57 protein-coding genes (1 of these 57 cut by a window edge) are annotated in these 56,436 nt (G+C 66.2%); 42 read left to right on the top strand and 15 right to left on the bottom strand.

What is annotated here, in order from left to right; genetic code table 11:
• The first annotated feature begins 21 nt into the window (after nt 1–21).
• The 18 genes from EV292_RS18530 (at nt 22) to EV292_RS18445 (ending at nt 18,890) form a co-directional block, all read left to right on the top strand.
• A complete protein-coding gene (locus EV292_RS18530) occupies nt 22–795 on the top strand; it encodes a type-F conjugative transfer system secretin TraK (RefSeq protein WP_132910774.1) in 774 nt (257 codons plus the stop codon).
• A 3-nt stretch (nt 796–798) separates the two neighbouring features.
• Nucleotides 799–2,142 carry a TraB/VirB10 family protein gene (locus EV292_RS18525; RefSeq protein WP_132910732.1) on the top strand — a complete coding sequence of 448 codons (1,344 nt, stop codon included), beginning with the start codon at nt 799–801 and terminating at the stop codon, nt 2,140–2,142.
• Entirely contained in the window at nt 2,129–3,001 is an 873-nt protein-coding gene (locus EV292_RS18520; protein ID WP_132910731.1) for a DsbC family protein, read from the top strand. The genes EV292_RS18525 and EV292_RS18520 overlap by 14 nt, the downstream gene beginning before the upstream one ends.
• Complete coding sequence (locus tag EV292_RS18515) at nt 2,998–4,038, top strand: conjugal transfer protein (RefSeq protein WP_132910730.1); 1,041 nt, start codon at nt 2,998–3,000, stop codon at nt 4,036–4,038. Before EV292_RS18520 ends, EV292_RS18515 begins: the two co-directional genes overlap by 4 nt.
• The gene (gene traC, locus EV292_RS18510) at nt 4,035–6,614 is read left to right on the top strand and encodes a type IV secretion system protein TraC (protein ID WP_132910729.1); all 2,580 of its coding nucleotides are present in this window, start codon (nt 4,035–4,037) and stop codon (nt 6,612–6,614) included. Before EV292_RS18515 ends, traC begins: the two co-directional genes overlap by 4 nt.
• Nucleotides 6,615–6,619: 5 nt before the next feature.
• Nucleotides 6,620–6,979, top strand: a complete 360-nt coding sequence (locus EV292_RS18505; RefSeq protein WP_132910728.1) for a hypothetical protein — start codon at nt 6,620–6,622, stop codon at nt 6,977–6,979.
• Nucleotides 6,976–7,677, top strand: a complete 702-nt coding sequence (locus EV292_RS18500; protein WP_243693853.1) for a TrbI F-type domain-containing protein — start codon at nt 6,976–6,978, stop codon at nt 7,675–7,677. The genes EV292_RS18505 and EV292_RS18500 overlap by 4 nt, the downstream gene beginning before the upstream one ends.
• Nucleotides 7,667–8,215, top strand: coding sequence for a S26 family signal peptidase (locus EV292_RS18495; RefSeq protein WP_243693852.1), 549 nt, complete (start codon nt 7,667–7,669; stop codon nt 8,213–8,215). Before EV292_RS18500 ends, EV292_RS18495 begins: the two co-directional genes overlap by 11 nt.
• On the top strand, nt 8,212–8,850 hold the full coding sequence (traW, locus tag EV292_RS18490; RefSeq protein ID WP_132910726.1) for a type-F conjugative transfer system protein TraW: 639 nt from the start codon (nt 8,212–8,214) through the stop codon (nt 8,848–8,850). The genes EV292_RS18495 and traW overlap by 4 nt, the downstream gene beginning before the upstream one ends.
• A complete protein-coding gene (locus EV292_RS18485; protein WP_132910725.1) occupies nt 8,850–9,128 on the top strand; it encodes a hypothetical protein in 279 nt (92 codons plus the stop codon). The genes traW and EV292_RS18485 overlap by 1 nt, the downstream gene beginning before the upstream one ends.
• A complete protein-coding gene (gene traU, locus EV292_RS18480; protein WP_132910724.1) occupies nt 9,125–10,141 on the top strand; it encodes a conjugal transfer pilus assembly protein TraU in 1,017 nt (338 codons plus the stop codon). Before EV292_RS18485 ends, traU begins: the two co-directional genes overlap by 4 nt.
• Nucleotides 10,142–10,151: 10 nt before the next feature.
• Nucleotides 10,152–10,895: a type-F conjugative transfer system pilin assembly protein TrbC gene (trbC, locus tag EV292_RS18475; protein WP_132910723.1), complete on the top strand. Its 744-nt coding sequence runs from the start codon at nt 10,152–10,154 to the stop codon at nt 10,893–10,895.
• Nucleotides 10,896–12,689: a conjugal transfer protein TraN gene (locus EV292_RS18470; RefSeq protein WP_132910722.1), complete on the top strand. Its 1,794-nt coding sequence runs from the start codon at nt 10,896–10,898 to the stop codon at nt 12,687–12,689. It abuts the gene before it with no gap.
• Between the two features lie 25 nt (nt 12,690–12,714).
• Nucleotides 12,715–13,074 carry a hypothetical protein gene (locus tag EV292_RS18465; protein ID WP_132910721.1) on the top strand — a complete coding sequence of 120 codons (360 nt, stop codon included), beginning with the start codon at nt 12,715–12,717 and terminating at the stop codon, nt 13,072–13,074.
• On the top strand, nt 13,055–13,963 hold the full coding sequence (locus EV292_RS18460) for a conjugal transfer protein TraF (RefSeq protein WP_243693851.1): 909 nt from the start codon (nt 13,055–13,057) through the stop codon (nt 13,961–13,963). The genes EV292_RS18465 and EV292_RS18460 overlap by 20 nt, the downstream gene beginning before the upstream one ends.
• The gene (locus EV292_RS18455; RefSeq protein ID WP_207913479.1) at nt 13,963–15,432 is read left to right on the top strand and encodes a conjugal transfer protein TraH; all 1,470 of its coding nucleotides are present in this window, start codon (nt 13,963–13,965) and stop codon (nt 15,430–15,432) included. Before EV292_RS18460 ends, EV292_RS18455 begins: the two co-directional genes overlap by 1 nt.
• Before the next feature lie 12 nt (nt 15,433–15,444).
• Nucleotides 15,445–18,327: a conjugal transfer protein TraG N-terminal domain-containing protein gene (locus EV292_RS18450; protein ID WP_132910720.1), complete on the top strand. Its 2,883-nt coding sequence runs from the start codon at nt 15,445–15,447 to the stop codon at nt 18,325–18,327.
• Nucleotides 18,328–18,575: 248 nt separating this feature from the next.
• Nucleotides 18,576–18,890: a hypothetical protein gene (locus EV292_RS18445; RefSeq protein ID WP_243693850.1), complete on the top strand. Its 315-nt coding sequence runs from the start codon at nt 18,576–18,578 to the stop codon at nt 18,888–18,890.
• 8 nt (nt 18,891–18,898) lie between these two features.
• Here EV292_RS18445 and EV292_RS18440 read toward each other — a convergent pair whose 3' ends face one another.
• From EV292_RS18440 to EV292_RS18430, 3 genes are all read right to left on the bottom strand, one after another.
• On the bottom strand, nt 18,899–19,132 hold the full coding sequence (locus EV292_RS18440) for a hypothetical protein (protein WP_132910719.1): 234 nt from the start codon (nt 19,130–19,132) through the stop codon (nt 18,899–18,901).
• A 19-nt stretch (nt 19,133–19,151) separates the two neighbouring features.
• Nucleotides 19,152–20,177, bottom strand: a complete 1,026-nt coding sequence (ligD, locus tag EV292_RS18435) for a non-homologous end-joining DNA ligase (protein ID WP_132910718.1) — start codon at nt 20,175–20,177, stop codon at nt 19,152–19,154.
• A 301-nt stretch (nt 20,178–20,478) separates the two neighbouring features.
• Nucleotides 20,479–20,661: a hypothetical protein gene (locus EV292_RS18430; RefSeq protein ID WP_132910717.1), complete on the bottom strand. Its 183-nt coding sequence runs from the start codon at nt 20,659–20,661 to the stop codon at nt 20,479–20,481.
• A gap of 155 nt (nt 20,662–20,816) precedes the next feature.
• Between EV292_RS18430 and EV292_RS18425 the strand changes: the two genes are divergently transcribed.
• From EV292_RS18425 to EV292_RS18415, 3 genes are all read left to right on the top strand, one after another.
• A complete protein-coding gene (locus tag EV292_RS18425; RefSeq protein ID WP_132910716.1) occupies nt 20,817–21,017 on the top strand; it encodes a DUF3606 domain-containing protein in 201 nt (66 codons plus the stop codon).
• Between the two features lie 25 nt (nt 21,018–21,042).
• Nucleotides 21,043–21,231: a hypothetical protein gene (locus EV292_RS18420; RefSeq protein ID WP_132910715.1), complete on the top strand. Its 189-nt coding sequence runs from the start codon at nt 21,043–21,045 to the stop codon at nt 21,229–21,231.
• Nucleotides 21,232–21,657: 426 nt separating this feature from the next.
• Nucleotides 21,658–22,677, top strand: coding sequence for an SDR family oxidoreductase (locus tag EV292_RS18415; protein WP_165927180.1), 1,020 nt, complete (start codon nt 21,658–21,660; stop codon nt 22,675–22,677).
• Nucleotides 22,678–22,844: 167 nt separating this feature from the next.
• On the opposite strand, the gene EV292_RS18410 is transcribed toward EV292_RS18415, so the two are convergent.
• The 5 genes from EV292_RS18410 to EV292_RS18390 form a co-directional block, all read right to left on the bottom strand.
• Nucleotides 22,845–23,036 carry a hypothetical protein gene (locus EV292_RS18410; RefSeq protein ID WP_132910713.1) on the bottom strand — a complete coding sequence of 64 codons (192 nt, stop codon included), beginning with the start codon at nt 23,034–23,036 and terminating at the stop codon, nt 22,845–22,847.
• 523 nt (nt 23,037–23,559) lie between these two features.
• Nucleotides 23,560–23,847: a hypothetical protein gene (locus EV292_RS18405; protein WP_132910712.1), complete on the bottom strand. Its 288-nt coding sequence runs from the start codon at nt 23,845–23,847 to the stop codon at nt 23,560–23,562.
• A gap of 3 nt (nt 23,848–23,850) precedes the next feature.
• On the bottom strand, nt 23,851–27,114 hold the full coding sequence (locus tag EV292_RS18400) for an error-prone DNA polymerase (RefSeq protein WP_132910711.1): 3,264 nt from the start codon (nt 27,112–27,114) through the stop codon (nt 23,851–23,853).
• A complete protein-coding gene (locus tag EV292_RS18395) occupies nt 27,111–28,895 on the bottom strand; it encodes a DNA polymerase Y family protein (RefSeq protein WP_279432439.1) in 1,785 nt (594 codons plus the stop codon). The genes EV292_RS18400 and EV292_RS18395 overlap by 4 nt, the downstream gene beginning before the upstream one ends.
• On the bottom strand, nt 28,810–29,571 hold the full coding sequence (locus tag EV292_RS18390; RefSeq protein WP_207913478.1) for a protein ImuA: 762 nt from the start codon (nt 29,569–29,571) through the stop codon (nt 28,810–28,812). The genes EV292_RS18395 and EV292_RS18390 overlap by 86 nt, the downstream gene beginning before the upstream one ends.
• A gap of 169 nt (nt 29,572–29,740) precedes the next feature.
• Here EV292_RS18390 and EV292_RS18385 point away from each other — a divergent pair, with 169 nt between their 5' ends.
• Nucleotides 29,741–30,187: a hypothetical protein gene (locus tag EV292_RS18385; RefSeq protein ID WP_132910768.1), complete on the top strand. Its 447-nt coding sequence runs from the start codon at nt 29,741–29,743 to the stop codon at nt 30,185–30,187.
• 528 nt (nt 30,188–30,715) lie between these two features.
• Here EV292_RS18385 and EV292_RS18380 read toward each other — a convergent pair.
• Together EV292_RS18380 and EV292_RS22765 are read right to left on the bottom strand one after the other, a co-directional pair.
• Nucleotides 30,716–31,675, bottom strand: coding sequence for a GGDEF domain-containing protein (locus EV292_RS18380; RefSeq protein WP_165927179.1), 960 nt, complete (start codon nt 31,673–31,675; stop codon nt 30,716–30,718).
• Between the two features lie 56 nt (nt 31,676–31,731).
• On the bottom strand, nt 31,732–31,884 hold the full coding sequence (locus tag EV292_RS22765) for a hypothetical protein (protein WP_165927178.1): 153 nt from the start codon (nt 31,882–31,884) through the stop codon (nt 31,732–31,734).
• A gap of 63 nt (nt 31,885–31,947) precedes the next feature.
• Between EV292_RS22765 and EV292_RS18375 the strand changes: the two genes are divergently transcribed.
• Both EV292_RS18375 and EV292_RS18370 read left to right on the top strand, forming a co-directional pair.
• Nucleotides 31,948–32,217 carry an HU family DNA-binding protein gene (locus EV292_RS18375; RefSeq protein WP_132910709.1) on the top strand — a complete coding sequence of 90 codons (270 nt, stop codon included), beginning with the start codon at nt 31,948–31,950 and terminating at the stop codon, nt 32,215–32,217.
• Between the two features lie 48 nt (nt 32,218–32,265).
• Complete coding sequence (locus EV292_RS18370; protein ID WP_132910708.1) at nt 32,266–32,904, top strand: SOS response-associated peptidase family protein; 639 nt, start codon at nt 32,266–32,268, stop codon at nt 32,902–32,904.
• Between the two features lie 146 nt (nt 32,905–33,050).
• On the opposite strand, the gene EV292_RS18365 is transcribed toward EV292_RS18370, so the two are convergent.
• From EV292_RS18365 to EV292_RS18355, 3 genes are read right to left on the bottom strand one after another with little or no spacing between them, the layout of a single operon-like run.
• Nucleotides 33,051–33,851 carry a helix-turn-helix domain-containing protein gene (locus tag EV292_RS18365; protein ID WP_165927177.1) on the bottom strand — a complete coding sequence of 267 codons (801 nt, stop codon included), beginning with the start codon at nt 33,849–33,851 and terminating at the stop codon, nt 33,051–33,053.
• Nucleotides 33,852–33,872: 21 nt separating this feature from the next.
• Complete coding sequence (locus EV292_RS18360; protein ID WP_132910706.1) at nt 33,873–35,189, bottom strand: NAD(P)/FAD-dependent oxidoreductase; 1,317 nt, start codon at nt 35,187–35,189, stop codon at nt 33,873–33,875.
• A 28-nt stretch (nt 35,190–35,217) separates the two neighbouring features.
• Entirely contained in the window at nt 35,218–36,366 is a 1,149-nt protein-coding gene (locus tag EV292_RS18355) for an NAD(P)-dependent alcohol dehydrogenase (protein ID WP_279432438.1), read from the bottom strand.
• A 154-nt stretch (nt 36,367–36,520) separates the two neighbouring features.
• Between EV292_RS18355 and EV292_RS18350 the strand changes: the two genes are divergently transcribed.
• From EV292_RS18350 to EV292_RS18310, 9 genes are all read left to right on the top strand, one after another.
• Entirely contained in the window at nt 36,521–37,972 is a 1,452-nt protein-coding gene (locus tag EV292_RS18350) for an aldehyde dehydrogenase (protein ID WP_132910705.1), read from the top strand.
• A gap of 19 nt (nt 37,973–37,991) precedes the next feature.
• The gene (locus EV292_RS18345; protein ID WP_132910704.1) at nt 37,992–39,422 is read left to right on the top strand and encodes an efflux transporter outer membrane subunit; all 1,431 of its coding nucleotides are present in this window, start codon (nt 37,992–37,994) and stop codon (nt 39,420–39,422) included.
• Between the two features lie 17 nt (nt 39,423–39,439).
• Nucleotides 39,440–40,513, top strand: coding sequence for an HlyD family secretion protein (locus EV292_RS18340; protein WP_132910703.1), 1,074 nt, complete (start codon nt 39,440–39,442; stop codon nt 40,511–40,513).
• Complete coding sequence (locus tag EV292_RS18335; RefSeq protein WP_132910702.1) at nt 40,513–42,048, top strand: MFS transporter; 1,536 nt, start codon at nt 40,513–40,515, stop codon at nt 42,046–42,048. Before EV292_RS18340 ends, EV292_RS18335 begins: the two co-directional genes overlap by 1 nt.
• Before the next feature lie 12 nt (nt 42,049–42,060).
• On the top strand, nt 42,061–42,519 hold the full coding sequence (locus tag EV292_RS18330; RefSeq protein ID WP_132910701.1) for a MarR family transcriptional regulator: 459 nt from the start codon (nt 42,061–42,063) through the stop codon (nt 42,517–42,519).
• A gap of 115 nt (nt 42,520–42,634) precedes the next feature.
• Nucleotides 42,635–43,423: a class III extradiol ring-cleavage dioxygenase gene (locus EV292_RS18325; RefSeq protein ID WP_132910700.1), complete on the top strand. Its 789-nt coding sequence runs from the start codon at nt 42,635–42,637 to the stop codon at nt 43,421–43,423.
• Entirely contained in the window at nt 43,420–44,037 is a 618-nt protein-coding gene (locus tag EV292_RS18320) for a hypothetical protein (protein WP_132910699.1), read from the top strand. Before EV292_RS18325 ends, EV292_RS18320 begins: the two co-directional genes overlap by 4 nt.
• 5 nt (nt 44,038–44,042) lie before the next feature.
• Nucleotides 44,043–44,462, top strand: coding sequence for a DoxX family protein (locus EV292_RS18315; RefSeq protein WP_132910698.1), 420 nt, complete (start codon nt 44,043–44,045; stop codon nt 44,460–44,462).
• A complete protein-coding gene (locus EV292_RS18310) occupies nt 44,462–45,367 on the top strand; it encodes a LysR family transcriptional regulator (RefSeq protein ID WP_132910697.1) in 906 nt (301 codons plus the stop codon). The genes EV292_RS18315 and EV292_RS18310 overlap by 1 nt, the downstream gene beginning before the upstream one ends.
• Before the next feature lie 30 nt (nt 45,368–45,397).
• Here EV292_RS18310 and EV292_RS18305 read toward each other — a convergent pair whose 3' ends face one another.
• The gene (locus tag EV292_RS18305; protein ID WP_132910696.1) at nt 45,398–46,306 is read right to left on the bottom strand and encodes a LysR substrate-binding domain-containing protein; all 909 of its coding nucleotides are present in this window, start codon (nt 46,304–46,306) and stop codon (nt 45,398–45,400) included.
• Between the two features lie 108 nt (nt 46,307–46,414).
• Between EV292_RS18305 and EV292_RS18300 the strand changes: the two genes are divergently transcribed.
• The 8 genes from EV292_RS18300 to EV292_RS18265 are packed head-to-tail and all read left to right on the top strand — an operon-like array spanning nt 46,415 to nt 54,280.
• Complete coding sequence (locus tag EV292_RS18300; protein ID WP_132910766.1) at nt 46,415–46,768, top strand: hypothetical protein; 354 nt, start codon at nt 46,415–46,417, stop codon at nt 46,766–46,768.
• An 8-nt stretch (nt 46,769–46,776) separates the two neighbouring features.
• Nucleotides 46,777–48,240: a family 1 glycosylhydrolase gene (locus EV292_RS18295; protein ID WP_132910695.1), complete on the top strand. Its 1,464-nt coding sequence runs from the start codon at nt 46,777–46,779 to the stop codon at nt 48,238–48,240.
• Between the two features lie 33 nt (nt 48,241–48,273).
• Nucleotides 48,274–48,960, top strand: coding sequence for an SDR family NAD(P)-dependent oxidoreductase (locus EV292_RS18290; protein ID WP_132910694.1), 687 nt, complete (start codon nt 48,274–48,276; stop codon nt 48,958–48,960).
• The gene (locus EV292_RS18285; RefSeq protein WP_207913477.1) at nt 48,954–50,618 is read left to right on the top strand and encodes a tannase/feruloyl esterase family alpha/beta hydrolase; all 1,665 of its coding nucleotides are present in this window, start codon (nt 48,954–48,956) and stop codon (nt 50,616–50,618) included. Before EV292_RS18290 ends, EV292_RS18285 begins: the two co-directional genes overlap by 7 nt.
• A 16-nt stretch (nt 50,619–50,634) precedes the next feature.
• Complete coding sequence (locus EV292_RS18280; protein WP_207913476.1) at nt 50,635–51,636, top strand: zinc-binding dehydrogenase; 1,002 nt, start codon at nt 50,635–50,637, stop codon at nt 51,634–51,636.
• Nucleotides 51,636–52,076 carry a cupin domain-containing protein gene (locus EV292_RS18275; protein WP_132910693.1) on the top strand — a complete coding sequence of 147 codons (441 nt, stop codon included), beginning with the start codon at nt 51,636–51,638 and terminating at the stop codon, nt 52,074–52,076. The genes EV292_RS18280 and EV292_RS18275 overlap by 1 nt, the downstream gene beginning before the upstream one ends.
• Nucleotides 52,077–52,121: 45 nt before the next feature.
• A complete protein-coding gene (locus EV292_RS18270; protein WP_132910692.1) occupies nt 52,122–52,703 on the top strand; it encodes an NAD(P)H-dependent oxidoreductase in 582 nt (193 codons plus the stop codon).
• Nucleotides 52,700–54,280 carry a carboxylesterase family protein gene (locus EV292_RS18265; RefSeq protein ID WP_165927176.1) on the top strand — a complete coding sequence of 527 codons (1,581 nt, stop codon included), beginning with the start codon at nt 52,700–52,702 and terminating at the stop codon, nt 54,278–54,280. Before EV292_RS18270 ends, EV292_RS18265 begins: the two co-directional genes overlap by 4 nt.
• A 176-nt stretch (nt 54,281–54,456) precedes the next feature.
• Here the strand turns inward: EV292_RS18265 and EV292_RS18260 are convergent, their stop codons facing one another.
• On the bottom strand, nt 54,457–55,569 hold the full coding sequence (locus tag EV292_RS18260) for an S-(hydroxymethyl)glutathione dehydrogenase/class III alcohol dehydrogenase (RefSeq protein WP_132910690.1): 1,113 nt from the start codon (nt 55,567–55,569) through the stop codon (nt 54,457–54,459).
• A 91-nt stretch (nt 55,570–55,660) separates the two neighbouring features.
• Here EV292_RS18260 and EV292_RS18255 point away from each other — a divergent pair, with 91 nt between their 5' ends.
• A protein-coding gene (locus EV292_RS18255) for a LysR family transcriptional regulator (RefSeq protein WP_132910689.1) crosses the window boundary here: on the top strand, nt 55,661–56,436 show its 5' portion. It continues 106 nt past the right edge of the window; only the first 776 of its 882 coding nucleotides appear in the window; its start codon is at nt 55,661–55,663; its stop codon lies off the right edge, out of view.

The following is a 56,436-nucleotide window of genomic DNA, read 5'->3' as shown; positions in this document are numbered from 1 at the left end:
GGCAGCGCCGCGCTCGGCACGATGCTCGCCTCGCGCACGATGTGCTGGCTCAGCCGCATCGCCGGCGCTGCGCTCATCGCCGTCGCTGTCTTCGTCTTTGCGGCTCCCGCCTTCGCGGCCGGCGACCAGACGCTGATGGTGGCGGACGGCGCGCAGGTCGCCTGCACCGCCTCGGCCAAGGACCTTACCCGCATCAGCCTCGTCGGCGACGAGTTCGCCGGCGTGTCCAAGATCAACACGGGCAACCCGTCGGACGACTTCTCGGTCGTCAACGAGCCGGTCCGCGGCGACATCTACCTGTCGGTTCCGGAGGGCTTCAACCGCCAAACGCTGTCATTCTTCGGCACCTCCAAGCGCGGCTACGTCTACAAGTTCGCCTGCCGTATCGCTGGCGACCAGGCGGTGCAGGTGTTCCTCTCCAACCCCGCGATCGCCAAGGCGGACGCGGTCGAGGCAGCGCCGACCAAGGTCGCGGCCGCCTCGTCGCCCGAGGATGCAGCGGTGTCGCTGGTGCAAGCGATGTACGCCAACAAGTCGGTCGACGGCTACGAGCTGCGCCAGCGCTCCTTGAAGCCGGTCTACGTCGGCGACCTCAAGGTGCAGATGATCTCGGAGTACCGCGGCGAGGCGCTGACCGGCCGCGTGCTGCGCATCGAGAACAAGGGCACGCAGGAGAAGGTCCTGACCGAGGCGCAGGTCGCGCCCTCAACCGCCCTCGCCGTCTCGATCGCCGAGCCCAAGCTCGCACCGGGTCGGGTCACGACCGCCTACCTCGTCTCGCGGAACGGAAACTAAGCCATGGCCCTCAAGGACATCTTCTCGCGGAGCCGCAAGCCGCTCGACGGCCCGGAAGCCGCTCCCGCCGGTGACGGCGTCTCGCCGATCGCGTCCGAGCTCGACGGCAACACCGAGACCAAGAAGAAGCAGCGCATGCTCCTCGCCGGCGTCGGCGCGGTGGGTCTCGTCGCCTCGTCGTTCTGGATCTTCGGCGGTGACGACGGCGCCAAGAAGGTCGACCCCGACAAGCCCGAGCAGGTGAAGGTCTCGGTCAGTGACATGGCCAACAAGACCCTCTCCGAGCAGGAGTGGATGGCGCTGTCGGAGAACCGCTTCCAGTCGACCGAAAACCAGCTGAAGGCGGTCGACGGCACCAACGCGCGGGTGACCCTGCTCTCGCAGCAGCTCGACGCCATGCGGGCGCAGAACCAGTCGATGTCCGCAGACGGCCAGCGTGTGCTCTCCGCCTACCAGGCCGAGAACGAGCAGCTGCGTCGGCAGGTCAACGAGCGCTCAGCCACTCCGCCCCCGGTCCCGGCCGGTCCCCAGGCGATGTACGGCCCGGGCAGCGCTGCGGTGTACGGCCGCGGCGCGGGTGCGCCGCCTGCCGGTCCGGACCTGTCCGCCCCTCGCCTGAGCGAGGTGAAGATGGTGTCGTTCAGCTCGACCGACCGCGGCACTGCTTCCAAGATCGCCAAGGGCAGCACGGTCTATACCGACAGCCCCAACTACCTGCCCGCGAACAGCTTCGCGACCGCCAAGGTCATCGTCGGTGTTGACGCCGCGGCGGGGGTGAACAGCCAGACCGACCCGCTTCCGGTCGTGCTGCGCATCACCGGCCCGGCGCGCTCGGTGCTGCAGAACGGGAAGCTACTCACCACCAAGATCCAAGGCTGCCTCATCAACGGCGCCGCGCGCGGCGAGCTGTCGAGCGAGAAGGTCTACATCAAGCTGCAGAAGATGACCTGTCCGCAGCCGGGCGGCCGCTACGCCGAGTCAGAGGTGAAGGGCTTCATCGCGTTCGGCGGCAAGACGGGCGTGCGCGGCCGCGTCGTCAGTCGCGAAGGCTCGCTGGTGAGCCAAGCTTTCCTCGCCGGGCTGGTCGGCGGAATCGGGCGGGGCTTTGCCGCCAATACCAACATCGCGCTTCAACCCGGCAACGTCGTGCTCGCCAACGGCAAGCGCCAGCAGCTCGGGCTCGGCGACATCGCGCAGGGCGGTGTCGGCAACGGCATCGGCGAGGCCGGCGACATGGTCTCCAAGTACCTGATCGAGCGCGCCGAGCAGTACCAGCCCGTCATCGAGATGCCGACCGGTGTCGACGTCGAGATCGTCTTCCTGGAGGGTGTGTATGTCCGCAATTGAATACATCGCCTTCTGGCGTCTTCGTCCTCGCTTCATCGCGACCGTCGCGGGTTGCGCGGCTGTCGTCGGCATCGGTGCCGCAGGCGCTGCGGCCGACCTCGGCATCATGTCCCCGTCCAACCAGAAGGTCGCGGCGCTGCTCAAAGCGCGTTTGCCGCGGACTGATGTGTCCAAGGTGGACTGCGGCGTCGTCGACGGCCTCTGTGAGGTCACTGCCGGCAGCAATCTCTTCTACGTCGATCACTCGGGCCGCTACCTCATGATTGGCCGGGTTTACGACATGGAGACGCGTCAGGACCTGACCGCAACCCGTCTCCTCGAGATCAATCCCGACACGCTGATCGGCGGAGCGGCCAAGGCCAACAACGCGGCCAGCAGCGACGAGGCGCCGCTGACGCGCGGCGCGGGCGCGCCGCCCTCGGCACCAGCGGCGCCGCAACACCTCTCGCTCACGAGCCTGCCGGCGACCGGCGCGATCGTGTGGGGCAAGTCGGCCGGCAAGACGGTCACCGTCTTCAGCGACTTCCGCTGCGGCTACTGTCGCGCGCTCTCAAACACGCTGCGCACGATGAACGTCCGCGTGATCGAGCGGCCGATCTCGGTGCTCGGCAGCCGCGACCTCGCCAACCAGGTCTACTGCGCCAAGAATCGTGAGGAGGCGCTGCACCAGGCATACGCCGGCGAGCCGCTGCGCAACACCGGCACGTGCGACACCTCGGGCCTCGATGCCAACGAGAAGTTCGCGCGCGCGCATGGTCTCTCCGGCACGCCCGTCATCGTTCGCTCCGACGGCGCGATGATCGAGGGCTACCGGCCCAAGGAGGCGCTCGCTGCCTTCATCGAGGGAGCACGGTCGTGACGCCTACCAAGCTCGGCGCGCTCGCGCTCATTCTCGCTGGCACCAGCCTTTCCAGCTGCACGACGCTGGGCGGCAACATCAAGGGCAACTTCTCGTGCATCGCGCCGGACGGCATCTGCGCGCCGAGCTCGACCATCGACGATCGCGCGCTGGCGCTGATCGCAGGTGAGGACGGTGACCGCATGATTACGCCGGCCGGTCCATACAGCGCGCCGGCGACGGACGATCGCGGTGGCCAGAGCATTGCGGCCCGCAACGTCGCAGGCGGCTTCCAGTCGGCCGCGGCCACGCCGGCGCGCAGCCAGGAGCGCGTGCTGCGCATCGTCTTCCCCGCGCAGATCGACGCCGCGGGGCGCCTGCGCGAACAGACCGCGATCCATGCCGTAGTCCAGCGCGGCGAGTGGCAGCGCGAGCTTGCCAGCAACGCCGTTGCAACCACGCCGGCCGAGGTCGCAAGTGCGGCAGGTGGCGACACGCTCCTCGCAGCGGTCGACCGCGTGGATCCTCCGATCACCGGCGACGCGGACGCGGGTGTGGATCCCGACATGCCGAGCGCGGCCGCAGTCGCCGCGGCGCGCGTGCCGGCTGACCCGGTCGGTGTCATCAAGGATCAGGTGGCCAACCAGCTCGCCCGCAATCCGCGCCGCACGCCGGTCTCTACCACGCCGGCCTATCGGCAACGTGCGCCGATCACCGTTCCCGCAGCGCCGAGCAGCTCGCGCGCTATTACGCCGCGCCCTGCCCCAACCGCGCCACAGGCGCGCACGGCCACGACCCAGGCGGTCGGCATCCTCACGCCTGCCGTCCCTTCCCCTTCCGCGCCTACCCGCCCGGCGACGGCGCCAACAGCGACGTCGGCCATCACGGTGCCGGTGCACGCCACCCAGGCGGGGCGCACCGCGCTTGCGGCGGTCGGTGCCAGCCCGGCCATCCGCGCCGGTCTCGCGCGCGCCGAGCCCGAGGCGCGTGAGGCGGCCAAGGCGAACGGCGTCATCCCGGTGCTGCGCGCGCCCTCGTTCCCCGGAGTGGATCAATGAGCTTCCTGAGCGGCCTGCTGGCGACGATCCTGGGCGATAGCGCCAAGCCCGAGGGCGGGCGCCCCGACACCGCGGTCCCGCGGTTCGTCCACTGGCTGCCGTACCGTAGCTACGATCCCAAGACGCAGATCTTCTATAACAGCGGCACGCGCGGCTTCGTGCTCGAATGCACGCCGATGATGGGCGCGACCGAGCAGAGCCACGAGATGCTCGCGCAGTTCCTGTCCGAGGGCATCCCGACGCCGGGCGCGCTGCAGGTCCATGGCTGGATGAGCCCGCGCATCAGCGAGCTGCTCTCCAAATGGTATCTGCCGCGCTTCTCCGCGGCTGGCGTCTACGAGCGCATGGCGAAGCACCGCACCGACTATCTGCTCGCCGGAGTGTGGAACTCGCTCTCGACCGCGGCCCCCTTTCACATGCGCAATCATCGCCTCGCGCTCTCCTACTCGACGCCGGAGACCAGCCGCGTCTCCAACGAGGAGATCGTCTCCGTGATGGAGGGGCTCGCCTCGACGCTGGAATCGATCGGCGTTCACTCGCGCCCGATGGATCCCAAGGCGCTTATCACGTGGATCGACGATCTGACCTCGCCAACGACGGCGCCGGGCGACGACATGATCTCCTACAATCCGTTCGATCCGATCGCGGACCAGGCGGTGCGTCACGACCTCGAGATGAAGATCGAGCCGGACCGCATCCTGCTGCGGACCGAGCGCTTCCGTCCGACCGGCAAGACGGTCGATGACGCGCCGGAGATCGGCGAGATCTACCCCGACACGTTCGACGTCCGCTCCTTCTCGGTGCGCAACCTGCCGCAGCGCTGGGCACCGTGGGACATGGCCAAGCTCATCGGCGACATGTTCGCCGACAAGCTGCGCATGCCGTGCCCGGTCTCGACCAACCTGTGCCTCGACTTTCCCGACGCGGAGGCCGAGGGGCAGCGCGCCGGTCGCAAGTTCATGCGCACCACCAGCCTCGCTGACTCCAAGTCGGCGCGCATGCTGCCGCAGCTGAAAGACCAGTCGGCGGAGTGGAAGTTCGTCAAGGACGAGCTGCGCCAGGGTCGCAAGCTCGTGCAGGCGTTCTACTCGGTCACGTCGTTCAGCCCGAAGGGCAAGGGGGACTCCAACGAGCGGACGCTGAAGTCGGTGTACCGCGCCGCAGGCTGGGACCTGCTCGACGATCGCTACCTGCAGATCCAGGGCCTGCTCGCCGCCATGCCGATGACGATGGCCAACGGCCTGTCTTTCGACCTCAAGAACATGAAGCGCATGCGCACGGTGCTGACCACCACCGCCGCCAGCCTCATGCCGATGCAGGGCGAGTATCTGGGCGGCCACCAGCCGCACCTCATGCTGGTCGGTCGGCGCGGGCAGCCCTTCTTCTGGTCGCCGTTCGAGAACAGCGCGGGCAACCACAATGTCGCGGTGTGCGGCAAGTCGGGCTCGGGCAAGTCGGTCGCGCTGCAGGAGCTGTGCGCCTCGATGGTCGGTGCCGGCGCCAAGGTCGTCGTGATCGACGATGGCCGCTCGTTCGAGCATTCCGCCAAGCTGCAGGGCGGTGCCTTTGTCGAGTTCACGATGGCGTCGGGCTTCTGCATCAACCCCTTCGCCATGATCGATCCGACGTTGGCGGGGCAGGACGAGGACTACCTCATGGACTGCTTCGCGATGCTGAAAAGCATCGTGAACCAGATGGCGCGCCACATCGACAAGCTCAACGACACCGAGCGCGGGCTGATCGACGGCGCGATCAACAAGGTATGGGCCGAGAAAGGGCGTGGCGGCTGCATCGACGACGTGATCGCCGCGCTCGAGGAAACCGGCAATCCGGTCGCGGCTGATCTCGGCATCGCCATGCGGCCGTTCTCGAGTGCCGGCACCTATGGCCGGTTCTTCACCGGCGACGTGTCGTTCGAGCTCAAGGCCAACCTCACCGTCTTCGAGCTGTCGGACCTGTCCTCGCGCGAGGAGCTGCGCTCGGTCGCGCTGACCGCGATCATGTTCATGGCAAGCCAGGCGATGCGCCGCGAGGATCGCTCGGTGCCCAAGGCGCTGCTCCTCGACGAGGCATGGCAGATGCTCAAGGGCGGCTCCATGGCCGACTTCATCGAGGCCTATGCGCGCACCTGCCGCAAGTACGGTGCGTCGCTCGTCACCGCTACGCAGAGCATCAACGACTATTACAAGTCGGACGGCTCCAAGGCGGCGCTCGAGAACAGCGACTGGTTCGTCGTGCTGCAGCAGAAGGCCGAGACCATTGCGGACTTCAAGAAGCACGACCGCTTCGAGATGGACGATTACACCGACGCGCTCATGCGCTCGCTGAAGCGCAACGGCGTCGAATATTCCGACGTCCTCATCAAGGGGCCGGAGTCGATGGCGGTCGGCCGCCTCGTGCTCGATCCTTATTCGGCGACCGTCTTTTCGTCCTCGCCGCGCACCTTCGCAGCCATCCATGACCTGCTCGGCCACGGCCTGACGATGGAAGAGGCGATCGAGCGCGTCGCCTATCCCGACAACCCCGAGAAGTGGAGCGACGTCGCCGACGACCAGCTCCCGATTGCCGCGGAGTGACCCTCATGGCAACGCATCCCGATCGCATCGTGCCGCTCTCGCCGCCCCGGCCGGCCGCGCGCACCGATGCCGGCTTCCTGCTCTACTTCGGCCTGCACATGACGGGCTTCCTCGCCACCACGCTGCTGATGACCTGGGGCGTGTTCGTCCTCTTCTTCCTCGTGCTGGGCGGCTTCTCGCTCGATGGCATGATGAACCACCTCGAGAACATGACCAGCCGCTACCTCGCGGCAGGCCCCGCGCGCGTCGACCAGTTCAAGATCACCGTCGGCATCGTCCACATGATCGTGTCGGGCGCGCTCATCTTCTTCCGCCGTCACGCCATCCTCCCGGGTGACCCGGCCGCCAAGGAGCCGCGCGCATGACCGACAACAACGAGATGGGCGCGCCTGTCGCGCCCCAGCCTGCCACCGCGGCCCCCGCCCCCGCTCCCGCCTCCGCCACGATCGCGCCCGCGCGTCGCCGTGCCGTCTTCGCCGGCTACACCGCGCAGCAGCTGCTCCTCGGTGCGGCCCTCCTCGTCGCGCTGGTTTGGGCGATGTGGATCACCAAGGCGGTGACCGCGGAGAAGCCGCAGCACATCGTCAAGGCGGATCTCTCCAAGATCGTCGGCGAGTACGTCCAGGCGCAGGCGCGCAGTGCAACCCCGCCCGAGCAGGTCCAGGCGCAGATGCGCACCTTCATGGCGACGCTCGACGGCGAGCTGCAGCGCCGCGGCGCGGCGGGCCAGGTGGTGCTCGTCGGTGAGGCGGTGCTCTCCAAGAGCGTGCCCGACATCACTGCCGAGGTCGCCAAGGCGGTCTATGCCGCGGGCGTCAAGGTGCCGCAGGCGGCATCGCCCGCGCAGATGGGCGCGATGATGCGCGGACAGGCACCGGTTGCGCAGGTCGCGCCAGCCGCAGCCCCCTCCCCGGTCGAGCTCGCGCAGACGCCGACCGATGTTCCGGCGGGCTCACCGTTCGGGCCAATGCCCTCTACGGACGCGGGCGTTCCTGCGCCTGCCCCCGACATGGCGGCTCAGGGCGCCAGCGTCTCGACCTTCGGTGGTCCCGGTGGCCAGTAAGGCCGCCGCCCTCCCGGCGCCGGTCGCCGGCGAGCGCTTTCGCCCGCGCAAGCGGCTGTGGGCGGCGCTCGGGCTCTTCACGGCAGGCGGGCTGTCGCTCAATGCGCTGGCGAGCTGGCGCGAGAACCACGCGCTGCTCATCAACTCCTCGCAATCGCTGCCCAACTGGGCCTTCGTAATCCACAAGACCGCGACGCCAGCGCGGGGCGAGTACGTGTTCTTCGTGCCGCCGAAGGCGCCGCTGGTGGTGCGTCACTTCGGCGCCAAGAAGCAGATGTTCGGCAAGATTGTCTACGGCATGCCCGGGGACGTGGTCCGGCATCGCGGTGCCGACGTCATCGTCGCGGGCAAGCTCGTCGCGCGCATGAAGCCCGTCAGCAAGTTCGGCGAGCGTCTCGTGCCCGGGCCAACCGGCGTGATCCCCCGCGGCTGCTACTTCGTCGGCAGTCCGCACAAGGACGGCTTCGATAGCCGCTACGCCGCGATCGGTTACGCCTGCACCGCCGCGATCGTCGGCGTCGGAAAGCCGATCCTGTGAAGCGCGCGCTCGAGTCCGTCGCGTGTCTGGCGCTGCTCTCGATATCGCTGACCTCGGCGACCCGCGCGCGCGATCACGGCGTGGTCGGCCAGGTCTTCCCGATCGTAGAGCCAGACCTGCTGGCGACGATCGAGGCCAAGCTGCAGCGGCTGCAGTCGGACGGCGAGATCGACCGCATGAACGCTGCCTTCGCCAAGCGGACCGAGGCGCGCGTTCGCCGCCCCAAGCCGGTCGCTGGCATCACGCCGGCGTCGGAAGCGCGCACCTGGGCCTATGACCCCACGATCACGATCGAGCGCGACGTGCAGGACCAAAAGGGCAATTACATCGCGCGCCGCGGGCAGACAGTGAACCCGCTGGACTTCGCCGCGGTAAGCCAAGCGCTCGTCTTCGTCGACGGCGACAACGACGCCGAGATGTCGTGGGCGACGACGACCTACAGCGACCTCAAGGCCAAGATCATCCTCGTGAGCGGCTCGCCGATCGATGAGATGACCCAGCGCCAGCGCCGCTTCTACTTCGACCAGGAAGGCCGGCTGACCGGCAAGCTCGGCATCCGCCACACCCCCGCGGTCGCCGTCCAGGACGGCCGGGTCATGAAGCTCTCCGAGATCAAGCTGAAAGGGAACAGCTGATGCCGCTCTGGCTCGACATGATGAAGACGCCGATGGCCGCGCCGGAAACGGACGAGCTGCGCGGCATGCGCCGCACCTTCCAGGTGCTCTGCGTGGCCTCGGCGCTCGGCGTGCTGTCGATCAGCACCCTGGTGCAGCTGTTCGGTCGGCCTGCCTCGTTCATGGTGGCCGCCCTCCTCGCCGTGACTGCGCTTCACACGACACTCTACGTGTTCCGGAAGAACCGTGCCGACAACGCCTACCTCGACGCCGCCACCTCGTCGGAGGAGGTCGCGTGAAGGCGTTGCGCCTCCTCACCCTCGCGCTCTTCGCCTTCGCCCTGTCGGCGGTGCTGAGCCCGCGCGCGGAGGCGCAGTCGAAGTGTACCGGCAAGTTCGTCAACCCGATCACGGACGTCTGCTGGTCCTGCCTCTTTCCGCTCTCGGTAGGCGGGCTGAAGATCTGGCCGAGCAACCGGCCTGACACCGACAACCCCAACCTGCCGGTCTGCGCCTGCGGCTCGCCTGTGCCGCGGATCGGCATCGCGGCGGGCTTCTGGGAGCCTGTGCGTCTAGCCGACGTTTCGACGAAGCCGTGGTGCTTCGTGAACCTGGGCGGCACCAAGATCTCGCCGGGTTTCGACATCGGCCAAGGCCAGCTCTCCGGCCCGTCGCAGAAGGGCGGCAATGGGCAGAACACGTCCAAGTGGCACGTCCACTGGTACGTCTACCCCCTGCTCTACTGGATGGAGATCCTCGCCGATTTCGCGTGCTTCGAGCAGTCGTCGTTCGACATCGCCTACATGACGGAGGTCGACCCGCTCTGGCAGGATGACTCGCTCACCGCCCTCATCAATCCGGAAGCCGTGCTCTTCTCCTCGCCGATCGCGCAGGCCGCGTGCGCGGGCGACTGCATCGCCGCAACCGCCAAGCTGCCGCTCGATGCGACCTTCTGGTGCGCTGGCTGCCAGGGGCCGATGTATCCCATCAACGGCAACATCGCCGCCTCGGTCGGTCACGTGCAGGCGTCGCGCCTTGCGCTTGCTCGCTTCGCCTTCAAGATCCACCGCGAGGGCCTCGCCTGGGGCACGATGGGCTCCAAGGGCCTGTGCAACAAGTACCCGATGCCGGTGCTGAAGAAGCAGCAATACCGCGTCCAGATGACCAACCCGATCCCGACCGTCAGCGGCAAGGCGGCGTGCTCGCCGCTCGGCGCGTCGACGATGCCGCCGCAGGCTGGCCGTGCCTTCCCCGTGAAGGGTGAGGACATGGGCTATCTCGTCTGGCGCAAGCGCAACTGCTGCGTACTGTGAGGAGACCCTGATGCGCCGCTTCCTCCTTGTCGCTGCCGGGATCGCCGGGCTCGCCGGCATCCAGGCCATCGGTCAGACAGTCGACGGGCTCGACCTCGAGGCGATCAAGCGCCGCTCGGCCGCCATGCAGGGCGACGCCGAAACCTTCGCCGAGCAGGTCCGCAACCGCGGCGACGCCTTCCGCCAGGAAGCGGTCGCGGTGCAGGACAAGGCGACCGGCAACCTCACCGAGCTGGCCAAGGCCGACCTGCCGATGAACGGTGACGGTGCGTTCGACTTCGACGAGATCATCAAGGGCGCAAGCCAGAACGTGTCGTCGACCGGCCGCGGTGACGCGCCGCAGTTCATCGCCTTCGCCAGCCTGTCGATGCCGGCGCCGGCGCTGCGCCAGCTCATCGCCGACACCGCCAAGGCGGGCGGCGTGGTCGTGTTTCGCGGCTTCCCGAACAATTCGATGAAGGCGTTCAGCGACGCGCTGAGCAAGGTCGTGACCGAGAAGGATCAGCTCTCCAACGTCGGCATCGACCCGCGCCTGTTCCGCGCCTTCGACGTGCAGGCGGTGCCGACCTATGTCGCGGTCTCCTCCGACTTCGACCTGTGCTCCGGCCTCAACTGCCGCACCGCCGTTCCGGCGTTCGATCGCATCACCGGCAACGTGTCGGTGCGCTATGTGCTCGACACCTTCGTTGACGGGCGTGGACCTGGCGCTGGCGTCGCATCCGTGGCGCTGCGCAACATGGGCAAGGGCGCGTAGGTGAAGCGCCTCGCCGCCTCGCTTTTCCTCGCCGTCATTGCGGGCGGCGCCAGCGGCGTCATCGCGCAGACGACGATCGAGCAGGCGCGCCAGGAAGGCAACGCCATGGGCAAGGCGATGCGCGCGGACGAGAGCCTGGGACCCAGCGACGCCAAGCTGCAGGAGCTGCCCGGCTACGGCGGCACGGACCTGCCCGAGAAGGTCTATTTCGACGATCCCGACAAGCTGACGACGGACGGCAAAGGCGCCGCGCCGACCAGCGACGCCTATGGCACCGTCGTCGACACGGCCGGCACCCGCCCAAGCTTCAGCAACTCGGAGATTCTCGCCGCCACCTCGCGCGGCACCGCAATCGAGAAGGACCCCGAGACCTATCTCGGCGGGCAGAACATCGGCGGCACGACCGGCACCTGCACCGCTCTCCCGCCCTCGGTTGGGTCGAAGGGCTATTACGAGGCGACCTGCAACAAGGGCTCCAAGGTCACCCAGGCCAACGAGACCTGCCGCGGCACCATGGTGCCGAACGTCGTCAATACCTCGCGGTGGTTCTACTACGGCGCGCCGGACAAGAACGAGGGCAACGGCTTTGCTCGAAATACGGTGATGCAGGCCAAGGTCGCGGCCGGCATCTGCCGCGCCGAGCCGGTGTCCAAGCACGTCTGCGATGCCCAAATCGAGATGGGCGCCGGTGGCACGAACATCGAGGACTACCGCAAATTCTGTAAGAGCAAGGTCAGCGGCACCGCGCAGCTATACTCCTGCTCGACTGAGATCCCGCAGGCCGAGATCCCGGCACATTTCAACTTCAAGACCAACACCGTCTTCCTGAAGAAGGAAGGCGAAACGAGCGTCACCGTGACGCGCAACGAGGGCACCTGCCCCGCGCTCGCCGCGGACGCGAGCTGCACGCCGCAGGCTGCCGAGGTCTGCACCGAAGGTCCAGAGACGCGCACGATCGAGGGCGTGGCGGTAACGCAGAGCTGCTGGGCCTGGTCGCGGACGTTCACCTGCCAGCGGCTCCAGCCAGCGAGCGACTGCAGCGCGCTCGACGACAACAAGCAGTGCACGTTCCTGCGCGACGAGTGCCTCGACGATCCGAGAGACGGCGCCTGCAAGGTGTCGCAGCGCGTCTACAGCTGCCCGCTGCCTGACGATCCTGCGGCGACCGACAAGCAGTATGTCTGCGGCAACGACGTCTACTGCATCAACGGCGATTGCGAGCAGATCGAGCGTGAGGCCTCGACCGAGTTCAAGGACGCGCTGGTGGCGCTCCACGCGATCGGCGATGCGGGCAAGCAGTTCGATCCCGACAAGCTCACGGTCTTCTCGGGCGAGCGTAACACCTGCAACAAGAAGATCTTCGGTGCGTCGAATTGCTGCTCGGGCAAGGGCGTGCCGCTGTTGACGCCGTGGCTGTGCAGCTCGGCCGAGAAGCAGCTCGACGAGAAGGACGACAAGGGGCTCTGCCATAAGGTCGGATCCTACTGCTCGGACAAGATCCTCGGCGTCTGCGTGACGTCGAAGGACGCCTACTGCTGCTTCGGCAGCAAGCTTTCCCGGATCCTGCAGGAACAAGGTCGCCTGCAGATCAACAAGCCATGGGGCAAACCCAAGGACGAAACCTGCAAGGGCTTCACGATCGAGGAGTTTCAGCGCCTCGATCTGTCGAAGATGGATTTCTCCGAGGTCTATGCCGAGTTCATGGACGCAGCGAAGCTGCCGGATGAGGTCAGCGTAATGACCGGCATCCAGCAAAAAATTCAGGGGTATTATGACCTTCACGGGCGCAAATGATGCGGACGGTCCGGGGGGGCCGTGCATGATCGACATGTCGGTGCTCGATCTGGCGGTGTTCCTTCGTATTCATCGCTCGAGCCGCGGCACCTCCGCGGGCGAGGTCGCGCAGACGGTTAGCCACTGGTTTCAGTGCGACGTCGACCCGCGCGAGGTCGAGCGCTCCTTCCCGCGCATGGTCGATGCCGGCTGGCTGGTTCGCCGCCCGACAGGCATGCGCGCCACGATCAAGGGCCGCAAGCACGGCCGCAGCCACCTGCGCGGTATCGTCCGCATGCTCGATCAGGGCACCAAGATGCTCGACGTCGCGCGGATGATGTCGGTCCTTCAACTCGCAATGATTGAGCTCGACGGGGAGCATGACGATGACGACGATCAGGGATAACCGCCGCGGCCGCTTCGCCGCCACGCTCCTCATGCTGCTCGCCGCGGCCGCGCCGATCGCGGCGCCGGCGCAGTCGCTCGATCTGCAGTCGGCCGCGATGTCGGACGCGGGCGAGGACGCCTCGGCCGAGGACCAGACGCTGCCCGACGTCGTCGAAGCTAGAGCGGACGGTCCCGTGCAGGGCGACGACTTCTACTGCGGCCAGCGCCGGCTCGGGCAGTGGTTCTATTGCGAGCGCCCCAAGGCGCCGCCCAAGACGCCGCAGGCCGCGCAGCAGGCGCAGGCTTCGGCCACCGATCGCATGAAGGCCATCACGCGGCAGCTGAACGAGCTGAAGAACAAGGCCATCCTCGAGCCGACCGAGGCCAACGTGATCGCCTACGTCCGCTACCAGCGCGAGCAGCTCGACCGCGCCTCAGTGTTCTCCGACACCTGGCAGCGCGCGCTCTGGCAGAACCCCGACATCGACTACACGTTGCAGCGGCCGGTCTCGACGGTCGGTAAGCGCGCGTGGACCGACAACCGCAGCGCCACCCGCGACCAGGCGCTGGCGCGCATCGGCCAGCGCTACGGCATGTTCTATTTCTTCGCGCAGAGCTGCGCGGCCTGTGAGGTGTTCTCGCCCATCCTGCGCTCGGTCGCCGACAGTCACCGCATGACGGTGATGGCAGTCTCGACCGACGGCGGGCCGAGCCGCTCCTTCCCCAATTACGTCGTCGACAGCGGTCAGCGCGAGCGGATGGGCGTGCCGCTCGCGACGCCGGCGCTGGTGCTCTTCGACACCGTCACCCGCAAGACCGTCCCCATCGGCTTCGGCGTCATGTCAGCCGATGAGATCATGGAGCGCATCTTCATGCTCACCAACACCAAGCCGGGTGAGGACTTCTGATGCCCGCCCCCTCCCCTCGCCCTTCCCCCTTCCGCGTTCTCTTGCGGCGCACCGCCGCGGCCGTCGCGGTGCTCGGTGCCGCGAGCATGATCCCGGTCGATATCGCTCGCGCGGACGTGGCGGGGCAGATGAACAGCTTCTTCCAGGATGCGGGTGGTGCGGCCAACGTGACCGGCCCGAGCGCCTACCAGGGGCAGACGGCGGGCTACTACTCGATGGGCAACGTCTGGACGCGCTTCCCGCAGAAGAGCGTGCAGCCCTTCAACCTGCAGATGCCGAGCGTGCGCGCGGGCTGCGGCGGGATCGACATCTTCACCGGTTCCTTCTCCTTCATCAACGGTGCCGAGATGGTCGCCATGCTGAAGGCGACCGCCAACAATGCGCTCGGCTTCGCCTTCCAGCTCGCGATCGACAGCGTGTCGCCGGAGATCGGGAAGGTCATGGACGGCATGGCCAACAAGGCGCAGCAAATGAACCAGATGAACATCTCGTCCTGCGAGGCCGCGCAGGGCCTGGTGGGTGGCCTCTGGCCGAAGATGGCGGGCGCACGCTCGAACGTCTGCGCCGCGATTGGCAACAGCGAGGGCATGTTCTCCGATTGGGCACGGTCGCGGCAGGAGTGCGGCCCCGGCGGCAAGCAGGAAGCGACGATCGACGCCAGCAAGGACCCCAAGATGGCCGAGAACGCGGCCGGCGCGGCGCGCAACTACACCTGGGACGCGATCCAGAAGTCGAATAAGTTCGGCACCTACGATCAGGCCTTCTCGGAGTACCTGATGACGCTCGTCGGTACGATCGTCGTCGATCCGAAGGGCGCGCCGGATGGTGGCCCGATGGTCGGCTTCCACGGCCCCGCCGAAGAGGCGGTCGTCACCGCCCTGCTCGACGGCACCGGCACTGGCGGCACACCGGTTAAGTTCCTGAAGTGCGACGAGCAGCTGAAGTGCCTCAAGGTGACGGAGCAGCAGCTGCAGATCGCCGTCGGCCTGCGGACGAAGATCAAGGGGATGATCGACTCGATCAACTCCAAGATCCGCACGGACAGCGCGCTCGACGTCGCGGAGCAGCAGCTGCTCAACATGACCTCGCTACCGCTCTACAAGATGCTGGCGGTGCAGGCGATGGCGCACCAGAGCTTCAACCCCGGCGAGACCAGCGCGCTCGCCGAGATCGTGGCGATCAACCTGCTGTCGGCGATGATCGACAACATGCTCGATCGGATCAGCCAGTCGTCGGTGCAGGTTCAGTCGGGCGATGTCGATGTGAGCAAGGCGTGGCGTGAGCAGCTCGCCGCTGCGCGCGAGCGCTATGCGCAGCGTGACTTCAAGCTGAAGGACACGCTCAACCAGACAATCTTCCTCATCAACAAATCGGTGATGCTCGAGTCGACGCTGCAGAACAGCATGTCGCCGGCTATGGCAGCGTCGCTCAACTTCTCGCGCGGTCTGAGCGCGCAGGGCCTCAACTAAGGACAGCGAGCGATGGTTGAGGTCTTCACGATTGGTGGCGGCGAATACATCGTCAACACGTTCAACGCCGTCGCTGCGTGGACAGGCGGAGGCGGCTACCGCGCGCTCCTGCGGGTCGTGATGATCCTCGGTCTGATCTACACGCTCCTGTCGGTCGCGTTCACGATGAACTTCCGCGTCTGGATGAACTGGTTCCTCGGCTCGACGCTGATCTATTCCTGTCTGATGGTGCCGACCGTCAGCGTGAAGGTGACCGACCGCATCAACCCCTCGCTTGCGCCCGCGACGATCGCCAACGTGCCTCTCGGGCTCGGCGTAATGGCGAGCTTCACCAGCCAGGTCGGCGACTGGCTGACGCGGACGGCCGAGACCGTTTTCACGATGCCTAACCAGCTCAACTACTCCACCAACGGCATGGTCTACGGCGCACGCCTGTTCGACGCGACGCGCAATTTCGAGATCCGCGACGCCGAGTTCGCCACCAATCTCTCGGCGCATTTCAAGAGCTGCGTCTTCGGCGACATCATGCTCGGGCAGAAGTCGATGACCGACCTCTCCAATGCGAAGGACCTCTGGAACGCGATGGGACCGGGCTCGGTCGCGCGGTCGCAGCCGTGGACCAGCCGCGCCGGTGCCGCGGTCACGACCGACATCATCACCTGCAACAACGCCTACAACCTGCTCTCCGAGCAGTGGACGCCCATGATCGCGGCGCACACGCCGTTGTGGTCCAAGCAGGCTTACCCGAAGCTGTCGACCGCGGTCGCCTCGGCCAAGCTCCGGGAGGACGTGCCGATCGTCAATCAGGCCTTCACCGCCGCGAGCCCTAACTTCGAGGCCGTGATGCGCCAGAACACGGCGATCAACGCCTTCATGCAGGCGCGTGACGGTATGGCGGGCGGCCCCGGTGCAGCATCGATCGACACCTTCGCCACCACGCGCGCGGACATCCAGGCGCGCAATACGTACAACTCGATCGCGCAGCAGGCGATGAGCTGGGTGCCGATCCTCAACATCGTGCTGACCGTCGTGTTCTACGCGATGTTCCCGGTGATTTTTCCCCTGTTCCTGATGCCGCAGACGGGTGTCGGAGCACTGAAGGGATACCTGACCGGCTTCTTCTATCTCGCCTCGTGGGGACCGCTCTACGTCATCCTTCACATGATCTGCATGACCCGCGCGACGATCGCGGCGAAGGGCGTGGCCGAGGGTGGCATGTCTCTTGGCACCTACGCCGGGATCGGGGCCGTCAACGCCGAGACCGCGACGATCGCGGGGTTCATGCTGATGAGTGTGCCGTTCCTCGCTGCTGGTCTCGCCAAGGGCGCGATGAGCATTTCGGGTCAGGCGACGTCGATCCTCAGCCCGGCGCAAAACGCCGCGGAAGCTGCCGCTGCCGAGCAGACGACCGGCAACTACTCGTACGGGAATACGAGCTTCGCCAACTCGACCTCCAACATGCGCCAGAGCGACCAGTGGTCGAATGCGCCGATGTTCTCCTCAGCTGCAACGGCGGGCTCCTCGTTCCGCTACGATGATGGAGCCACAACGAGCAGCTATGGCAACGGCCAGTCGGTCTTCGATGTCACGCCCGGCATGAGTAAGCTTGCTGTTCAACCGACGATGTCCTCCGGGTATGTCGCGGAAATGAGGCAGGCAGCTAGTGACGCTGAGAGAGCGTCGCGAAGCGAGATGGAAGCAGCGGCCGCTATCAGGTCGGCTACGCACACGAACCGGAGTTCAACCGGTCGATCGACGACCATCGGCTCGGGCTTCGAGACTGGTCAGGGCGGCCAAACAGGAACCTCGTTCGAGACGTTTGATCGCGACACTGGATCTGTCTCTAACGGTATTGAGAACCGCTCGTCGACCGGGCAGACCCTTCGATCGACAGACGCTAAGAGCCGCAGCGCAGAAACCCTTCATCAAGTGCAAGGAGGCATCGAAGCGGGCTCTCCGACGCGTACACGACGTGCGGAGCCAGCCCAAAAAGCAGATCAGGGCACTGGGACTGCTCCAGCGGCCAACCAAACAACGAATGCCCCACGAGGTCGGTTGGATCGAATCCTTGACGCTGTCCCGATCCCAAAGGTTTCAGGGAGCGTCACTTGGACTGGTGCTCAGCGTGATGGCCTCAACCATAGTGCAGATCGCACCCGGACTGACGATACGAATAGCAGCTCTTCTGACGCAGCTCGCAATGAGCATGCGAACGGTGATTCCGCCGGAACCTCAAGCGGTACGTACACCAAAGTAGGGACCTACACGCGCGCCTCTACGGATCGCACATCTTCCGTGAGTGAGGAGGACGCGCTCGCGATGGCATACTCACATGAGCAACGTGCTCAGAAGCTACACGAACTATCCCAGCAGCTGACCCGCGATGCTAGCTTCGCTGAGTCCCACGGTCTCCAGATGAGCGAGAACCTTAGTCAGGAATTTAGCCAATGGTACACTCGGATGGCGGCAGAGAAGCCGGGACTTAATGCGCCAAGCCTCCATCAGGCCACTTTCACTCAGCAAGAACGACTGACAAGGGACGGTATGCTGGCGACATTCCTGGCGCAGAAGAAGCAGGAAATTTATGACCAGGTTGCTCCAAGTTTGCATCAGCCGGACTTGGTGCAAGTTGCGCCGCCGCCAGTCAGCTCAGACGCAGACGTCATAGCAAGGCATCATCCGAAGGGCCTAGCGTCGCTCCCCGCAGCGCCGACGCTGCCGAGTGGCGAGCAAGCGCGGGAGCGTGTCCGGACTGGAAAGGCCGCGTTGCAGTCGGAGCAAGATGCTCGGGGCGTTATGCGGCAAGGTGCTGTTCAGGCAGGAAGTCAGGTCCAGTCGGAGGTGAACAAGGACCTAAACCGCCAATTCTTCACCGACCCGACAAGGCGGGAATAGTGCCTACAGGGCAAACCAGCAGTAGAGAAAGCCGCTTAGCAATATGATAGAACCGATCATCTTTGCAAGGCGCACGCCACGGCTTGTTGCTGCTTCATCGTTGCAGTATTGTGTGTCAGCATCATCGTCCGTCGACTTTGTCGCGTACACCGGTCCGCCAGGACTATCTACGGTCAAGTAGTATAGGGTATTATCGAACTTTTGCATGGCAAACGCCTCCGCGCGGAGGCTATGCTAAGGAGGGTTTTTTGGCAAGCGCGCAAACCTCGCCCGAGGCTGGTTCAAGGGCGCAAGCCATCGACGGCCTGCTGCTAGCGTTTTCGTGGCTGCTCGTCACCGCGATCGGATTGATGCCCCTTGCGGAAGCAGGGCTGCAGCGATCTCCATCTATAGCCTTTCCCACCACGGTTGCGTTCTTCGTAGCCGTTGGCAGCGGCATCCTGCTGCGTCGGAGATTTTCATGGGTCGGCGTAGTTCTTCATATCTACGGCCAGATTGCGATATGGCTTTCGCTATTCGTCATGTCGCTCGCGGCTGTCCTGGCGCTTCTCGGTGCGAAGTGACGATCGGATCAGGCCTGAGAGGTAGTGTCCCCGAATGTCTGCGCCACGAGCTCAGCCACCTGTTCCTCGGTGACGCCTGAGAGGCCCTCGAGTGTGCCAATGACCTCGAGTTTAAGAAGGTTGTCGACCTCTTCGCGCAAGGCCTCCGAGCTGTCACCGCGAGCGGCACGGATCAGCTCGAGCATGACATCGAGCGGGATGGTGATTGAGGTGCTCTCGAGCAAGGTCGGCAGGTCGGTCAAAGCGGTCTCCTTCGCCGCGTCAACGCGGTAGACCCGCCTTTCGGCGCACTCCGCACAGCTCCGTCACATCGACCAGCGAAGCATGACGCACCTTGTCGCTGCCCTTCAGATGCCGAACCCGGACGCGCATCTGCGGCTCGATCCAACGTGCCTTTTTAGACCTCGGCATCCCGGCAAGCGGCTTGTCTCGCCTGAGCTGCTCCGTTGCAGCGTAGAAGACCTCTCGGATCGGAGCTGCGAGCGTCACCGCTGCTCCGCCGGCGTATTCTAGGCCACCTTCGGTCTCGCGAGCCAGGAGCGCGGACACCGGCTCGCCCGGTGTCACTTCCGTTCCTACGACCAGGAACTCCTCCTCGGTCCAAGCCTTGATCTTGAGCCAGCTTTTGGTCCGCCCGCTCTGGTAGCGGCTGCCGCGCTTTTTCGACACGATCCCTTCCAGCCCCATCCGATCAACGGCCGCGAAGAAGTCAGGGCCGCCCCCACGGACCTCCGCGCTGTAGTGGATGGGATTGCCCGGATCGAAGGCGCCGACGATCTCCTCGAGGCGCTCGCGACGCTGCTCCAGCGGGAGTGATCGGAGGTTCGTCCCATCGGCATGGAGGCAGTCGAAGGCCATGAAGACCAGGCGCTCCGGGTTGCGGCCGATCGCCAAGCGGAGTGAGTTGAAGTCGCTCCGCCCGGCATCGTCTTGCACGATCATCTCGCCGTCGATGATCGCGCGTGAGCAGTGAAGCCGGCGAGCCGCATCGACTACCGGACGGTACTGCGCGGTCCAATCATGGCCGTTTCTCGTGAACGCTCGCACGCCAGTCGCATCGATCACAAGCTGTGTCCGGTAGCCGTCGTATTTGATCTCGTGGCTCCACCCATCTCCGTCGGGAGCCACGTCGACCAACGTCGGGAGCATGGGCTCGACAAACGCCAACGGCGGAGCCGCGGTGGTTGGCGGGAGGGGCTCGTGCCCAGGCTCGTCGTGGTGAAGGACGTCGCCGAGCCTGCGGCAGTCCACGTCTTGGCCGCACTCGGGACAGGTGATGAAGTGCATCGCGACGACCGGAAGATCCGGCGCCGTGACAGGACAGGCGTTCAGCGCCTCCCGCGTCGAGGATCGAGCTCGCTTCACCGGGATGAATCGCCCACGGCGCGGACTCGTTCCGTGAGCTGTCAGATGGCTCAAGCGCGTCTAAGGTGTTGTTTTTTCTCGCCTCACGGGAACGGGGCGGCGCGGGCGAGGTTCAGCAAGTGACCGTAGCCGACCCCATTAGCCGCGGTTCGATTGGCGCCTCGCTGCTCTTCTCCCCCCCCCAGATCGGCGGGGCGCCACTCACCCCGCCGTCTCGAGCGCGTCACTCCGCGAGTGCCGCCTTTTGCGCGCGCGAGCGCAGGAGGGCTTCGCCGCGCTCCGCCATTCGGTCCCACGTCGCGGCCGATTGCAGGTGACGCTCCTGAACGCGCGCCAGATCAGTGGCGGCAGCTGCGCGCCGCTCGACCTCGGCGCGTTGCCGGCAGAACTTCGGATCTTCGTTCATGATCGTTCCTCCCGCGTCACAAACGCGAGCTGGCCACCTTGGATGCGGGCGGCAATCTCGTTTCAACGCAGGATGTTAGCGAGTTGGCGCGCCCAGACCGGCTGAACCTGCCCCATCCTTTGATCGTTAGGAGCACCAACGATCAGGAGTGTATCATGGCTGACGATAAGACAAACCGCGGCGAGCGGGATCGCGCCCGGGTTTCCGGCAGCGAGCCGTACGAGGTCGAGTATTTCGCCTCCAAGCACGGCCTCAGCCAGGAACAGGCCCGGGAGCTGATCGCCTCCGTCGGGAACGATCGAGAGAAGCTCGACCAGGCTGCGGCCGGCATCAAAGGCGAACGTGGTAACGGGTGAGCCGTATCACCTAAAGGAGATATGCATGTCGGATGATGCGCAAGCTGGCGAGGGCGCGTTCGAGCGCGACGCCGACATCGAGGATGATCCGCACGAGGCTGGGACGAAAGATCCGGGCAAGGACGGCGAGGACGAGGACATCCTCGGCAAGAAGCAGGACGAGCTCACCGCCGATGATCTGCGCGGTGACACTCGCCAGAAGCAGGGTCAGTAGCCCCAGCGGATCGGCCCTTCCCTGTTTGAAAGGAGAGCACCAGTGGCACGATCGAGCGAAAAGCCGGCACGCCCCGGGCCACGTGACGGGTCCCGGCTGTTGTTTAGCACGCTGGGCGGTGTTGTGGTGGGTCTGATCGTCTACATCTTAAAGCTTGGGATTGCACCGGCTGCGCCGCCTGAGAACGTCCTTTTCTTCGTAGCGGGCGGAGCGGTCCTAGGCCTTCTCTGGGCCTTTCTGCTCGGCCGCAAAGACCGGAGTCGGGCTCCGCGGATCTGAGTTGGCCATCATCGCTCGCGGCATGAGGGAGCGTAAGCCCGATCGATCAGGCTCGAGGGCTGAGCCCATCATCCAATGCTACGAGTTGCACCGGGAGAGCGGCCTTTCCTCGATGGGATTAGGCCCAGCATCAAACCGGAGACTGCCATGGCCGTGAGCCTGAAGCCTATTGCCGAGCAGATCATCGTCATCACCGGCGCGAGTAGCGGCAACGGGCTGGCAACAGCACGTGAGGCCGTCCGCCGCGGCGCTGCGGTTGTGATTGCCGCGCGCAACGAAGAGGCGCTGGAGCGCGTCGCTGCCGACCTCAGGACAGCGGGAGGTCGGGTGGCTGTCGTCGCCGGCGACGTGGCCAACGAGGCCGATGTCGAGCGTATCGCGGACATCGCGATCGAGACGTTCGGCGGCTTTGATAGCTGGGTGAACAACGCAGCGGCCGCAACCTACGGCACCGTGGAGCAGGTGCCGGTCGCAGATCACCGCAGGGCGTTCGACGTGAACTATTTCGGCACCCTTCAGGGCAGCCTCGTCGCAGCGCGTCATCTACGCACCCGCGGAGGCGGCGCGATCATCAACGTCGGCTCCATCCTCGGCGATCGCGCCATCATCCAGCAGGGGCCATACTCCGCGACAAAGCACGCCGTTCAGGCCCTGACCGATGCCCTTCGGATGGAGCTGGAGCGTGACCGCGCCGGCATCTCCGTTACCCTCATCAAGCCCGGCGCCATCGACACCCCTTATCCTGAGCACGCGCGCAACTTCATGGACAAGGCACCGCGGCTGCCCCCGCCGCTCTACGATCCGTCACTGGTCGCCGACGCGATCCTTTTCGCCTGCGCCAATCAGCGCCGTGAGCTCTACGTCGGAGGTGGTGGCGTGCTGTCGTCGCTGGTGGGTCAGATCGCTCCGCGTCTGACCGACTTCGCCATGGAAGTGATCGGCACCCGAATACAGCAGAAGCCGAGTGACCCGGGCGATCCGGCTCGCCGGGACAACCTCTACGAGGCACGAAGCGATGGCACGTCGCACGGCTCGCAGAAGGTGCATGCGAGGTCGACGAGCCTGATGCTGGAGGCGCAGAAGCTGCCTTGGGCCGCCGGTGGGTTGGTGGCGCTTGGCGTCGGCGCGATCGTCGGGCTGAGCCGGGCGGCAACGCCGAAGCGCTGAGTTTGCGAGCCTCGCGCCTGTAAGGAAGACCGTTCAATCCGGTTCATTCGTCCAATGCGCACAGCGGCCCGCCTGCTAGAGCGCGAGGGCGACCCGAAGGGCTTCCATGAGGGGGGCTCTTTCTGGGGGCGGCGCGAAGGCGTCGCCCCCTTTTTTGCGACTGAAGCCTACGGCTTCTTCTCGGCGGCCAGCTCTTCGAGCATCTGGACCAGAGCGCGCGCGCCGGCGAGCGCCTCCTCGGCGCGGCCGTGAACCTCACCCAAGTCCTCGACATCGTGAGTTTGTCGAAGCGCGACGAGTTTGGCGTAAGCCTGATCGAGAGCAACCTGCGTCTCCTCGATCTCCTTGAAAGCATCCATCGCTCTACTCCCTAGCTGCTCGAGGGCGTGGATGAGCTTCGCCAGCGTTTGCAACCGATTGCGACCAAATTGGCGCTTATTCTGGCTGGTTTGAAGGCTCAGCGAGAGGAACGATCCCAACCAATCCTGGTTATTATTCCCGCTGGGTCACTACGGATGACGTACAACTCCCTGAAGCCCTGGTACGATGGGCCCAGCCATTTGCCTCAAGATCTGAGGCCCATCGATGCTTCCTTCTGCAGATCGATGGGCCACCTTTTCGGCCGGCCCCAGCTGCCGGCTGACCGCTATCGCCGCAATGCCGGGATCGCCGAAAGCGAAGCGTGCCCGCGCCTACCGCAGCTACGGCAGCGTAACCGCACCATCTTGGTCGCGATCTCGCCGTCGCCGTTGAAGCGCTCAAGGATCCGCTCTGCAGGGAAGTTAATGGTGCGGCCGCACGCGCAGACGATCCGCATGTCGGCGCGATCAGCCGCCCACTCGCCAAGCGTTCGGTAGGAGGTGTCGTTCGTCGGCCGGCCGCTCACAGTGGCGAAACGTCCTCGTACCGCCCTGCTTTCCGCAGCTGCCGCACGATCCCGTTGAAGGCGGCGGTCACGCCCTGGGCGCGCCCGATCTCGTTCGTCTGCGAGGCGGCGTCCCAGTAGAGTTCAAGCGGCCAGCGCTCCGGGCAGTGCGGCAGCAGGCAGCGCAGCGCGAGCCGCACCTCGATCCCGTCGACCGTCGTCTCCGAGCATTTCGCCACGCCGGCGCGCAGGATGTGCACCGATAGCGCGATCACGACGCGCTGGTGCCGAGGCAGCGTCGCCACGGATCAGTGAAAGTCGTGCGACTTGAAGCGCACGACGTCCTCAGGATCCATGCCCTCGGCGTGGGGCGGCCAGTAGCAGTTGCGCGGCTCCGGGCTCCACTCCTTGTCGCCGCGATCGGGTGAGCCGGGGTGCTGGGCGGCGTCGCCGCGGCCAGTGCGGTGCGGGAACGACATGTCGCCGACACGGTGAAGCAGGTCGCCATGGTCGACGATGCGGTCGCAGATGACGTGGATGACCTCGCCTTCCTTCTGCACCCGTCCTTTCAGGCCAACCATGGAGGCCGACATCACGGTGCGGCGCTGCGCCTCGAAGCGGTCGGGCCAGAGGATGCCGTTGGCGATGCCAGTCTCGTCCTCGATCGTGATGAACAGCACGCCCTTCGCAGATCCGGGCTTCTGGCGGACCAGGATGATGCCGGCGACCTCGACATGGCGGCCGTCGCGCACGCTGGCGAGATCCGCGCAGCGCGTCACGCCGCGGCGCGTCAGCTCGTCGCGCACGAATGACAGCGGATGCGCGCGGAGCGACAGCTGCAGGTTGCGGTAATCCTCGATCACCTCGCGACCGTCGGTGAGCGAGCGCAGCTGCACCTCGGGCTCGATCCCCTCAGCGCTCTGCGTCTCGGCTGCGCGATCTGCCGCGGCGAACAGCGGCAGCGGCGCCTCACCGAGCCCCCTCACTTTCCACAGACCCTGCCGGCGATCGGCGCCGAAGCTGTGGAAGGCATCGCCGTCCGCCAGTTTCTCGATCGCGGCGCGCTGCGCGCCGGAGCGGCGCCAGACGTCCTCGACGCTCTCGTAAGCTGTGGTGCTGCGCGCAGCGACGATCTTGGCGCCGTCCGCGTTCGACAGGCCCCGGATCTGCCTGAGCCCGAGCCGCACCGCCAGGTAGCGTCCGCCTGTCCGCTCGAGCGTGCAGTCCCAACGGCTCGCGTTGACGCATGGCGGGCGTACCTCGACACCGTGCTCGCGCGCGTCCCGGACGATCTGCGCCGGCGCGTAGAAGCCCATCGGTTGCGCGTTCATCAGCGCCGCGCAGAACACGTCCGGATGATGGTGCTTCATCCACGACGAGGCGTAGGAGATCTTGGCGAAGCTGGCGGCGTGGCTCTCGGGAAAGCCGTAGGAGCCGAAGCCCTCGAGCTGGCGGAAGGTGCGTTCGGCGAACTCGCGCGGGTAGCCTCGCTCGACCATGCCCCCGATCAGCTTCTCGCTGAAGTGGCTGACCCCGCCGGTGAATTTGAAGGTCGCCATGGCGCGACGCAGCTGGTCCGCCTCGGCCGGCGTGAAGCCGGCGCCGACGATCGCGACCTTCATGGCCTGCTCCTGGAACAGCGGCACGCCGAGCGTCTTCTCGAGCACGGCGCGCAGCTCGGGCCGCGGATACTCCGGCCGCTCGAGTCCCTCGCGCCGGCGCAGGTAGGGGTGGACCATGTCGCCCTGGATCGGGCCCGGCCGCACGATCGCGACCTGGATGACGAGATCGTAGAAGCGCCGCGGCTTCATGCGCGGCAGCATGCTCATCTGCGCGCGGCTCTCGATCTGGAAGGTGCCGAGCGTGTCGGCCTTCTGGATCATGGCGTAGACGTCGGGATCATCGTCCTGCAGGTCCGCCAGACCAACGCGGATGCCCTTGTCCTGCTCGAGCAGGTTGAAGGCGCGGTTCATGCAGCCGAGCATTCCCAAGCCGAGAACGTCGACCTTCATGAACTTGAGTGCGTCGATGTCGTCCTTGTCCCACTCGATGATCTGGCGGTCTTCCATGGCCGCGGGCTCGATGGGCACCAGGTCGTCGAGGCGGTCATGCGTCAGCACGAAGCCGCCCGGGTGCTGCGACATGTGACGCGGCACGCCAATCAGCTTGCGCGCGAGGTCCAGCGTCAGGCGTAGGCGTCGATCGGCGATGTCGAGGTTGAGCTCGTCGACCTGCTTCTCCCCGACGCTCTCGGCCGACCAGCCCCACACGAGGCCGGCGAGCGAGGAGGTCAGATCCTCTGGCAGGCCGAGCGCCTTGCCCACGTCGCGCACCGCGCCGCGGGCGCGGTAGCGGGTCACGACCGCCGTCAGCGCGGAGTGGTTGCGACCATAGGTCTCATAGATCCACTGGATGATCTCCTCGCGGCGCTCATGCTCGAAGTCGACGTCGATGTCGGGCGGCTCGCGCCGCTCGCCAGAGACAAAGCGCTCGAAGAGCAGCTCGTGCTTGATCGGGTCGATCGAGGTGACGCCGAGCACGAAGCACACGCAGCTGTTCGCGGCCGACCCTCGTCCCTGGCAGAGAATCCCGCGCCGGCGCGCCTCGCGCACGATGGCGTACACGGTGAGGAAGTAGGGCGCGTAGCCGAGCTCACCGATCAGCCGCATCTCATGCGCGATCTGCGTGGTGTAGGCTTCCGGCACGTTGCCATCGAACATCCGCTCGACCGCCTCGGTCGCCAGCTTCTGCAACGCCTCCTGCGCCGTCAGCCCTTCGATCAGGCGCTCGTGCGGGTACTGGTAGGCCAGCTCGCCGAGGTCGAAAGTGCAGAGCTTGGCGATGTCGACGCTCGCCTGCAGCGCATCCGGGTAGGCGCGGAAGCGGCGCACCATCTCGTCGGGCGATTTCAGCGCGCGGTCGGCGTTCACCTCGCGGCGGTAGCCGAGCTCGTCGACGGTGCATTTCTCGCGCACGGCGGTCACGACGTCCTGCAGCAGGCGTGCCTCGGGCGCGTGGTAGAGCACGTCGCCAGTGACGACGGCGCGCACGCCGGCGCCGCCCGCCTGCCGCGCGAGCGCGTCGATGCGCACTGCGTCGCCCGGCCGGCGTCGCTGGTAAAGCGCCATGTAGCCGCGGCGCCCGTAGACCGCCTTCAGGTCCTTCAGCGCCGCCAGGTTCTCCTCGTCCGCCTCATTCGGCAGCAGGATGGCGATGACGCCCTCGGACCAGGGCTCGAGGTCGTGCCAGTGGAGCAGGCACGCGCCCTTCCCTGCCCGCTTCTTGCCAACGGTGAGCAGCCGCGTGATGCGCGACCAAGCGGCGCGATCGGTGGGGTAGAGTAGCAGTCGCCGCCCGCAGGAAAGATCCACCCGCGTGCCCGCGATCGAGCGCACGCCCGTGGCCTTCTGCGCCTCCCATGCGCGCACGACGCCCCCGACCGTGCCGATGTCGCTGACACCGATCGCGGGATAGCCGAGCAGCGCCGCGGCCGCGAACAGCTCCTCCGGCGAGGACGCACCGCGCAGCAGCGAGAAGTGGGTCAGCACCTGCAGCTCGACATAGTGGGTCATCCGAAGACCCCGTGCATCCACCAGCTGAGATCGCCGGTGTCGTCCTCGAAGCCGTCGCCGCGGCGAAACACCCAGTAGCGGCCGCCCTCTTCGTCCTCGACGCGGTAATAGTCGCGCACCGCCCACACCTCGGCCTCACGACGCCACCACTCGCCATGGACGCGCTCGGGACCGTCGCCGGCAACGATCTTGTAGGTCTTGCCACGCCACTCAAAGCGGCGGGGTGGCTGGTCGGGCATCAGCGCCATGACCCGCGCGAGCGGCTCGGGCCGCGGGAAAAGGCGGATCGGCCGCGGCCACTTTGGCCAGGGTCCGGGCGTTTCGTTCGGGTCGGAGCGGGCGACGGCTCGCTCCGGCACATGGCTTTCGACCGGTGCCACACGGAACACCGCGCGCGGGCCGATCCTGCCAGCGATCACGTCGACGAGACGGGCGGGGTCGCGCACCAGCGTCTCGCCGGCGAGCACCGCGCCGAGGTCGACTGCATCGAGCGGCTCGGTATGCGGCGCCACGAGCCAGAACTGCTCCAGGCCCATCCCGGGATCGATCCGCTCGATCTTGAGCTTCAGGAGCCGCAGCAGGTGCGGCACCTCGCGCGTCGGCCGCGACGTGCCGACGGCGACTACCTGCTCGGTGCCGTCGACGCGAAGGCCGGTGAGCCGCAGTGCGCGCGCGCCGAGCCCGCGCTCCTGCAGCACTCGTGCGAGATCGCGCAGCAGGTCGCCCATGACCTGCTCGATCGCCTCGGCCGTGCCGATCGGCTCGAGCAGCCGGCGCTCGACTAGCGGCACCTCGGCGTCCTCGCGCGGGGTGATCGGCTCCGCGACCGCACCCAGCGCCTGGTCGAGCCGGGTGATCGCCCGCAGGCCGAGCCGACGCGCGAGCGGTCCGCGTGCGACCGGCAGGAGATCCGCAACCGTCTCGAAGCCGAAGCGACGCGCAGCGCTAAGCGCATTCGGGGCGAGGCGCAGCGCCACGATCGGGAGAGGCGCGAGTGCGCTGGCAGTCGCGCCCGGCTCCGCGCGGATGAGATCGCCGCGGCCGTAGCGCGCGAGCGCATGCGCGGCACCGGGAGTGTCCGCGACCGCCACGCGCGTGGTGAAGCCTGCCCGCCTGCAAAAGGCGATCAGGCGCCGGCAGAAGCGCTCCTCGCCGCCATGCAGGTGCTCGCAGCCGGCCAAATCGATCCAGAGACCATCGTTCGGTGTCACCGCAGCGATTGGCGACCAGCGGCGCACCGCCAAGAGCGCCAGGCGGTCGAGCAGCGCGGCATCGGCTTGCGGCTCGGCCGGACGGAAATCGAGATCGGAGACAAGCGCGCGCGCGTGGGTCGCCGCCATGCCGGGATGAACGCCCAGCGCGCGCGCTCCGTCACAAGCGGCGACCACCTCCTCGCGTCGACCGACCTTGTCGATCAGCGCCAGCGGCGCGTGCTCGAGGGGCTTGGCGGCGGGTACGCTGATGCGCGGCGCGGGAGTTGCCGCCTTGTAGGGGTGGTTAGCTGCCTCAGAACGCCGGCCGAGCTCGCGCATGGGCGGCTGTGCATGGGTCGGCAGCCTCGCGATCTGCGCCTCGACGTCGCCGCGCGAGGGCATGCCTTCCCGCGCCCAGCGCGCGCCTGGCCGCCATCCACCGCCCCGCGGCACCGAGCAGGCGCCGGGGTCGTCGTCTACCGGCAGCTCGAGGACTTGTCCGTCAGGCTGCCGCGAAGCGGACCGTTCCAACCGTCTCAGCCGCTCCACGGCCAAGCTCGGCAGGAACAGCGAGACGACCCGTCTCATCGCTGCCCTCCACAATCAGGGAGAAGCCCTCACCCCCACGCTGTCGGACGCACTCCACCGACCATCTCGCTCTTCCCACACCCGCGACACCCAGCCGCTCGGAAGGCGCGGCACCGATCCGCCATCGCGTCCACGCGGCGGAGGGCTCGGCGAACACGTCCTGGTTGAGGCCGCGCGCACGGCGCAGCAACAGCACCGGCATGTCGGCGTCGGCCGCGACGAGCTGCAGGCGGCGCGTTGCCACCATCGAGACCTTGCTCGCTTCCGCCACGATCGCAGCCGGCGTGCCGTCCCGCACCGCATCCTCGACCACTGCGAGCAGCGCCGCGTCGTCCCGCGGTTGGGCGTAGATGACGTTGGCCGACGGCAGGCCGGCTTGCTCCAGCGCCGGAGCGTACAGGTCGGCGCGGCAGCTAGCCCACAGCACCGGCCCCCCTGCCCCTGCCGCTTCGCGCGCGGCAATACCGGCAAGGAAGAGCGTAGTGGCCGCATCGTCGACCAGCGATGCGCTCCGTGCAGCCGCCTCGTGCAGCGCGCCGGCACGCACCCCCCCTGCCCCAAGCCGGCTGTCGAGCGCGTCCACGCCGAACGGCATGACGCGATAGTCAGCAGCAGGCGTGGCGATCGTCCGCAGATGCGCTATGCTTGGCGCGAAGGAATCGAGGGCGGCGGACATCGGTTTCTAAGACTCTACTCGTTCCCTTTATGTTCCGTAAATGAGAGCTGCTGGTCAAGCTCCGATCGGCTCGGTTCATCGATTTGAGGAGAACGGCACCGCAACGAAGCGCCAACAAAGCGGGGAAAAAGCGCTTTCCAAGAGTCGCGACGTGACTCATAGAATCCGGATGCCGATCCGCGCTGAAAACCGCTGGCTGTACCCGATCGACTGGCAGCAGCTGTCAGGCAGGATCCGGTTCGAGCGCGCCGGCAGGCGCTGCGAACAGTGTGGTCGGCCGCACCTTCAGCGTGTCGCGCATCTCGGTGACGGCCGCTGGTGGGACGCGAGGTCGGCGTGCTGGCGTTCGGACGGTGGCAAGCGGATTGCCGTGACGGGCGGCTTCACGCTCGCCAGCGTACGGGTGACTTACGTCGTCCTGGCCTGCGCGCATCTCGATCATGATCCGAGCAACAGCGCACCAGCCAATCTCAAGGCGCTATGTCAGCGGTGCCACATGATCCACGATGCCGCTGAGCATCGCTGGCAACGCTGGTGGAACGCCTTTCGTCAACGCGCGCTGCGCGACCTGTACGAGGATCCCAGGATCACAAGGGAGCGGCAGGTGGGACGATGATCGCTCGTTGACGGCGATTGAGGACTGGCGATCATGCATTCGCCAGGAGCGGTCTGTCAGTGCTCCACGAACGGCCCCTCCATGGCGCCGGCTAATTGCTCAGTGAATTGCGCGTGGCTATCGGCACAGCGTCCGCGAGAGACAACGCGGCCTCCCCGCAGCACATCGACGCCAGCCTCGAAGCTCGGATCGTTTGTGCCGTAGAAGCCTGTTCTGACGGTGCGTTCGTAGACGACGTAGGTCCATGGGCCGTTGCGGAAGGCAGCCTGCAGTTCACCTCCGCCTGAGAACCCCTCCTGGGCGTAGCGTCCCTGAGGGACCTCCAACTCGCCCCGTCCCCGCCGTACGGATCGATATACCAAGTTCGACCCGTTCCTGACGACTGCGGCAGTCCGGTCGCCCATGCGGCACGCAAACACCGTCCGGTCGGATGGGGAGGCTGCTACTGCAAGCAGGAGCGCCAGTAGCACCGTCACGAGCTACACTCGTCAGGGCCCGAAGGGCGACGCCCCTTGCGACCATTCATCGTCATCGCACGACCGTGACAGCGCCTTCCACGCTCACCTGATTTCCGCCGCTCCGCTTTGCGCTTCGAAGCTGCTGCCACGCCGCCTCGAGCAGCGCCCCCAATTCGCGGCCGCGGCTGGCTACGACGCCGGCAGATAGCGAGATCCGGCCAAGCGGCGCGTCGCTCTCGCGTACCTTCAACTCGCGCGCTCCGATCGCCTCGCATGCGGCTGTGACCATCTCTCCTGCGGCGCGCAGATCCATGCCTTCGATGAGAAGTGCGAAGGTGCCACCATCCCACCGGCTGACGAGATGGCTGCGGCCGTACTCGGCGAGCGCACGTGCTACGACCTTCAGCAGGCGGTCACCAACCCCCGGCGAGTGCCCGTCATTGACTTGGCGCAGCCCATCGATGTCCACGAGCGCGACGCATGTCGGGCTTCTGAGATCGCCTGCTAGCCGTTCTTGGAAGACCGTCCTGTTCGTCAGCCCTGTGAGAGGATCGTGCTTCCCCGCCGCTTGTAGCGCGGTCAGCTCGGCTCGTATTTGCCGCGCGCGGGCCGCAGCTTCAGCGAAACTCGCCTCCGCGCTCTCCGCTCGGCGCAGCATCGTGGCGAGCAATGGCCCGGCGCTAGCGCCCGGCTCGTCGAGCAGCGCTGCCGACGCGGTGACCAGCTCACGGCTGAGATCGGACGTGACAGCCATCGCATCCCCGACGACGTCGATCACGCGCATGGTGATATGATCCAGCTCGGAGGCAAGCCCCGTCCGTACAGCTGGGCGAAGCTCTTGGACCTGCTCCTCGGTGAGCCGGACACCGCCGTCGATCGCACCGTCCACCCGCTCTCGTAGCTGCTCATTGTCGCCGTTCAGGTACTCGTGGGCGAAGGCGTAATGGTCAGGGGTGTGGGCGAGACGATGCCGATCAAGGAAGACGAGAACGTCGGCTCCGCCTTGCGGCCGCTTACGTCGATCTACCATCATCACCCTCCGTCGTGATGCCGGTCCCTCCCCTCCCTGTGCGGGTAAGCTAGTGATTACAGATCTATGTTGCGATCCTTCATCGCCTTCGCGGCGAGGTCACCGATCGGACCGGTGCCACCAACCATCTCGAAAACGGCCGCGACGTCGTGATCGTCGAGCTTCGACAGCATCAACCGGATCGCACTGGCGCTCGCGTCGTCGAGCACGATCGTTGTCTCAGCGCCTGTCATCAGTATGGTCCCCGCGTTTTCTCAGGGAGTACGAATAGCATGAACGTTGGTGAGCTGGCCAAGGGCGTCGCGGCTGCGACGGGCACGAGCGAGGCGGACGCGAAGAAGACGATCACCGCGGTGTTCGACCAGATCGCGGCTGCGGCTGCGAAGGGCGAGGAGGTCTCGATCAATGGCTTCGGGAAGTTCACGGTCAAGGACCGTTCGGAGCGTGAGGGCCGCAACCCGGCGACCGGCGAGACGATGACGATCGCGGCGTCGAAGAAGGTCGCCTTCACGGCTGCCAAGGGCTTGAAGGACAAGCTCTGATGCATGGGCGCCGGTGAGGCAGCTCGCCGGCGCCGACAGGAGGCGCGGATGTGTAATCGGTATCGGCTCACGGCCAAGCAGGCCGAGGTGATGGCGACGTTCGGCATTCGGCCACCCTACGAGCCAGACGAGACGTTCCCCGTCGGCGACATCTTCCCGACGGGCAAGAAGACGCCCTTCTATGGCGCTGTCATCGTGAAGGACGGCGACGATCGCCGGCTCGAGCGCATGGAGTGGGGCGTACCGACGCAGTTGCCCAGCAAGCGCGATCCATCAGTCAAGCTGACGAAGTACGTGACCAACGTACGCAATCTCAGCTCGAGCTTCTGGCGATCCATGCTGACCACGCCGGCGCGTCGCTGCTTGGTGCCTGTTACGTCATTCTCGGAATACGGGATCGCTCCCGGTGAGGATGGCAAAAAGCCGCTGCACTGGTTCGACGTACCGAGCCGCCCCATCTTCGCCTTCGCCGGTATCTGGCGCCCCACTGAGCGCGGTAACGCTTACGGCTTTCTGACTACGGAGCCGAACGCGATTGTGGTGCCGATCCATCCTAAAGCGATGCCAGTTATCCTTCATGACGATGACTATGAGCGTTGGCTCACAGCCTCTTGGGACGAGCTCGGCGGCGTGGTCGCTCCTTACCCATCGCAGCTGATGAGAGTTTTAGCGGACGGATCTGTCTGAGACGGAAATGCGCCCCTCGCCGTGGCCACGACCCATACCCCAACTTTCAGGCCACCACACTCGCTCCACAATGCCGTCGCGCAGCGTCGGGCAAATTAGCCACGGGCGCGGAGCGAGAGTGGTCTGTGGAAGGAGGAGGCTATTCGTTATTCGCCGCCAGGCCAGCCGAGCTGCTGACCGATTTGCTGGCAGATCGCCGCCAGCTCCTCAACGGCAGCGTGGTCGACGGTTCTGACAGCGTCGGAGACTAGCATCGTTGCAACCAGCACGGGCGTTCCCTGCAGGTTGAAGATCGGGAAGGCGAATCCTTCCAGGCCAGGCATCACTGTTCCGCTTGCATGAGCCCGTCCTTCGTCGCGGATCAGCCCGCACATACGATCGAGATCGACGCGCTTCATCGGCGTGCGACGAAGTTCGGCGGAGAGAACAGGATCCGTGAGCGTCTCGGGGGCGAATGCCAGGAAGACGCGGCCAGTTGCCGAATGAAGCAGCGACAGGATCGAGCCGACTGTCAGCGACGTCGTGATGGCAGGTTGGCCGGCATACCACCGCACGATCGTCGGGCCGGAGGGTCCGAGCGCCGCAACCTGAACGGTCGCGCCGGTTCTCGCCACGAAACTGCCGATCAGCGTGTCAACCAGGCGGAAGGCATCTGTCCTCGCCAACGCGGACAGACCCAGTTTCAGGGCCGCCGGGCCGAGATCGTAGCGGCCGGTCTCGGCGTCCTGCTGCGCCATCTCACTGGCGATCAGGCTCTGAAGATAGCGGTGCACCTGCGGAGCGGCCATGCCAGCAGCCTGCGCGATTGCGCTGAGCGTCGACGGACCACCAAGCGCATTCATGACCTTTAGGACCTGCAATCCGATTTCAACCGACTGGATGCCGCGACGACGTTGGCCGGAAGGTGCTTCTGATATCTCACTCATGGCGCGGTAGTACGCGGGCAAGACGACACTTGCAGCCCCGCCTCAATGAAGTTTCAGCGGCGGGCGCACGATGCGGTTGACGTGGCCAACCGCGATCATCGCTGCGCCCCTCAGCCACCCGTGTATGGCGATCAGATGCATTCGGTAGAGCGATAGATAGATCACACGCGCCAGCCGCCCCTCGACCGCCATGCGGCCGCCGACGAGGTTGCCCATCAGCGTTCCCACAGTCGAGAAGCGACTTAGCGACACCAGTGAACCGTGATCCTTGTAGGTGAAGGCGCGCGCCACGCGGCCTGCCATCAGGCGGTTGAGATTGTCGAAACATGCATCGGCCATCTGGTGCGCGGCCTGCGCCCGCGGCGGCACGGGGCGTTCCTGCCCCGGCAAGAGGCAGAAGGCGCAATCACCGATTGCGAAGATGCGGTTGTCGCTCGCGCTCTGCAGGGTAGGCAGCACCACGACCTGCCCGGTCCGTGATGTCTCTAGCCCGTCCAGGCCGTCGCGCACCGGGGTAGCCTTGACCCCCGCCGCCCAGACCTGAAGGTCTGCCGGGATCAGCTCACCAGCCTTGGTCACCATGCCTTCGCGCGTAGAAGCCGTGATCGGCGTCGCGGTACGCACCGACACTCCCAGCGCCGTCAGTTCGCCTGCTGCCGCGGCTGCGAGTCGCTCCGGCAAGGCGGGCAGGATGCGCGGCCCCGCCTCGACGAGCGTCACATCGAGCCGCGACCGATCGAACGTTTCAAGGCCGTAATAGCCAAGCGCGTCCGCCGCGTTGAACAGCTCGGCCGCGAGCTCCACGCCGGTCGCTCCGCCTCCAACTAGCGTCACGCGGACGCGTGCGTCGCTGGCGGGATCGACCGACATGGTGCGCGATACGCGCAGGCACTGGTTTAGTAGCTGGTCACGGAAGCGATCGGCCTGCGCGCGGCTGTCAAGCACGAAGCAGTTTTCCGCCACGCCCGGGGTGCCGAAGTCGTTCGTCACCGAACCGAAGGCCAACACCAGATAGTCGTAGCGGATCGAATGAGGCGCCACGACCTCGCGCCCGTGTTCGTCGAGCACCGCGGCGAGCCGTACCTGCCGCGCGGCACGGTCGATCCCCGCCAGCTTGCCGAAGAAGTACCGGTACCCCCAGCGGTGGCAGTGGCTGCGATAGCCCACTTCATCCATGTTCGCGTCGAGCGACCCGGTCGCGACCTCGTGAAGCAGCGGCTTCCAGATGTGCGTCCGGTTGCGATCGACCAGGATTATGTCGTGGTGCTTGCGGCCATATCGCCGGCCGAGCTTGGCCGCGAGCTCGAGTCCGGCCGCGCCCCCACCGACGATGACGATCTGAGTTTTCGGTGACGTCATCGCATCCACTCCCGTGCCGCGCCGGCCTTCATGCCTTCGGAGACGCCGGGGCGATGCGCAGGATCGGCTTGATCGTCACGCCCTTTTCGCTGTCCTCGACCGCCTGGTTGATGTCGGCGAAGTCGTAGAAGCGCACCAGCTTGTCGAACGGAAAACGGCCTTGCTTGTACAGGTCGATCATCACCGGGATGAAAGTCTTGGCAACGACATCGCCCTGCACGATGCCGATGATGCGGCGCCCGGGGATCATCACGTCGTTGACGTTGAAGGCTACTTCGGTCCCCTCCTTCGTCGCGCCCACGATGCCGCACGTGCCGAAAATGCCTAGACAGTCGATCGCCTGACGCAGGACTTCGGCGCGACCGCTGCACTCCAGCGTGAAGTCCGCGCCTTTTTCAGTAATCCGCCGCACCTCGGCAACAGCGTCCTGCTCGCGGCTGTTGATCACGTGCGTGGCGCCCAGCGTCATCGCGAGCTTCAGTCGTTCCGGATTGACGTCGGCGGCGATGATCGTCGTCGCCCCGGCGACGCGGGCGGCCATGATCGCAGAGAGACCCACCGCACCGGCGCCGAACGCCACGAAGCTCGATCCAGGCTTAACCCTCAGCGCGTTCAGCACCGACCCCGCGCCGGTCTGTATTCCGCACCCGAGTGGCCCGAGCAGCTCCAGGGACACGTCCTCCGGCACGCGTACGACGTTGCGCTCGCTTGCGAGGGCGTATTCGGCGAAAGCGGACTGGCCGAAGAAGTGGTCGTGAACCGTTTCCCCTTGCGCGTCCGTGGTCGCAGCAGAGCCGTCGAGCCGACCGCCACCGAAGTTCAGTGGCCCCATGTTCTCGCAATGCGCCGGATGGCCTTCCTCGCACGTGTCGCACAACCCGCAGGACATATAGGTCATCACGACGTGATCGCCCGGCGAGACGGTGGTCACATCTGCGCCGACTGCCTCGACGATACCCGCGCCCTCATGGCCCAGCACGATCGGTAGAGGCGCCGAGAAGTCCTGGTTTCGGACGACCATGTCAGTGTGACACACGCCCGTCGCAACCAGCCGGACGAGCACCTCCGTGGGGCGCGGGGCTCCCAAGGTCACTTCTTCCAGCACGAACGGCGCGCCCTTCTCGCGCACCAACGCCGCCTTCATCCGGATGCCGTCGCTCGCCGTCGCCATCTTCATATCCGTCGCTCCGCTTGATCTCGGAGCTCGATCTAGGACCGAAATCACCGTTACGCAATGCGCAAGGCGTTTGACATTGCATAACGGAAAGCTTAGCTGCCTCCTTGTCGATGCGAGCAGTCAACGCCCGGTCGGCGTCAGATTGGAGATCATCATGGACGTTCGTCTCGTCATCGATAACGAGCACCTCGACTCGCGCACCGGTAAGGTTTTCGAACGGCTGAACCCCGTGTCCGGCAGGGTCGTGACACGCGCGGCGGCAGGCGGATTGGAAGATGCCCGGCGCTCGGCGGATTCGGCCGAAGCGGCGTTCAAGAGCTGGTCACAGAGTGGCCCCAGCGAGCGTCGTCGTATCCTGCTCGCAGCTGCCGATCGACTGGAAACGAAGAAGGACGCTTTCGTCGAGGTGATGGCGGCCGAAGTCGGCGCCTCCGCGCTGTGGAGCGTCTTCAACGTAATGGGTTCGGGCGCGCTTCTTCGCGAAGCGGCCGCGCTGGTGACGCAGATCCAGGGTGAGACGATCCCCACCGACAAGCCGGGCACGCTGTCGATGACGCTGCGCCAACCGGTGGGCGTGGTGCTGAGCATCGTGCCGTGGAATGGCCCGATCCTGCTCGCCGCGCGAGCGATCGCCTATCCAATCGCATGCGGGAATACGGTAGTCTTCCGCGGCTCGGAGGCGAGCCCGCGTACGCACGCGCTTATCGCAGAGGCCTTCTATGAGGCCGGGCTGCCGGCCGGCGTGCTGAACTTCTTCGTCAACGCGCCTGACGATGCCCCCGAGGTGATCGATGCGCTGATCTCGCATCCCGCTGTGCGGCGTGTCAATTTCACCGGCTCGACGCGCGTGGGGCGGATCATCGCCGAGAAATGCGCAACGCACCTCAAGCGATGCCTGCTCGAACTAGGCGGCAAGGCGCCGTTCGTGGTTCTCGACGATGCCGATATCGATGGCGCGGTGAACGCTGCTGCCTTCGGTGCCTTCCTGTACCAGGGGCAGATCTGCATGTCGACGGAGCGCTTCGTCGTGGATGCGGCTATCGCTGATGCGTTCACGGAGAAGTTCGTCGCCAAGGTGGCGACGCTGTCGGCGGGCGATCCGGTCAACGATCCTTCCTGCGTGATCGGGCCGCTGGTTGATGATCGTTCGGGTGCACGCATCAACGGCCTGATCGACGATGCCCTGGCGAAGGGCGCCAAACTCGCGATCGGCGGCAAAGCCGAGGGCGCCGTGATGCCGGCCACGATCGTCGATCATGTGAAGTCAGGCATGGCGATCTACGACGAAGAGACGTTCGGCCCGATCACGACGATCGTTCGGGTGAATGGCGTCGACGAGGCGATCCAGGTCGCGAATGACACCGAATACGGCCTGTCTTCCGCTGTCTTCGGTCGGGACGTCACCCGCGCGCTCGACGTCGCCCGTCGTATCGAGGCCGGTTGCGTCCACATCAACGGCGCGACGGTGCAGAACGAGGCACAGGCGCCGTACGGCGGCATGAAGAAGAGCGGCTATGGCCGTTTCGATGGGCGAGCCGTGATCGACGAGTTCACGGAGCTGAAGTGGGTGACGATCGAGCCTGCCGACCAGCCCTATCCACTCTGACACGGCACGCGCTTCTCCCATGACTCGTTCCCCAGACCCGGCTGTTGCGCACCTTCCGCGCGCGGCAGCCGGGATCCTTCTTGTTCTGGTCGCCGGATGCGCCGCCGTACCGAAGTTAGGACCGGCGCCAGTACCCGCCTCGCCCGGCAGTCTCGCCTCGGGGAAGAGCCTTGCCGCAGCCGTCGCAGAATGGCCGCATAAGGATTGGTGGAAGCGCTACGGCGATACGCAACTCGACGGGTTGATCGCCGAGGCACTCGCCCGCGCGCCGACGCTCGAGGCGGCCGCGGCGCGCGTTCGTGCCGCAGAAGCCGCGGTCGGCACTGCGCGCGCCGCGGACCTGCCGCAGCTTTCGGTCGCCGGCTCCTTTGCGGAGACCAAGGCGAGTTACTACAACGGCGTCTCCTACGCCGCCGTGCCGAAAGGCGTGAACGACGCAGCCTCGCTGCGCGCCACGCTGGACTGGAACCTTGACTTCTTCGGCCGGAATCGCGCCGCGATCGCCGCCGCTGTGTCCCAGGCCGATGCCGCACGCGCAGAGGAAGCGCAGACACGGCTGGTACTCTCCACCGGAGTGGCGGCGGCCTATGCTGACCTGCTCGGCCAGATGCGTGACCTGGATCTCGCCCGAGACACGCTTGCAGTCCGCGAACGAACCGCCGATCTGGTCGAGCGTCGCCGAACCGGCGGCCTGGAGACACTCGCGTCCTCCGCGCAGGCGACGAGCGCGCTCGAAAGTGCCAAGCAGGCCCTGGCGGCGCAGGAAGAGATGGGACAGCTCACCCGCCTCCGCATTGCGGCGCTGCTCGGTACGGGTCCTGATCGGGCGCTCGCGATCACGCGTCCGACCGATCCGCGGCTTGCCGCTTTCGGCCTACCGGCAAATTTGCCGGCCGATCTCGTCGGGCGCCGCCCTGACGTGCGTGCCGCACGATTGCGGGTGGAGGCACGCGCCGCGCAGATCCGCCAAGCGCGCGCCGGCTTCTACCCAAGTATCAACCTGTCGGCGTTTCTGGGACCGCAGGTCCTCGGCCTTGGCCAGTTCTTCAACGATGCGTCGCTGGCGGGAGGCGCCGGCCCGGCGATCAGCCTCCCGATCTTCCGAGGCGGTGCGCTGTCGGCGCAATATCGCGGTACGCGCGCGTCCTATGACGAAGCCGTTGCGAGCTACGACGACACGCTCGTACACGCACTGAGCGACGTGGCGCAGGCGGCAACCAGCCAGCGCGCACTCGCGCGGCAGCTCGCTCACGCCAACGCTGCCCGCGACGCCGCGGAGATCGCCTATCGCGCCGCCAGGGATCGCTACCGCGGCGGCCTGTCCAATTACATCGCGGTGCTGACGGCCGAGAATACGCTGATCGCGTCACGCCGCGCCGTGACTCAGCTCGAGACGCGCGCCTTCGCCCTGGATGTGGCGCTGGTGCGCGCGCTCGGCGGCGGCGCTTGAGAAACCAAGGAGACGACATGGCTACGGCCCCTGCCGACGTGCAGCGCGAGCACCGTTGGGAACGCATCATCCCGTGGATCATCCTTGCGCTGGTCCTGCTCGTTTCGGTCGTTGCGGCGACCCGCTGGGATAGCTGGACCGCCAACAGGTCCGTCCAGACCACCGACTATGCCAGCATCCAGTCCGACGTGGCGGTGATCGACGCGAAAATCTCCGGCTATGTCCGGCAGGTTGCGTTCAGCGACTTCCAGCAGGTGCGTGCGGGTGAACTCCTCGTCCAGCTCGACGATCGCGAGCAGCGCGCGGGCGTGCTGCACGCGGAGGCGGCGCTGGCACGCGCCAGGGCGGTGCTCGCCAACCTAGACAACGAGATCCCCGCCGCGCAGGCGACCATCGCGCAGGCGCAGGCGGCGGCAGCGACCAACGCAAGCAAGCTGCGCCTCGCTGGCGAGGACGATCGCCGCTTCTCCGCCCTGGCCGATACCGGTGCGGTTACCGGACAGGAGGCAGACAGCGCACGCGCCAACTTCGCCGCCGTTCAAGCCACGCAGCAGGGCAGCCTTGCGGCTGTCGAGCTGCAACGCCGCCAGCTCGACGTGCTCCGGGGCCAGCGCGCGCAACGCGAAGCGGACGTCCTCGCTGCACAGGCTGCCCTCGAGACCGCGCGCATCGCCCTGTCGTACACGCGCATCGTCGCGCCGGCAGATGGCGCGGTCGGGGGCCGCATGGTTCAGCCGGGCAGCCTGGTGAACCCGGGCGCGGCGGTGGTCAATTTCGTGCCGCGCTCCCCCCCATACGTGGTCGCGAACTATAAGGAGACGCAGCTCGCCCGTGTTCGTCCCGGGCAGATCGTGACGATCGAGGTCGACAGCTTTCCCGGCGAAGCCGTTCGGGGCCGCGTGTCTCGCCTTGCGCCGGCAAGCGGCGCGACCTTCACGACTCTGCCGGCCGACAACGCGACCGGAAATTTTACTAAGGTCACTCAGCGCGTGCCCGTGCGGATCGATCTCGACGCAGGCCAGCCGCTCGTCGCTCGGCTGCGGGCGGGCCTGTCGGTGACGACGCACATCGATACCGAGCGCGGCGCCTGATGGCGCAGGCCGCCGGCTTGTTGCGGAATGCGCTACGTGGGACGATCTCGGCGCGGCCGATCGGCGCGGTCGTGGCGGTCCTGCTTGGGGCGGTCATGACCAGCGCCTTCACCCGGTCCTTCGCGGTCGCGCTCGGCGATCTGCGCGGCACCTTCGGGCTCAGCGTGGATGAGGGGGCCTGGCTGAACACCGTCTTCAACGCGCCGCAGCTGCTGATCGCGCCGGCCATCCCGCTTGCGGTAGTGACGTTCGGCTCCCGGCGAGTGCTGCTGATCTCGGGCATGGGCTTCGCCATCACTTCTGCCTTGACCCCGCTCGCGGTCGGCACGCCGATGCTGTTCTTGCTTCATGGCCTTGATGGGCTGCTGCTCGGCTGCTTCATCCCAGCGACGCTCGCCACTGTGTTCGCCAACCTTCATCCGCGATGGTGGCTGATCGCGCTAGGCGTCTATACGGTTCGCCTGACGCTGGCGCTGCACCTAGGCGTGCCGTTGACCGGCTTCTATGTCGAGGGCGGCTGGTGGCCCGCAATCTACTGGCAGGCCTCCGCCAGCGCCGTCGTGCTCGTGCTGTTGATCCTGTTCAGCCTGCCCGAGCGTCCGGTGAACGTCGACCTCTGGCGCCGCACCAACAAGGGCGAGATCGCATTGTTCTGCGTCGGGCTAACGCTGATCTACGTCGCGCTCGATCATGGCAATCGGCTCGACTGGCTGCAGTCCGGTACCGTCGTCGTCCCGCTGATCAGCGGCATCATGCTGGTCGTCGCGGCGATCGCATGGCAGCATGTCTCGCCGTTGCCGTTCGCACATCCGCGCGCATTGGCACGCCGGAACATCGCCATACCTCTGGCGATCGTCACCTTGTACGGCATCATGAGCGTCGCAACCGCGCTCCTGATACCCAACTTCCTCGGGACCATGGCACAGCTCAAGCCGGAACAGACCGCGCATGCGCTCTGGTGGGTCAGCGCGGTGCAGTTGCTGGCGGTACCGCTGTGCATCTGGCTGCTGCGCCGCACCGACCCGCGCGTGCCGGTGGTGCTCGGGCTGCTCGCCATCCTGCTCGGTTGCTGGCTTGGCAGCCGCATCACGCATGTGTGGCGAGCGGAAGACTTCACGCCGGCGACGATTGCGCTCGGCCTGGGCAACGGCATGGTCTTTCTGGCGCTCGTCGCGATGACCATCGCCAACGCGCATCGGGACGAGATCGTCGCCATGGTCGCGTACATCCAGATCCCACGCGTCCTCGGTCCCGAGCTGGCCGCCGCAGTGATCGCCACGTTGCTTCGCAAGCGAGAGGCGATCCACTCGGCGCTTCTCGGCGGGTATCTCGACGCGCCGCGACTGGCGGCGCTCGATGTGTCGCCCGGGGGCATCGCAGCCATCGTCCGCCGCGAAGCAAACGTGCTCGCTTTTGCCGATGCCTATCGTTTCTGCTTCGGCATCGCGCTGCTGTGCCTCGCGCTGACAGCGCTCCTGCGTTCCACTCCACCCAATCCCGTGACGGCCCGCCACGCGCCGCCGCCATCGAGCTGAACGGGACGCGAGATGACAGACCCACAGGCTGGTGACGCGACGACCTTTTTCGCTCCCCCGCACCCCGGTACGCTGCTTCGATCGACCTTCCGCGCGATGGCGGATGCGGCTGAGCACCGGCTTCAGAGCGCCGGAATCAACCTCTCGCAATGGCTCGCCTTGAAGCTGATCGCGCAGCGACAGAGAGTCTGCGTCCGCGACATCAGCGACGAACTGGAGATGGATCCAGGCGCCGTTACCCGGCTGCTCGACCGGCTTGAACAGCGCGACCTTGTCCAGCGCAGCCGCAGCACGATCGACCGCCGCGTCGTCGACGTCGCGATCACACCGGGCGGAACGAAGCTAGTATGCGACGCGGAGGAAACGTTGTCAGCGCTCTGGGCGGAAGCGTTCGCCGGCTGGACAGAGACGGATCGCACGAATCTGGCGCAGCTCCTCGGACGTTTGAACGAAGCATTCCGCCCGTCCTGATCGATCGAACGACTGGCAGGGCCTCTGCGAAAACGCATAGCAGGAAACTGGAAACGGCGTATTTCTAAAGCGGTTCGCAGAGCGCATATCCTCGTCATCGCAACGAGGTGTTCTCATGCTACCTGCCCTCTTCGTCTCCCACGGCGCACCCACCTTCGCCCTAAGCGACGCGCCGGCTCGCTCCTTTCTGGAGCAGTTGGCCAGCTCGCTGGAGCGGCCGCGCGCCATCCTCGTCGTTTCCGCGCATTGGGAAACAGAGGCGCCCCGTCTGTCGGTGGATGCGGTGAATCCGACGATCCACGACTTTCACGGTTTCCCCGCTGAACTGTATGCGATCCGTTACCCGGCGCCGGGCAGCGCCTCGCTGGCGGACGATGTCGCGGCGCTGCTCGAGGGCGGCGGCCTTGATGTCGTGCGGGAGAGCGGTCGCGGGCTCGATCATGGCGCCTGGGTCCCGCTGCGCCTGATCTATCCTGCGGCCGACATCCCCGTGGTACAATTGTCGGTGCAGCCGCGGCTCGGTCCGGATTACCATTATCGCCTGGGTCAGCTTCTCGCGCCGCTGCGCCGGAGCGGTGTCCTGATCATCGGATCGGGTAGCTTCACGCACGACCTGTCCAGCTTCCGCCAGTATTACAATGCTCTCCACGCGCCAGCACCCGAATGGGTCGACCAGTTCGCCGACTGGATGGACGACCGGATCGAAGCGGGTCGCACCGAGGATCTGCTCGCCTACCGCCAGCTCGCCCCGCATGCAGCGCGCAATCACCCGACCGAAGAGCATCTTCTGCCGCTTTACGTGGCGCTGGGCGCCGGCGGCAGCGGCGAGGCGCATCATCTGCATCGCAGCACCACCCATGCGATCCTGCGGATGGATGCCTATTCCTTCGGCGACGCGGCATGAGCCGCCCGATCATCGTCGCGCTGCATGGCGTCGGATCCTCGGCGCGCGATCTTGCGGCAGCGCTGGCGCCGCTGGCGCCGATTGCAGAAGTCGTCGCACTCGACGGTTGTGAGCCGTTCGATCGCGGCCCGAGAGGCCGGCAGTGGTTCTCGATCGCGAGCGTCACGGAGGCCGACCGGCCGCGGCGGGTCGCGGGTGCCCTGCCCCGGCTGATCAATCGGCTGGACCGGCTGGCGGCAGATCGCGGCGTCGATCGACACGCGCTGACCCTTCTCGGGTTCAGCCAGGGCGCGATCATGACGCTGGCGATGGTCGCGCAGCGGCTGCATCATGGGCGTGCGATCGCGGTGGCCGGCCGGCTGGCTGCCCCCATTCTCCCGATGGAGGGTCGACCGGCGTCGGTCCTGCTCGTCCACGATCGAGACGATCCGATCATGCCGATCTCGCTGTCGCAGGATGCCGCTGCCCGTCTCGCGTCGGCGGGTAATCATGTCGCGCTGCGCGCGACTGACGAGGTCGGCCATGCCATCTCCGGCCCAACCCTGTCGGCGATCCGTGACTGGCTCGTCGCCACGCCCGCACCGCTGCTCCAATCCACTCTGATCGAAGGATGATTTCTATGGCCACTACCTACCCCGGTCGCGAGTCGACGCGCTCCGTCGCGAGCCTTGCGCCGCAACTGCTGTCGGTTCTCCGCATCGTCGTCGCCCTGCTGTTTCTCACCCACGGCCTGGTGAAGCTGTTCGGCTTCCCCACCGGGGCACAACCCGGGATGGTGCCGCTGTTCAGCGTATTCGGGTTGGCGGGAGTCCTCGAACTGATCGGCGGCGCGGCGGTCCTCCTCGGCGTCTTCACCCGCCCGATCTCGTTCATCCTTTCCGGCGAGATGGCCGTTGCCTATTTCATGGCGCACGCGCCGCAGGGTGCCTTCCCGGTGCTGAACGGCGGAGAGCTGGCCATTCTCTACTGCTTTGCCTTCCTGTATTTCGCCGCGGCCGGCTCGGGCCCCTGGAGCCTGGACGCGCGGCGTCGCGGCTGATGCTCGACTGGGACGATCTCAAGACCTTCCTCGCGATCGCCCGGCACGGCACTCTGTCGGCCGCGGCGCGCGCCCTGAAGGTCAGCCAGACGACCATGGGCCGCCGGCTCGACCATCTTCATGGTCGGGCCGGCGTCGTGCTGCTCGAACGCACGCCGACCGGATATCGCCTGACGCCCGCCGGCGCCGCGATCCTTGGCGACGTCGAGCACATGGACGGCGCGGCGCTTGCCGCGGAGCGGACGCTGACCGGCGGAGACCAGCGCCTGGCTGGGCTGGTTCGCGTAACGACGGTGGACGCGCTTGCCGCTCACGTCCTGACGCCCGGTCTAGCCGCGCTGAATGCCGATCATCCCGGGATCGTCGTCGAACTACTCACCGACAACCGCTCGCTGAGCCTCGCGCGGCGAGAGGCGGACGTGGCGGTCCGGCTCGGCCGGTTCGAAGCGCACGAGACGATCGTGCGCAAGGCGGGTGAGATGGCGTTCGGGGTCTTCGCCTCGGCCGATTACCTCCGCCGCTACGGATCGCCCGACTGGAGCGCCGGTGCGCCCGGCCATCGCATCGTGCGGGTACAGGACGATCTTCTCGCCACGCCCGACGGTCGCTGGTTCGCCGAGCGCACCGGCAAGGCCGAACCTGCACTCCTGGCCAACAGCCGCGCGGTCCAGCTGAGCGGCGTCGCCGCTGGCCTGGGGCTGGGGCATCTTCCCTGCTACCTCGCCGAGACGTGCCCGGACCTGATGCGGATCGAAGCGGGCGAAGCGGTGCGGCGGGAGATCTGGATGGGCGTTCACCGCGACACCCGGCACGCGCCGCGCATCGTCGCCGTCCAGCAAGCGGTGGTTGCCGCACTGGAAGCCAAGCGCGACGCCTTGCTCGGGACGACGTCGTCCCACACCTGATCTAGCGGTTCCCGATCTATCGCCGCGCGCTCAATCCAGCCGTCCCGCTCCGGCTTCTACGATCAGCCGGTCGACGACGTGGCGTACGCGCGGACTGAGGTGGGCGCGGCGCGGCCAGACGGCATGCACCTCGACCGGAACCGTCGATACATCGGTCAGCACAGCCTCGAGTGACGTGTCCGCCAGCCGCGATCGCACCATCGAGCGTGGCACCTGGCACAGGCCAAGGCCAGCTGCTGCCGCTTCGACCATCGCTTCGCCGTCGCTGATCTGGTGAGTCGCTGGCGGCAGAAAGCGTCGCACCTGGCCCTCCTCCCGGACAACCCAGGCAAGCGGTGGACCCTTGGGCGAGCCAACCACACAATCATGGTCGCGCACGGCGGCGACCGTCGTCGGGCGGCCCCTGCGATCGAGATAGCGCGGCGCAGCGCAGATCACACGATCCTGATTGACCAGATGGCGGGCGACGAGATGACTGCTGTCCTTCAGCTCGCCGAAGCGGATAGCAAGATCGACATCTTCCTGCAGCAGATCGCTGGTTGCGTCGGTGAAGGTGAGGGCGAGCTCTATACCTGGATGCTGGTGCACGATGTCCGTCAGGATCGGCAGCAGGGTGTGCCGACCGAACGCCACCGGCATATCGATCCGCAGCCGGCCGCGGAGGATACGACCCGTGGACGACAGGGCGGCCTGAGCGGCGGCGATGTCGTCAATCGCGCCGGCGCATGCCGCGAGATACGCTTCTCCGTCCGCCGTCAGCCGGGTCAGTCGGGTCGTGCGATGAAACAGCTTGGTTCCAAGCCGTGCCTCCAGGCGGGCGATCGACTTGCCCACCGCCGACTTGGTGATCCCCAGCCGCTCGCCCGCAAGGGTGAAGCTGCCGACGCGCGCGGCGGTCACGAATACCGACACGCCCGCCAACGGATCATGCTCTGTCATGGTATCCTTTTGCTCTACCTGGAATTGCCCGTTCGGTACTTTATCGCGCTGACGGCTACCGTAAATAGGGTGTCGCGACGCAGTCGCGCGATGTTGTTGGAGATACCTGTGCAGGACGAAATCTATTCGATCTATCACCTGACGATCGACCCCGCGAACTTCGACGCCTTCAAGTCGCTGGTTGACATGATCGTCGAGGCGACGTCGAAGGAAGAGGACACGACGACTTACGAATACGTCGTCAACGCCGACCGCACTGTGGTGCACATCGTGGAGCGGTACCGCACGAGCGGGCTGCTGCCGCACGTGCAGCAGACCTTCAGCCCCTTCGCCGAGCGCTTCCTGGCGCTGGCCAAGATCGATCGCCTGTTCGTCTACGGCGAGACCACCCCTGAAATTCGCGCCGTGCTCGACGGCTTCGGCGCCGAATATCTAACGCCGTTCGCCGGCTTCACGCGCTGAGCGCGACCATGCGGCGATCGCTTGCCCTCATCGGTGCCGTGTCGGCGATACTCGGCACCGCAGCCACTGCCGAGCCTGCCGGGGAGCCATTCCGCTGGGGGGCGGCCTCGGCGGCATATCAGGTGGAGGGAGCGATCAACGCAGACGGGAAGGGGCGGTCGGTCTGGGATCATTATCTCGACGACCTGAGCCTTGCCGGCCCCGGCATGTCCGGCGCGGTCGCAATCAACTTCTACGATCGGTCGCAGTATCTGAAGGATATTGCGCTGATGAAGGAGATGGGGCTGACGAGCTATCGTTTCTCCATCTCCTGGCCGCGCATCATCCCTGATGGCGTGGGTCCCGCCAACCCCGCCGCGATCGCACATTATCGCCAGTTCATCGCGGATCTGAAGGCAGCGGGCATAAAGCCGATGCTGACCCTCTATCATTGGGACATGCCATTGTCGCTCGCCCGCGCTGGTGGGTGGGACAATCGCCAGTCGATAGAGTGGTTCCGCCACTATGCCGACGTCGTGTTCGCGAACTTCCACGATCAGGTCGATCTCTACGTGCTGGTCAACGAGCCACTCGTCGAGCGTGCGATGAAGCGGCTGGCGGAGCGCCGCATCGCAGGCGGCGAGCCGACGTTCGCCATTGTCCCTTCCGCAAGCGATCTTCCCGGCGCACTGCGGACCTTCAATCACCTGCTGCTCGCATCGGCAGCAGCTAAAAAGAGCTTCGACTCGCGCGGCTACCAGGGCCGGCTAGGGCTGGCAGTTCCCCTATTTCCGACACTCACCGCAGAAGGCGCGAACGCCGACGATCGTGACGCCGCGGTGCTCGCGGATGGCGTGATGAACCGCTGGTTCCTCGATGCGATGTACAAGGGGCACTATCCCGCCGACGTGCTCGCGGCCGCAGCGGGGCTGGGCGGCGACCTCGACGTCCAGCCCGGCGACGCCGAAGCGATCGCCGCCGCGCGTTTCGACTATCTTGGCATTAATTTCTACTCGCCGCTCTTCATCCGCCGCCCGGCCGATGCGACCACGCGCTATGCGGCTGAGATGTTCCTGCCCGAAGGAACCTATGCCGCGTTCAACGGCGCCGTCCGGCCGGATCAGTTCAAGGTGCTGCTCGACCGCATCCGCACCGAGTACGGCAATCCGCCGGTCTTCATCACCGAGAACGGCGCAGGCTTCCCCGGCGAAGACAAATTGGTAGACGGTAAGGTCAACGACCGCGGCCGCTGCCGCTACCTGGTCGATCACATCGCCGCGATGAAGGCGGCCATGAAGGATGGCGCCGACGTGCGCGGCTATCACGTATGGTCGAGCCACGACAATCTGGAGTGGCTGTTCGGCTACGGCAGCCGGTTCGGCATGATCTACGTCGACTTCGACACGCAGGCGCGCACGCCGAAGCTGAGCGCCCGCGTTTACTCCGACATCATCAAGGGCAAGCACGTCACCGACGCATCATGCGGTGGGTGACCCGATCCGCCCCGAAAACATGAGAAGCAACATATGACCCACACTTCGACGGCCCTGATCATCGGCGCATCGCGCGGCATCGGCCTCGGCCTGGTGCGCGAATATCTGTCGCGCGGTTGGCGCGTCATCGCTACCGAACGCACGCCGGGCTCATCCGCCGCGCTGGCCGCGCTCGCCGGGGATATGCTTGCCATAGAGGTGCTCGACGTCACCGACGATGCGGGCATCGTTGCGCTGGCCGACCGCCTCGACGGCACTGTGCTGGACCTCATCTATGTCAACGCCGGCGTGAGCGACGATCCCAGCGTGCCGATCGGCGAAGTCGCCGGTGACGAGTTCGACCGGGTGATGCGTACGAATGCGCTCGCGCCCATGCGGGTGGTGGAGCAGCTGGACGACCATGTCGTTTCCGGGGGCACGATCGCGGTCGCCACGTCCGGACTCGGCAGCGTGTCGGTGGAGCCGGGCCCGAGCTACGAGTTGTACGGCGCGAGCAAGGCAGCGCTCAACCGGCTGATGCGCAGCTACGCCGTTCGTGCCGGCGGCGACCGGACGTTGCTTGTGGTCATGCCCGGCTGGGTGAAGACCGACATGGGCGGCGACCAGGCGCCGCTCGAGGTCGAGACCAGCGCGCGCGGCATCGCCGATGCGATCAAGGCGCGTGGGGGCACGCCAGGGCTGTCGTTCATCGACTATCAGAATGAGGTTCTGCCATGGTGACCCGTATTGCGGGTGCGATCGGCGCGACGCTCGGCGCTGCGATCATGACGCTCACGGCTACGCCCGCTGCGGCAGAGACCAGCACGCCGCGCCCCGCTACGGGCAGCTGCGCGATGCTCGCGCGCCACGCCCTGCCGGGGGCACGGATCACGTCGGCGCGCGCGATCGCAGCCGGTGCCTTCGACGCGCCTCCGTCGCCGATCGCGCCCGATCTCGCCGCGCGTGTCGCGACGCTGCCGGCGTTCTGCCGCGTCGAAGCAATCGCCACGCCGACACCCGACAGCCGCATCGGCATTGAAATCTGGCTGCCCCTCGCCGCCTGGAACGGTCGCCTGCTCGGCACCGGGAACGGCGGCGGCGCAGGGCGGATCGCTTATGAGATGGGCATGGTCGAGGGGCTGAAGCGCGGCTTCGCGGTCGCCAACACCGACCTCGGCACGGCGCCCGACATCAACGCCACCGCAGCCCATCCCGAACGCTGGATCGACTTCGGTCATCGCGCGACGCACGAGATGACGCGCGTGGCCAAGTCGATGGTGGCCGCCTTCTACAAAACCTCCTCCTTCCGCTCGTATTTCGAGGGGTGCTCGACCGGCGGCCAGCAGGCGCTCGGCGCCGCGCAGCGTTACCCGAGCGACTATGACGGCGTGCTGGCCGGCGATCCGGGCAACAACCGCACCCATGTCGCCAGCTACTTCCTGTGGAACTATGCCGCGCTGAACGCATCCGCTGCCGCCAAGCTCTCGGCCGGACAATGGTCGCTGGTCAGCCGTTCGGTACTGGCGGCGTGCGCCGGCAAGGACGGCGGTGAGCCCGGTGATCGCTTTCTCACTGATCCACGCCGGTGCCGCTTCGACGTTGGCACCCTGCCTGTCTGCAAGACCGGCGCGGGTTCGGACACGTGCCTGACCGCACCGCAGCTCGCCACGCTGCGGCGACTGTATGCGGGGCCGGTCAACCCGCGCACCGGCGAACGCATCTACGCGGGCCTCACCCTCGGCAGCGAGGACCAGCCTCTGGGGCCTGTGATGCAGGGAGATTCCGCAACCTGGCCGGAACAGCAATTCTATCTCTTCAATTGGGCGCTCGGTGATGCGTTCGCACCCGCTTCGTTCGACTTCGATCGTGACCTCGACCGTGTCGATGCCCAGCTCGCCGGCACGTTGAACGCGAACGGCGTCAACTATTCGGACTTCGCGCGCGCGGGCGGCAAGATGATCATCTACACCGGTCTTGCGGATCCCGCCGTCCCCTTCGCGGAAGTGACGAACTATTATGACCGCCTGGTCGCAAGCGCGGGCGGCCGCGAGAACGCAGCCGCCTTTGCCCGGCTGTTCTTGGTGCCCGGCATGGGTCATTGCTTCGGCGGTCCCGGCGTGACCGACATCGGCCAGCCATTCACCTCGGGGGTGCCGCAGCAGGCCGAAAACGATGCGCTGATGACCCTTGTCGCCTGGACCGAGGGCGGCGACGCACCGTCCACGCTGATCGCCCGCCGTCAGGGCGACGGTGGCCAGCCGGCGCAGGAGCGGCCGCTGTGCTCCTATCCCGCGCTGCCCGAATACCGCGGTGGGGACGCGAACCGCCGTACCAGCTTCACCTGCGCCGCGCACGCGACCGGACCCGCCGAGGCTCCGTCCGCGCGCTACCTCAACTGATCGGGGGAGACGGACCATGTCGGACGACATGCGCGTGGCGGTGGTTCGCGAACCTGGGGGACCAGAGGTCCTCCGTCTGGAGCGCCGGCCGATCCCGATGCCCGATGCGGATCAGGTCCTGATCCGGGTTGAAGCATTCGGGATCAACCGGTCCGAGATGTTCACCCGGCAGGGCCATTCGCCCGGCGTGGTCTTTCCGCGTGTCCTCGGGATCGAGGCGGTGGGCACCGTCACCGCAGCACCGGGTGGACAATTCATCCCGGGAGAGAAGGTCGCGACGGTGATGGGCGGCATGGGTCGCGCCTTTGATGGCGGCTATGCGGACTATGTCTGTGTGCCCGCCGTACAGGTTCGTGGCTTCACCAGTGATCTACCGTGGCACGTCCTGGGCGCTCTACCGGAAATGCTTCAGACCGCATGGGGCGCATTGTTCCGCGCGTTGCGCCTTCAGGAGGGCGAGCGCCTGCTGATCCGCGGCGGCACGACCTCGGTTGGGCTCGCCGCTGCCGCGATTGCCAAGGCGCACGGCGCCATAGTGGGCGCCACATCGCGCCACGCTGCAAGCGAGGAGATCGTTCGCGGCAACGGCGCCGACCAATTCTTCCTCGATACAGGTGAGATTGCCGCGACGGTGCGACAGCGCTGGCCCAATGGTGCGGACAAGGTGCTCGAGCTTGTCGGCACCAACACGCTTGCGGACTCGCTGGCTTCGACTTGCGCGCCCGGAGTGGTGTGCATGGCGGGCATGGTGGGCGACCGCTGGTCCCTGGCGGATTTCGCGCCGATGGACGTCATCCCCACCGCGGTATCGCTAACCACCTATTCCGGCGGCGTGGAGGATTTCCATGCGATGCCGTTCCAGGACCTCATCGACAAGGCGGCCGAAGGATCGCTGCCGGTTCGCATCGGTCGAGTGTTCCCGCTCGATCGGATCATCGACGCGCACCGCCTGATGGAAAACAACGCCGCGGCCGGCAAGATCGTGGTGGTCACCGGGCAAACTGGAGATACCCACTAATGAGACGCCTCCTATTCTGGTCCACGGTCGCACTCGCCGCGGCAGGCGTCACCGCGGCCCTCGCCCGAACAGGCGGACGCAGCGAGACCAAGATCCTGCTCCAGCGCACGGCGTCGTGGAACGACGTACCCTACATCGCCTATCCGCAAGGCCAGCCGCAGCTGACGACCGTGCGGATCACCATTCCGGCGCATTCATCCTTGCCCTGGCACACCCACGCGATGCCCAACGCGGCCTATATCTTGTCGGGCCATCTCACGGTCGAGGAGCGCGACACCGGGCGCAAGGCTACCTACCGCGCCGGCGAAGCCTTCGCGGAATCGGTCGGCAACGTCCATCGCGGCGTGACCGGTAACGAACCGGCCGTGGTGATCGTCACATACGCGGCGGTCCCGGGACAGAAGCTGTCCGTCCCGATCGACGGTGAAGAGGACGAGTGACGTCGCCCCAGAAGCCGGATCCGACAATCAAGGACGCCTGACCTGATGAACAAGCCACTCTCGATCGCCGTGGTCGTCGGAAGCCTTCGCGCAGATGGCATAAGTCACCGCGGGGCTCTCGCGCTGTCGCGGCTTGCGCCTAACACGCTCGATCTGTCCATCGTGCCGATCGGCGATCTGCCGTTGTACAACCCCGACCGCGAAGGTCAGGCCGATACCGCGCCCTGGGCAGCATTTCGCGATGCACTCAAGCCTGCTGACGGTGTCCTGTTCGTCACCCCCGAGTACAACCGCTCCGTACCTGCGCCACTGAAGAACGCGATCGACGTCGGTTCGCGACCCTATGGAGCAAGCGCGTGGGCGGGGAAGCCGGCAGCCGTGGTCTCCGTGTCCCCCGGCGGCCTGTCGGCATTCGGCGCCAATCACCATCTGCGCCAGAGCCTCGTGTTCCTCGACATGCCCGTGCTTCAGCAGCCGGAAGCGTACATCGGACATGCCGCGACGCTGTTCGGTGACGATGGCGCCGTATCGGCGCCGGACACGGAAGCGTTCCTGAGCACCTTCATGTCCCGCTTCGCCGACTGGGTTTCTCTCATCGCCTCGGTAAACAAGGAGCGTCGGCCTTGAACTTCCGGGTCCTGGCGTCGGTCGTCATTGCTGGTGCGCTCGCTTCGGCTGCGGCTGCCCGGCCCGGTGCAAACCGGACTGTGACACTGTGCCAGGGGACGTTCGCGGGTACGCCCGATGGCGACGTGCTTCGCTTCCTGGGTATGCCCTATGCTGCGGCGCCGACTGGCGCTCGACGCTGGTACCCTCCCGTGGATGCACCCCGCCATCGCGGGATTCTTGCGGCGGACCAGTTCGGGCCGAGCTGCCCTCAGCAGCTCAGCGACGCACCGATGATGGCATGGACCATGGAATATCTTCCTCCTCCCGCGCTCGGCACGAACGAGAACTGCCTGATCGTCAACGTCTGGACTCCGGTTACCGAAGCGAAGGCGCGCACCGGCGCGCGGCTGCCGGTCCTGTTCTTCATTCACGGTGGCGGCTTCACCAGCGGCAGCTCCTCCGTGCCGATCTACGACGGCGCCAATCTGGCGCGCCGCGGCATGGTCGTGGTGACGATCAACTACCGGCTGGGCGAGCTTGGCTTCCTCGCGCATCGTGAGCTCACCGCGGAGCAGAGCGGCGGGTCGGGCAATTACGGGCTGCAGGACCAGATAGCGGCGCTTCGCTGGGTGAAGAGCAACGTCGCGGCGTTCGGCGGCGATCCGTCGAAGGTGACCCTCGCCGGCCAGTCCGCAGGCGCATGGTCGGTGATGGCATTGCTGGCCTCTCCGCAGGCGAAGGGATTGTTCCGCGCCGCCATTGCGCTCAGCACCCCCGATCTGGGTGACTATCGACCCCTCGCAGAGGGCGAGGAGCGTGGCACCAGCTTGTTCGCCAAGTGGAACGTCAGGACCCTGCAGCAGGCCCGCGCCCTGCCGGCGGCCCACCTCGACGGCGCAGCACCGTACGGGAACATCGTCACGGACGGAGCGGTCATTCCGCACGGGACGACGTCGCGCGCGATCGCCAGCGATGTACCGCTCATGATGGGCTACACGCTCAACGATCTTTTTGCACCAAGCCCGAAGGTGGATCCGGCTGGTTGGAGCGCGGACGCGCGGCGTCGCTATGGTGCGGATGCCGACACTTTCCTGCGCTTCTATCCCGGCGCCACCGTGACGGAGGCCCGTCATTCCGCCGCGCGGGAGGCGGGCGACCGCTTCGAGTTTGGGCCCCTCCCTCGGTGGGTGGAAGAGCGCAGCGCGCGCAGCCCGGTCTATGTCTATCGCTTCAGCCATGTCGAGCCGGGGCCCGATTCTTCACGATACGGCGCGTTCCACACCTCCGAGCTGCCTTACATGTTCGACACGCTCGACAAGGCCCCGGAACGCGGCTTCACCGCCGTCGACCGCCACGTCGTTCGCCAGTTCGGCGGCGCAATCGAGAATTTTATCAAGCAAGCCGACCCGAACGGTGCCGGCCTACCACGGTGGGCGCCGCTTACGCGCGATGGCAAGGAGCTGGTAGAGTTTGGCGATCAGGCGGTGCCCTCCCGTATCTACCCTCCCGGCGCGGATACTATCATCGGGCGCGGTAAGCCGCCTGCCCGTGATGGTGCGGGCGAAAGGCCACCGACGCCCGCTCCGCAATCCTGATCTTTCGATCCCCTGCGCCGTCGTGCGATCGAAGGTCGTTCAGTATCGATGCCGGACGCTCCGAGTGCCGCATCGTAGGAACGGACCGATGCGTCCGGATCTTAGGTGCCCATTCTGACGCTCAAGAATACGTGATCGCATCATGACTGCTATACCACGCTCTTTGAGAAACGGGTTCAATAGACCACGACGGAACGGATGCTCTCGCCGGAATGCATGAGATCGAAGCCCTTGTTGATGTCCTCGAGCTTGAGGACGTGCGTAATCATCGGATCGATCTCGATCTTGCCGTCCATGTACCAGTCGACGATTTTGGGCACGTCGGTGCGGCCCTTGGCGCCGCCGAAAGCCGATCCGCGCCAGTTTCGTCCGGTGACGAGCTGGAACGGCCGCGTGCTGATCTCCTTGCCTGCCTCGGCCACGCCGATCACGATGCTCGTTCCCCAGCCGCGGTGACAAGCCTCCAAGGCGATGCGCATGACATCGGTATTGCCGGTGCAGTCGAAGGTGTAGTCCGCGCCGCCATCGGTCAGCTTCAGAAGCTCGGCAATGACCTCATCGCGCGACAGGCCGCGACTGTTGAGAAAGTGCGTCATGCCGAAACGCCGGCCCCATTCCTCGCGATCAGCGTTGATGTCGACCCCGACAATCTTGTTCGCGCCCGCGAGGCGGGCGCCCTGAAGTACGTTCAAGCCGATCCCGCCCAAGCCGAACACGACCACGTTGTCGCCCACCTGCACCTTGGCGGTGTTGACGGCCGCTCCAACGCCGGTTGTGACGCCACAGCCGATGTAGCAACTCGAATTGAACGGCGCGTCCTTGCGGATTTGTGCCACCGCGATCTCTGGCAGGACGGTGAAGTTCGAGAAGGTCGAGCAGCCCATGTAGTGAAAGATCGGCTGCCCCCTGTAGTTGAAGCGCGTTGTTCCGTCCGGCATGAGCCCCCTTCCCTGCGTGTCGCGTATCGCGGTGCATAGGTTGGTCTTGCCGCTGAGACATGACTTACACTGGCGGCATTCCGGCGTGTAGAGCGGTATCACGTGGTCGCCTGGCTTCACCGACGTGACGCCCGGCCCGACGTCGCGGACGATGCCAGCGCCTTCATGTCCAAGAATCGAAGGGAAAATGCCTTCACTGTCCAAGCCGCCGAGCGTGTAGGCGTCGGTATGGCAAAGTCCGGTGGCTATGATCTCTACGAGCACCTCTCCGGCCCTTGGGCCGTCGAGATCGACCTCGACGATTTCAAGTGGATTCTTCGCTCCAAATGCAACTGCCGCACGGGTCTTCATGTCGAGGCTCCTTGATGCCCCCCAACTTACCGTTGCAGCGTGCATGCGATAATACACTTCTTTCGCAAAACAAAATGTCACTGGAGGAATAATGTCCACGTGGGATGGGATCGACGAGTTCATCGCGGTTGCCGAGGCGAGCTCGTTCTCCAAGGCGGCGCGTGCAATCGGGATGTCTCCGACGCACGTCAGCCGCTCGGTCAGCCAGCTCGAGGTGCGGCTGCAAGCGCTGTTGTTCAACAGAACGACTCGTTTCGTTGAGCTTACCGATGACGGTCAGGTCTTTTTTGACCAATGCCGGCGGATCGCTCAAGACCGCGACGAGGCAGTCGCAATGATCACGGACCGGGGCGAGCCGACCGGCGAGCTCCGGGTGACCTGCTCAACTGCAATCGGAGAGCGCTTCGTTGTCCCGGTCATCCGGCGCCTTGCGGTCGAACACTCGAACCTACGGGTCTCAATCGAGCTGACCAACCGGATCGTCGACCTGATCGGAGAAGGCATCGACCTTGCCGTTCGCACGGGCGAGATCACAGACAATCGCCTGCTTGGCTCGCTCGTCGCGCAGCGGCGCCTCTATACCTGCGCATCACCAGAATATCTCGCTCGCCGAGGAGAACCAAGATCGGTGGACGACCTAGCCAATCACGACCGGTTGATCGGCACGAGCTCCGTCTGGCATTATCAGGTTGCGGGCGAGCGCGTTCATCATCGACCGTCCAGTCGCTTCCGCTGCAACAGCGGTAACGCCGTTATGGACGCCTGCCTGTCAGGTATGGGCATCTGCCAGCTTCCAGAAATCTATGTGCTTCCTTACATCACTAGCGGAGGTGCGCGATTGATCTTAGAAGAGTTCCGTCCTGAGGA

Origin of the sequence: Sphingomonas sp. BK235 (genome assembly GCF_004345855.1) — a bacterium.
In the GTDB taxonomy this organism is placed as follows: domain Bacteria; phylum Pseudomonadota; class Alphaproteobacteria; order Sphingomonadales; family Sphingomonadaceae; genus Sphingomonas.
This window is presented reverse-complemented; position numbering and strand designations above follow the sequence as displayed.

Bases quoted from the DNA above. Each gene is read 5' to 3' on its own strand.
- EV292_RS18280 (WP_207913476.1), top strand. From the start codon at position 50,635: ATGTCGGACGACATGCGCGTGGCGGTGGTTCGCGAACCTGGGGGACCA.
- EV292_RS18525 (WP_132910732.1), top strand. From the start codon at position 799: ATGGCCCTCAAGGACATCTTCTCGCGGAGCCGCAAGCCGCTCGACGGC.
- EV292_RS18485 (WP_132910725.1), top strand. From the start codon at position 8,850: ATGCCGCTCTGGCTCGACATGATGAAGACGCCGATGGCCGCGCCGGAA.
- EV292_RS18410 (WP_132910713.1), bottom strand. From the start codon at position 23,036: ATGGATGCTTTCAAGGAGATCGAGGAGACGCAGGTTGCTCTCGATCAG.
- EV292_RS18395 (WP_279432439.1), bottom strand. From the start codon at position 28,895: ATGAGACGGGTCGTCTCGCTGTTCCTGCCGAGCTTGGCCGTGGAGCGG.
- EV292_RS18450 (WP_132910720.1), top strand. From the start codon at position 15,445: ATGGTTGAGGTCTTCACGATTGGTGGCGGCGAATACATCGTCAACACG.
- EV292_RS18325 (WP_132910700.1), top strand. From the start codon at position 42,635: ATGCTACCTGCCCTCTTCGTCTCCCACGGCGCACCCACCTTCGCCCTA.
- EV292_RS18260 (WP_132910690.1), bottom strand. From the start codon at position 55,569: ATGAAGACCCGTGCGGCAGTTGCATTTGGAGCGAAGAATCCACTTGAA.
- EV292_RS18270 (WP_132910692.1), top strand. From the start codon at position 52,122: ATGAACAAGCCACTCTCGATCGCCGTGGTCGTCGGAAGCCTTCGCGCA.
- EV292_RS18415 (WP_165927180.1), top strand. From the start codon at position 21,658: ATGGCCGTGAGCCTGAAGCCTATTGCCGAGCAGATCATCGTCATCACC.
- EV292_RS18330 (WP_132910701.1), top strand. From the start codon at position 42,061: ATGACAGACCCACAGGCTGGTGACGCGACGACCTTTTTCGCTCCCCCG.
- EV292_RS18425 (WP_132910716.1), top strand. From the start codon at position 20,817: ATGGCTGACGATAAGACAAACCGCGGCGAGCGGGATCGCGCCCGGGTT.
- EV292_RS18370 (WP_132910708.1), top strand. From the start codon at position 32,266: ATGTGTAATCGGTATCGGCTCACGGCCAAGCAGGCCGAGGTGATGGCG.
- EV292_RS18295 (WP_132910695.1), top strand. From the start codon at position 46,777: ATGCGGCGATCGCTTGCCCTCATCGGTGCCGTGTCGGCGATACTCGGC.
- EV292_RS18315 (WP_132910698.1), top strand. From the start codon at position 44,043: ATGGCCACTACCTACCCCGGTCGCGAGTCGACGCGCTCCGTCGCGAGC.
- EV292_RS18275 (WP_132910693.1), top strand. From the start codon at position 51,636: ATGAGACGCCTCCTATTCTGGTCCACGGTCGCACTCGCCGCGGCAGGC.
- EV292_RS18385 (WP_132910768.1), top strand. From the start codon at position 29,741: ATGCCGATCCGCGCTGAAAACCGCTGGCTGTACCCGATCGACTGGCAG.
- EV292_RS18390 (WP_207913478.1), bottom strand. From the start codon at position 29,571: ATGTCCGCCGCCCTCGATTCCTTCGCGCCAAGCATAGCGCATCTGCGG.
- trbC (WP_132910723.1), top strand. From the start codon at position 10,152: ATGCGCCGCTTCCTCCTTGTCGCTGCCGGGATCGCCGGGCTCGCCGGC.
- EV292_RS18345 (WP_132910704.1), top strand. From the start codon at position 37,992: ATGACTCGTTCCCCAGACCCGGCTGTTGCGCACCTTCCGCGCGCGGCA.
- EV292_RS18375 (WP_132910709.1), top strand. From the start codon at position 31,948: ATGAACGTTGGTGAGCTGGCCAAGGGCGTCGCGGCTGCGACGGGCACG.
- ligD (WP_132910718.1), bottom strand. From the start codon at position 20,177: ATGCACTTCATCACCTGTCCCGAGTGCGGCCAAGACGTGGACTGCCGC.
- EV292_RS18465 (WP_132910721.1), top strand. From the start codon at position 12,715: ATGATCGACATGTCGGTGCTCGATCTGGCGGTGTTCCTTCGTATTCAT.
- EV292_RS18430 (WP_132910717.1), bottom strand. From the start codon at position 20,661: ATGAACGAAGATCCGAAGTTCTGCCGGCAACGCGCCGAGGTCGAGCGG.
- EV292_RS18420 (WP_132910715.1), top strand. From the start codon at position 21,043: ATGTCGGATGATGCGCAAGCTGGCGAGGGCGCGTTCGAGCGCGACGCC.
- EV292_RS18360 (WP_132910706.1), bottom strand. From the start codon at position 35,189: ATGACGTCACCGAAAACTCAGATCGTCATCGTCGGTGGGGGCGCGGCC.
- EV292_RS18460 (WP_243693851.1), top strand. From the start codon at position 13,055: ATGACGACGATCAGGGATAACCGCCGCGGCCGCTTCGCCGCCACGCTC.
- EV292_RS18505 (WP_132910728.1), top strand. From the start codon at position 6,620: ATGGCAACGCATCCCGATCGCATCGTGCCGCTCTCGCCGCCCCGGCCG.
- traC (WP_132910729.1), top strand. From the start codon at position 4,035: ATGAGCTTCCTGAGCGGCCTGCTGGCGACGATCCTGGGCGATAGCGCC.
- EV292_RS18305 (WP_132910696.1), bottom strand. From the start codon at position 46,306: ATGACAGAGCATGATCCGTTGGCGGGCGTGTCGGTATTCGTGACCGCC.
- EV292_RS18500 (WP_243693853.1), top strand. From the start codon at position 6,976: ATGACCGACAACAACGAGATGGGCGCGCCTGTCGCGCCCCAGCCTGCC.
- EV292_RS18335 (WP_132910702.1), top strand. From the start codon at position 40,513: ATGGCGCAGGCCGCCGGCTTGTTGCGGAATGCGCTACGTGGGACGATC.
- EV292_RS18400 (WP_132910711.1), bottom strand. From the start codon at position 27,114: ATGACCCACTATGTCGAGCTGCAGGTGCTGACCCACTTCTCGCTGCTG.
- EV292_RS18520 (WP_132910731.1), top strand. From the start codon at position 2,129: ATGTCCGCAATTGAATACATCGCCTTCTGGCGTCTTCGTCCTCGCTTC.
- EV292_RS18290 (WP_132910694.1), top strand. From the start codon at position 48,274: ATGACCCACACTTCGACGGCCCTGATCATCGGCGCATCGCGCGGCATC.
- EV292_RS18355 (WP_279432438.1), bottom strand. From the start codon at position 36,366: ATGAAGATGGCGACGGCGAGCGACGGCATCCGGATGAAGGCGGCGTTG.
- EV292_RS18310 (WP_132910697.1), top strand. From the start codon at position 44,462: ATGCTCGACTGGGACGATCTCAAGACCTTCCTCGCGATCGCCCGGCAC.
- EV292_RS18350 (WP_132910705.1), top strand. From the start codon at position 36,521: ATGGACGTTCGTCTCGTCATCGATAACGAGCACCTCGACTCGCGCACC.
- EV292_RS18340 (WP_132910703.1), top strand. From the start codon at position 39,440: ATGGCTACGGCCCCTGCCGACGTGCAGCGCGAGCACCGTTGGGAACGC.
- EV292_RS18530 (WP_132910774.1), top strand. From the start codon at position 22: ATGCTCGCCTCGCGCACGATGTGCTGGCTCAGCCGCATCGCCGGCGCT.
- EV292_RS18285 (WP_207913477.1), top strand. From the start codon at position 48,954: ATGGTGACCCGTATTGCGGGTGCGATCGGCGCGACGCTCGGCGCTGCG.
- EV292_RS18380 (WP_165927179.1), bottom strand. From the start codon at position 31,675: ATGGTAGATCGACGTAAGCGGCCGCAAGGCGGAGCCGACGTTCTCGTC.
- EV292_RS18320 (WP_132910699.1), top strand. From the start codon at position 43,420: ATGAGCCGCCCGATCATCGTCGCGCTGCATGGCGTCGGATCCTCGGCG.
- EV292_RS18455 (WP_207913479.1), top strand. From the start codon at position 13,963: ATGCCCGCCCCCTCCCCTCGCCCTTCCCCCTTCCGCGTTCTCTTGCGG.